Raw genomic sequence first — 45,832 nt, 5'->3', positions numbered from 1 at the left:
CGGCGGCACGATGTTCGAGGAACTCGGCTTCCACTATGTCGGGCCGATCGACGGCCACAACCTCGAGCACCTGCTGCCGGTGCTCAAGAACGTGCGCGACGCCCCCGACGGCCCGGTGCTGATCCACGTCGTGACCCAGAAGGGCAAGGGCTACGCTCCCGCCGAGGCCGCGGCCGACCGCGGCCACGCGGTGGTGAAGTTCGACGTGGTGTCGGGCAAGCAGACCAAGGCCAAGCCCAACGCCCCGGCCTATACGCGGGTGTTCGGCGAGAGCCTGATCAAGGCGGCGGATGCCGACGACAAGGTGGTGGCGATCACCGCGGCGATGCCCTCGGGCACCGGCGTCGACCTCTTCTCGAAGGCGCATCCCGACCGGACCTTCGACGTCGGCATCGCCGAGCAGCACGCGGTGACCTTCGCGGCGGGCCTGGCGACGGAGGGGTTCAAGCCGTTCTGCGCGATCTACTCGACCTTCCTGCAGCGCGGCTACGACCAGCTGGTACACGACGTGGCGTTGCAGAACCTGCCCGTGCGGTTCGCGCTCGACCGGGCCGGTCTGGTCGGCGCCGATGGCGCGACCCATGCCGGCGCCTTCGACCTGGCGTATCTCTGCTGCCTGCCGAACATGACCGTGATGGCGGCGGCCGACGAGGCCGAGCTGGTGCACATGGTGGCGACGGCCCACGCGCATGATACGGGGCCGATCGCGTTCCGCTATCCGCGCGGCGAGGGCGTCGGCGTGGAGATGCCGGAGCGGGGCGAGGTTCTGGCGATCGGCCGTGGCCGGGTGATCCAGCGTCCGGAGGGGGCGCGGGTGGCGCTGCTCAGCCTCGGCACGCGTCTGGCGGAAGCGCTGAAGGCGGCGGAGCGTCTGGAGGCGGCGGGCATCGGCGTGACGGTGGCGGATGCGCGGTTTGCCAAGCCGCTCGACGAGGCGTTGATCCTGGATCTCGCGGGAAGCCACGAGGTTCTGGTGACGCTGGAAGAGGGATCGGTCGGCGGCTTCGGCGCGATGGTGCTGCACCTGTTGTCGTCGCGCGGGGCGCTGGACGACGGCCGGGTGCGGGTGCGCACGCTGACCTTGCCGGACAGCTACCAGGACCACGACACGCCGGACCGGATGTACGCCGAGGCCGGCCTCGACGCGCCGTCGATCGTCAAGGTCGTCGAGGAGATCCTCCCGGCCCGCGAGGCCAAGGCTGCGACCGCCAGCAACGTCGTCAGCGTCGCGCGCCGCCAGCGCTGACCGCGAGTTCGGGCCGCGTCCGGCGGACGCGGCCCGGTCGCCGTTACTTGATGACCGCGCAGGCGATGCGGGCGCCCGCATTGCCGATCGGCTGCGTGATGTGGTCGTCCTCGTTGGCGTGGATGATCAGCGCCGAGCCGTCATTGTCCTTCAGGCCGCCCTCGCCGGTGAGCGGCGTGTCGCTCGACACCTCGGCATTCACCGAGCCGTCGGTGGCGGCAAAGACGTTCGGCAGGTCGCCCTCGTCCGGCCCTTCCGGGTGCAGCAGGCCGTGCTTGGCGTTGTCGTGATTGACGTGCGCCTTGGACTCCTGGAACTTGTCGGTGTCGGCACAGCTGCCCACGGCGTGGAAATGGATGCCGTGCCAGCCGGGCGGCAGGCCGCCGGGCTGGATCGTCACCCGCATCACCAGGGTGTTGGCGCCGTCGCGGATCGCGATCTTGCCGATCGTGTCGCCCTTGTTGTTGACGATCGGCGCGTCGTAGGTCGTCGGCGCCGCCGGCGCCTCCTGGGCGGGCTTGTCCTGCGCCAGGGCGGGAGCCGCGAGGCCGAAGGCCATGGCGCTCGCGAGCACGATATGTCTCATGGAATGAACTCTCCTCGTGTGCCGCCCCATAGCTAGGGCGCGCGGCGCCCGCGGGGACGACCTGCCTGCAAGACGACCTGCCTGCAAGACGACGGGCCGGTCGTAGACGATCGAGAACGGAACGGTGATGACGACGGGCGAGCGGCAGCGGGCCGACCGCCTCCTGGTGGAGGCGGGCCATTTCGAGAGCCGGTCGCGGGCGCAGGCCGCGATCGAGGCCGGGCTGGTACGGGCCGACGGAATCGTGGTGCGCCGCGCCTCCGACCTGATCGCCCGGGGTGCCGCCATCGTCGCCGAGGCGCCGCACCCCTACGTCTCCCGCGGCGGGCTCAAGCTCGCCGCCGCCCTCGACGCCTTCGGGATCGACCCCGCCGGCCGGGCCTGCCTCGATATCGGCGCCTCGACCGGCGGCTTCACCGACGTGCTGCTGCGCCGGGGCGCACGCTTCGTCCACGCCGTCGATGTCGGCCGCTTCCAGCTCCATCCGAGCCTCGCGGCCGATCTCCGGGTCGCGGCGCTCGAGGCGACGGACGCCCGCGCCCTCACCCCCTTTCCCGAGCCGCCCTCCCTCCTGGTGATCGACGTGAGCTTCATCTCCCTGCGGCTGGTCCTGCCACCCGTTGTCCCGCTCCTGGCGCCCGGTGCCGCCCTGGCGGCGCTGATCAAGCCGCAATTCGAGGCCGGGCGCGAGCATGTCGGCCGCGGCGGCCTGGTGCGGGACGAGGCGGTGCAGGACGCGGTCTGTGCGCGGATCCGGGATCTCGTCGCGTCGCTCGGCTTCACGGTCCGCGGCCTGATTCCGTCGCCGGTCGAGGGCGGCGACGGCAACCGCGAATTCCTGATCGGTGCCGTGCGGGAGACCGGGCGATGAGCGAGGCGACCATGACGACGACCTGCGAGATCGCGCGCCTGGGCCTGCGCGGCGACGGGGTGACGCCGGAGGGCGTGGTGGTGCCCGGCGCCCTGCCGGGCGAGACCGTGCGGGTGGCGCCGGAGGAGGGCACCCGCCCACCCCGTGCCCGGCTCGACGCGGTGCTGGCTCCGTCCCCCGACCGGATCGCACCGTTCTGCCCGTATTTCGGCACCTGCGGCGGCTGCGCCATCCAGCACCTCGCGCCCGCCCCCTACGCGGCGTGGAAGCGCGACCTCGTCGTCGGCGCGCTCGCGCGGGTGGGGATCGAGGCCCCGGTCGGCCCGCTCCTCGACGCCCACGGCACCGGGCGCCGGCGCATCACCCTGCACGTGCGCGCCTCGGACGGAGGGCCGCAGGCCGGCTTCATGGCGGCGCGCAGCCACGCGCTCGTCCCGATCGACCATTGCCCGATCACGGAGGCCGCCCTGCACCGCGCGCCCGAGATCGCCCGGCGGGTCAGCCGTCCCCTCGGCGGCGGAGGGGGCAAGCCCCTCGACGTCCAGGTGACCGCGACCGCGGGCGGCCTCGACGTCGACATCCGCGGCCACGGCCCCGCCTCGGACCGGGCGCGCCAGGCCCTGGTGCTCATCGCCGGCGAGCTCGACCTCGCCCGCCTCTCCCTCCACGGCGAGGTGCTGATCGTGCGCCGCCCGCCCGAGATCCCGGCCGGCCGCTCGCGGCTGGTGCCGCCCTCCGGCGGCTTCCTGCAGGCGACGCAGGAGGGCGAGGCGACGCTCGCCCGCCTCGTCGTCGAGGGAGTCGGCAAGGCGAAACGCGTGGTCGACCTCTTCTCGGGCGCCGGCGCCTTCTCGCTGGCGCTGGCGGAAGCCCATACCGTCCACGCCGTCGAGGGCGAGGACGGGGCACTCAAGGCGCTCGACCGCGCCTTCCGGGAGACCGGAGGCCTGCGCACCGTGACGACCGAGCGCCGCGACCTCTTCCGCCGGCCGCTGCTGGCGCCGGAGCTCGACCGCTACGACGCCGTGGTGTTCGACCCGCCGCGCGCCGGCGCCGAGGCGCAGAGCGCCCGCATCGCCGAATCGAAGGTGCCGGTGGTGGTCGGCGTCTCCTGCGACGCCGGCAGCTTCGCCCGCGACGCGGCGCTCCTGGTGCACGGCGGCTACCGGCTCGAGACCGTGACCCCGGTCGACCAGTTCCGCCACTCGCCGCATGTCGAGATCGTCGGCGTGTTCAAGCGGCCGGGCAAGAAGCGCTGAGCCCGCGACGCGTCGGAACGGCCGCCGGACCGCACGGGCGGCCCGGCGGAGATCGGTTCATCCGAAATCCGATCGATCGCCTTGCGATGCGGATTTCGGCTTCGCTCGAGCGTGTGGAGCCTGCGGCTCCACCGCGCGGGCCGGTGATACCGCGTCGGGAAGATCCCTTCCGGAAACGGCATCACCCGTCCTTCGGCTCCGCCCGCGCCTCCAGTTCCGCGATCAGGCCCTGGAACGCGGGCGGCACCGGCTCCTGTGACGGCTCGACGTACATCGTCCGCAGCAGCCGGCCGATCTCGCCGAGCGACACGCTGCCCTTGACGATCACACGCTCGGTGTCGCGGCCCAGCCTCTCCTTCTCGGCCGGGGTGATGTCCTTGGCGGTGAGCACCACCACCGGCACGTCGCCGCCATCGGGCCGGGCGCGCAGCTTCGTCAGGAAATCGAAGCCGTCCATCACCGGCATCATCAGGTCGAGGAGGATCAGCGAGGGCCGGCCCTCGTCGAGGCGGGCGAGGCCGGCGGCGCCGTTCTCGGCCTCGCGCACGGTCCAGCCGTCCCGCGACAGGCTGCGGCGCAGGCGGTCGCGGGCATCGGCATCGTCGTCGACGAGCAGCACCGTGCCGGGGGCGTCGGCCGGGCGGTAGCGCTCCATCAAGCCCTTGAGGTGATCCCAGTCGATCGGCTTGACGAGGTAGTCGGTGGCCCCGAGCGCCCGGCCGAGGCCCTGCTCGTTGACCACCGAGGTCATGATCACCGGGGTGGCGGCGAGGTCCGGGTCGTTGCGGATGGCGTGGAGCACCGACCAGCCGTCCATCCGGGGCATCTCGATGTCGAGGAGGATCGCCCGGGGCTTGAGCGCCCGGGCGAGCGCCAGGCCGGCCCGGCCGTCGCTGGCGGTGCGCACCCGGAACCCCTCGCGCTCGAGGAAGCGGGAGAGCAGCTCCCGGGCCGCGGGGTCGTCGTCGACGAGGAGCACCACGTCGTGGCGCTGGGCCTCGGCCTTGGCCTCGGCGAGCGCCCGCACCTCCTCGGGGCCGGGCTCCTCGTCCTGCGGCGAGAGCAGGGCCGGCAGCCGGATGGTGAAGGTCGCGCCCTCGCCGTAGGTCGAGGTCACGGTGATGTCGCCGCCCATGCGCCGGCAGAAGGCGCGGGTGATGGCGAGCCCGAGCCCGGTGCCGCCGAACTGCCGGGTGGTCGATTCGTCGGCCTGGGCGAAGCGCTCGAACAGGCGCCCGCACTGCTCCGGCGTGAGGCCGATGCCGGTATCGGTCACCGAAAAGGTCAGCCAGTCGGCCCCCTCTTCGCTCTCGCGCCGGGCCGAGAGGGTGATGGTGCCGTCCTCGGTGAACTTCGCGGCGTTGCCCAGGAGGTTGACGAGGCCCTGGCGCAGCTTGCCCTGGTCCTGGTGCATGGCGCCGATGTCGTCGGGCAGGTCGAGCACCAGGCGGTTGCGCTTCTTTCCGATCAGGGATGCGGTCGCCGCCACCACGTCGTCGACCATGTCGCGGACGGCAAAATCCTCCGCCGCCACGGTCATGCGGCCGGCCTCGATCTTCGAGATGTCGAGGACGTCGTTGATGAGGCCGAGCAGGTGGCGGGCCGAGGATTCGATCTTGCGCAGGTCCGGCAGCAATTCGGCCTGGCCGAGATCCTCCAGCTCCTCGGCGAGCATCTCGGAATAGCCGATCACCGCCGAGAGCGGCGTGCGCAGCTCGTGGCTCATGTTGGCGATGAACTGGCTCTTGGCGCGGTTGGCGGCTTCCGCGGCGTGGCGCGCCCGGTCGATCTCGGCCTCGGCCTCCTTGCGGTCGGTGATGTCGACATGCATGCCGACCCATTCGCGCAACGACCCGTCCTCGGCGAGGACGGGGGCGGCCCGTACCTCCATGTGGCGCCAGGCGCCGTCGCGCCGGCGCATCCGGTACTCGATCTCGAAGGGCGTGCGCGCCTCGACGGCGCGGGCCCAGGCATCGGCGGCCCGGGCGCGATCGTCGGGATGCACCGCCTCGACCCAGCCCCAGCCCTGGCATTCCTCGTCGCTCTGGCCGGTATAGGCGGTCCAGCGCCATTGCCCGATCGAGAGCTCGCCATTGGCATCCGCCGACCAGATGATCGCCGCCGCGCTGTCGACGAGGGCGCGGAAGCGCTCCTGGGCGTGCCGCAGGCGTTCCTCGGCGGCGCGCCTCCGGGTGATGTCGGTGTTGGTGCCGTACCAGCGCACGATGCGGCCCGCGGCATCGCGAAAAGGCTGGGCCCGGGACAGGAACCAGCGGAAGACCCCGTCGGCGCCCTTCAGCGGAAAGGTGTCCTCCCAGGACTCGCCGCTGGCGAAGGCGCGGCGGAAGCGCGCCTCGACCCGCTCGAGGTGGTCGGGGTGGTGGACGGTGCGCCAGCCCCAGCCCCGCATCGTCTCGAGGGTGGTGCCGGTGTAGTCGTACCAGCGCTGATTGTACCAGATGATGGAGCCGTCCGCCTCGGCGATCCAGGCGAGCTGGGGCAGCGACTCGGCGAGGTTGCGGTAATCGTCCGGCCGCAGGGCGCTCTCGCTCATCGGGCGCGGCCCCGGACGGGGTGCGAGGGCAGGCGGTCGGACATCCGGGGGCTCCGTGGCGAGGCCCTAACGTCGGGGCCCGGCGACGGAACTAAGCGGGCGTGAGCCGGCTTCCAGTGCGCCCCGATGCCGTAACGTCGCGGATCAGCCGAACTGCTCGCGCAGGATGCGCTCGTCCATGCCCTGGCCGGGATCGTGCAGCATCACGAGGTCGGTCGAGCGGTCGAGCTGGGTCTCGACCCGGGCGACGCGGCGGAACTCGGTATGGTCGGCCACCGCCGCGACGGGGCGGTATTCCGGGTCCTTCACCTCGATGCGGATGCGGGCATGGTTGGGCAGGAGCACGCTGCCCTGGCGCCGGGGCCGGAAGGGCGAGATCGGGGTGAGCGCGATCAGCTGCGAGGAGATCGGCAGGATCGGCCCGCCGACCGAGAGGTTGTAGGCGGTGGAGCCCACGGGGGTGGCCGCCAGCACCCCGTCGGCGATCAGTTCCGGCAGGCGGACCTGGCCGTCGATCGAGATCTTCAGCTTGGCGGTCTGGTGGGTCTGGCGCAGCATGTAGACCTCGTTGACCGCCCGCGCCGTGTGGGTGAGGCCGAGCACGTCGGTCACCACCATCAGAAGCGGATGGACGATGCTGCGCTGGGCCACCTCCAGCCGCTCGATCAGGTCGTCGAGGTGGAACTCGTTCATCAGGAAGCCGACGGTGCCGCGGTTCATGCCGTAGATCGGCTTGCCGGTGCCCATGAAGCGGTGCAGCGCCTGGAGCATCAGGCCGTCGCCGCCCAACCCCACCACCACGTCCGCCTCCTCGGGCGGGACGTGGTCGTAGCGCTGCATCAGGAGCTCGGCCGCCTCGCGGGCGTCGGGCGTCGGGCTCGCGATGAAGGCGATCTGGTTGAAGCGCCGCGCCATGTGGGGTGTCCCGACCGCCGAAATCGCACAATCCCGCCGCGCCTCCCTCGACGCGAACGGCCGCCGGGCCGTCGCCGGCCGCGTCGGCGGAAGGCATAGCACGCGGGGGCGGCGTCCCGTCCAGCGGCCGGACGGACTCAGGCGAGATCCACCCCCCATTGCAGGGGCACGAACTCGTAGGCGCCGCCCGCCTTGGCGATGTGGCCGGCCGCCGGGAAGGGGGCGTGGTAGAAGGCCACCGGCATCCGCTCGTCGGCCATCAGCGCCAGCATCCGGTGGCGGGTGGCCCGCGCCTGATCGGCATCCATGTCGAACAAGGCCGACCAGTCGGGATGACGCACGAACAGGGCCGGGTGGTTGGTGATGTCGGAGACGATCAGGAGCCGCTTGCCGCCCGATTCGAGCCGGAACGAGGTATGGCCGGGCGTGTGACCGGGGGTGCCGAGCGCGGTGAGGCCCGGCAGCACCTCCTTGTCCCACGAATAGCGGTCGACCTTGAGGCCGCTCCCGAAGGTTTTCTGGACGGCGGCGAGGTTGGCCTTCAGGGCATCCGGCGGGTTGGCCATGCGCCCGTCATCTATCCAGAACCGCCACTCGGCCTCCGGCACCAGGACCTGCGCGTTCGGGAAGGTCGGGCTGCCGTCCTTGCGCTTGAGGCCGAGGATGTGGTCGGGGTGGAAGTGGCTGATCACCACCGCGTCGACCGTGCCCGGGTCGATCCCGGCGAGCGCCAGTCCCCGCAGCACGCCGCCGGTGCCGGGCGGGCCCTGATCGGCGAAGCCGGCATCGACCAGCACCCGCTTGCCCCCGAGGGTGAGGAGGAGCGGCGTGAAGGTGATCGGCAGGGTGTCGGTCGGCAGGAAGGCCCGGGCGAGGGCGCCCTGCACCTCGGGGAGAGGTGCGTTGCGCACGAACCCGGCATCGAGCGGGCGCTTCACCCCGCCCTCGTGCAGGGCCAGGACCGACGCCTCGCCGACACCGTACCGGTAGGCCCCCGGCAGGTCGGCAGCGGGGGCCGCGCCGCCGCCGGCGAGGCCGGGCGCGCTGGCGAGGATCGGGCCGGCGAGGATACCCCCGGCCATGAGGGTGCGACGGTTCATCGACATGGAGGCCTCCCGCTTGCGTCTTCTTCCCGCAGCTAGAGCGCGGGGCGTGGAAGGGGATGGGTCTCATGCGCTTTCCGATTGATCGCTTCGCGATGCGGAAAGCGGCTTCGCTCAGGCGCCGCGCTGGCTGGTGATACGGGATTCGGAAGTCATCTTCCGGATCTCGTATCACAAGGGATAAGTCGCCCCCGGGATCAATCGCGCGCGCGATTCAGCGGCGCGCCGCCCTCGTGTACCGTAGGGGCGAATCAACCAGGGACCCGCCATGCGCCACAGGTTCGCCGCGATCGGCACCACGCTCCTCACCGCGTTCCTCGTCGTGGCGGTCCCGGGGGGGCCGGCCCTCGCCGCCTCGCGGGCGCCGGTCGCCGCCGAGCACGGCATGGTCGTGACGGCGCAGCATCTCGCGACGCAAGTCGGCGTCGACGTCCTGAGGCAGGGAGGCAACGCCATCGATGCGGCGGTCGCGGTCGGCTACGCCCTGGCGGTGGTGTATCCGGCGGCGGGCAATCTCGGCGGCGGCGGCTTCATGACGATCCAGCGCGCCGACGGCAGCCGGACCTTCCTGGATTTCCGCGAGAAGGCGCCGCTCGCCGCGACCCGCGACATGTTCCTCGACACGAACGGCAACGTCATCAAGGGGGCGAGCACCAAGAGCTTCCTGGCGGTCGGCGTGCCCGGCACGGTGTCCGGCCTCGAGGAGGCGCGGGCGAAGTATGGTACGAAGCCCCGCGCCGACCTGATCGCCCCGGCGATCCGGCTCGCGGAAGAGGGCTTCGTCCTCGACCAGGGCGATGTCGACATGCTCGGCACCGCCACCGAGGATCTCGGCAAGGATCCGGCCTCGGCCAAGATCTTCCTCAACCAGGGGCAGCCCTACCGCGTCGGCGACCGGCTGGTGCAGCAGGATCTCGCCGGGACGCTGCGGGCGATCGGCGAGCAAGGCAAGGACGGGTTCTACAAGGGCGCAGTCGCCGCGGCGCTGACCGGGGCGAGCAAGGCGCAGGGCGGGCTCATCGTCCAGGCCGATCTCGACCGCTACGCCACCCGCGAATTGCCGCCGATCGAGTGCGACTATCGCGGCTACCGGGTGATCTCGGCCCCGCCGCCCAGCTCCGGCGGCGTGGTGATCTGCGAGATGCTGAACATCCTCGAAGGCTACGACCTCGCCAAGCTCGGCTGGGGCTCGGCGCAGGCCGTCCACTACGAGATCGAGGCGATGCGCCACGCCTATCTCGACCGCAACAGCTATCTCGGCGATCCCGATTTCGTGAAGAACCCGGTCGCGCGGCTGACCGACAAGGCCTATGCGGAGAAGATCCGCGCGGTGATCGATCCGCAGAAGGCCGGGGTCTCGGCCGAGCTGAAGCCCGGCGTCCCGCCGCACGAGGGCAGCAACACCACCCATTACTCGATCGTCGACGGGCAGGGGAACGCCGTCTCGGTGACCTACACCCTCAACGATTGGTTCGGGGTGCGGATCACCGCGCCGGGGACCGGCGTCCTCCTCAACAACGAGATGGACGATTTCACCGCCAAGGTCGGCGTGCCGAACATCTACGGCCTGCTCCAGGGCGAGGCCAACGCCGTCGCGCCCGGCAAGACTCCTTTGAGCTCGATGAGCCCGACCATCGTCACCAAGGACGGCAAGCCGGTCTTCGTGACCGGCACGCCCGGCGGCAGCCGGATCATCACGGTGGTGCTGCACAGCATCCTCAACGTGATCGATTACGGCATGAACGTGCAGGAGGCCGCCGACGCGCCGCGCCTCCACAACCAGTGGATGCCCGACGTGACCAATGTCGAGCGCTTCGCCCTGTCGCCGGATACCCGTCGGATCCTGGAGGGCATGGGGCATAAATTCGGCGCCGCGCAGCCGGCCAACCACCTGGCGGCGATCCTGATCGGGGCGCCGGTTCTGGGTGGGAAGCCGGTGGGGGCATTCCGCTACTACGGTGCCAACGACCCGCGGCGGAACACCGGGAGCGCACAAGGGTATTGAGGCGAGCGCGCTGCGGGACCCGTCCGCACCGTCTCCCGGAGGCGCGAAAGCGGCCTCCGGGATGACGGCGAGGCGTGGTCGAGAAACCGACGCGAGCGGCTGCCTACAGCAGCGTCCCCTTCAGGATCACCAGCGCCACCGTGAAGTAGATCACCAGCCCCGACACGTCGACGAGGGTCGCGACGAAGGGGGCCGAGGCGGTGGCGGGGTCGAAGCCGACGCGCTGGAGGATGAAGGGCAGCATCGAGCCGGTGAGCGAGCCGAACAGCACGATGCCGACGAGGGCCGTGCCGACCGTGGCGGCGACCAGGAACCAGTGCTCGCCGTAATCGTAGAAGCCGAGCTTCTGCCAGATGACGATCCGCACCACGCCGATCGTCCCGAGGATGGCCCCGAGCGTCAGGCCGGCCGGGATCTCGCGGAGCGCCACCCGCCACCAGTCGCCGAGGCGCACCTGATGCAGGGCGAGGGCCCGGATCAGCAGCGAGGTCGCCTGCGAGCCCGAATTGCCGCCCGAGCTCATGATGAGCGGGATGAACAGGGTCAGCACCAGGGCCTTCTCGAGTTCGCCCTCGAAGCCCTGCATCGCGCTGGCGGTCAGCATCTCGGAGAGGAACAGCACGCAGAGCCAACCGGCCCGCTTGCGGATCATGGTGAGGAAGTTGATCGACATGTAGGGCTCGTCGAGCGCCTCCATGCCGCCGAAGCGCTGCACGTCCTCGGTCTGCTTCTGGATCATCGCGTCGATCACGTCGTCGACGGTGACGATACCGACCACCTGGTTGGTGGCGTCGACCACGGGAATCGCCAGGAGGTCGTATTTCGAGATCAGGCGGGCCGCCTGGTCGCGGCTGGCATCGGCCGAGATCACCACCGGGCGACGGCTCGGCGCCACCGACAGGATGGAGTCCTCCGGGTTGCCGGTGATGAGGCGGCGCAAGGGGACCGCCTTGGCGAGCGCCCCGGTGCGCGGATCGAGGACGAAGATCGAGTAGATGGTCTCGCGGGTGCGCTCGACCTTGCGGATGTAGTCGAGGGTGAGCCCGACGGTCCAGGTCGTCGGCACGGCGACGAACTCGGTCGTCATGATCGAGCCGACGCTCTCCTCCGGATAGGCGATGAGCTTGTCGACGGCACCGCGCGTCTCGACGTCGAGGCGGGTGCGCAGGTCCGAGCGGCCGGGCTCCTCGATCTCCCGGAAGACGTCGGTGACCCGGTCGGCCGACATCCCCGACAGGAACGAGGCGACGCGGTCGCGCGGCAGCATCTCGATGATGTCGGGGGCGCAGTCGAGCTCGGGCTGGTCCAGCACCTCGACGGCCCGGTCGTGCGGCAGGCTGAGCAGGATGGCGGCCGCCACCTCCGGCGCCTCCCGGTTCAGGGCCTCGACGATGTCGGGAGCGCTCTCTTCGGAAAGGCGCGCGGCGAGGGCGGCGGGCTCGACGGGGGCGTCGATCACGGTGTCGGTCATGGCTCACCTGTTGGGCGCTGGCGTCGGCCGGCCGTCCCCGGCCGGTCGCGGTGAGCCGCCGACAGGCGAAGCGCGCGGGACCTCAGACCGGAGACGGCAAGAGCGGTCGACTGTGACTGTCGCTCGGCATGGAGTGGGGGTTGTCCGGGGATGCTGCGGCGCGAGAGCGCGCCGCGAGCGGCCTGTCACTGCGCCGGTGCCACGGCCGCGTCAAGAGGGGAACCGCCGACGCCGGATCCGAATTCGTAACCGGAGCCTCGTCGGCCGGATTCTTCGGCCCAGAAGCTTGGAAACCTTGGGGAAACCTTTGGTTCACCGGACCGCAGCGGGAGCCACGATGGTCACGACACGCATCCGCACCTTCTCGGATTTCGCCGCTGCGGTCGCCCGGGCGGCGGGGCGTCCCGCCACCTTCGCGGCGAGCCTGATCCTGATCGTGCTCTGGGCGGTGACCGGCCCGCTGTTCCACTACTCGGACACCTGGCAGCTGATCATCAACACCGGCACGACCATCGTGACGTTCCTGATGGTCTTCCTGATCCAGAACACCCAGAACCGCGACGGGGCCGCGATCCAGGCCAAGCTCGACGAGCTGATCCGGGCGAGCGCGGCCCAGAACGCCTATATCGGCATCGAGCACCTGACCGAGGAAGAACTCGACGGCTTGCGCGCCCGCTGCGAGGCGCGGGCCAGGGACTTCCGCCTCAGCGAGGCGGCGGACGCCGCCGAGGAGGCCGCCAACGCCAAGGCCGAGGCCGCCGCCCGGGCCGCGACCGGATCGCGCAACGCCCTCAGGCGCTGAGCCGGCGGGTCGCCTCCATCTCGCTCCCCATCATCCGGGCGAGCCGCAGGATGTCGGCGATCACGTAGGGCTTGGTCACGAAGATGCTTCCGGGCACCGCCGGGTGGCGCAGATTGGCGGTGGTCGAGGAATAGATCACCGGGCGGTGCGGCTGGATCTGCCGGTAGGCCTCGGCGACGCTCCAGCCGTCGACGAGACCGGGAAGCCGGATGTCGGTCAGGAGCCAGTCGATCCGGCCGCCATGCTCGCGCAGCAGCATGAGCGCCGCCTCGCCGCTCGAGGCGGTCAGCGTCGCGATGCCGTGCTGCTCGCACAGGGTCACCAGCAGTTCGAGCAGCATGTAGCTGTCCTCGACGATGAGCACGCAAGGGCGGCCGTCGCGGGAGGGTGCGTCACCCGGCAGGGTCGTCCGGGGGGAGGGCAGAGGCGCTGGCATCGCCGGATGATCCCGATCATCGATCGGGGATCAATCCCGCGGTTTGGTTAACGGTCCGTCAACCGCGGCCGGGCGCCGCCGGACCGGCCTGTGGCCCGTCCGCAACAGGTCGGTCGCCGCGCGCGCCGCCCGCGTTTCGCGCCGCAGCGTGGCCGTATTTGCAGGATGTGCTGTCGTCGGCTCCGGTGATGCTGCGGGGCCGGGAAGGGTCGGCCGGCGTCGAGGTCCCGTCAAGGTTGACGGAACCTTCGCTTAACCGGCCGGGACTACAGACGATCCGGTGTTCCAGTCGTGGCGCCGCCGGGCGAAGGGACCGTCCCGGACGTCGCCGGGTCGCGGCCCCGCACGGGGCCGCCAGAGGAGTTTTGGTCGATGTCGCTGCCGCTCGCGCCCCTGCGCGCGCTCAAGATCGCCGCCGCCTTCGGGCTCGCCCTGTCGATGGCCGCCTGCGCGAGCAACAACGACCTCGCCGACGCCTCCGCGGCCTATGGTGCCGGGGGCGCGGGCGGGGCCGGCGGATATGGGGGCCGCGGCGGCCCCGCGACGCCGGGCAGCGCCCAGGACTTCGTGGTCAATATCGGCGACCGGGTCTTCTTCGATTCCGATTCGACCGACCTGAACCCCACCGCCATCGCCACCCTCGACAAGCAGGCCCAGTGGCTGCAGCGCTACCCGCGCTACACGTTCCTGATCGAGGGCCACGCCGACGAGCGCGGCACCCGCGAGTACAACTTCTCCCTCGGCGCCCGCCGCTCCCAGGCGGTGCGGGACTACCTCGCCTCCCGGGGCATCGGGTCGAACCGCATGCGCACGGTGTCCTACGGCAAGGAGCGGCCGGTCGCGGTCTGCAACGACATCTCGTGCTGGTCGCAGAACCGCCGCGCCGTCACGGTGCTCGACGGCGGCGCCGGGTCCTGACCGAAAGTCGGGGAGGGCGGCCCGCGCCGCCCCTTTTGCCGGGAGGCGCGGCTTCTGCTAACCCGCCCTCCCGAGAGCGGACCTCCCGAATGCGGACCTCCCGCGCGAGGACCTGCCGCCTGACCCGAGCCGTGATGCGCCCCGCCATGCTTCGCCGCCTGTTCCTCGCCCCCGCCCTCGCCGTCTCGGGGCTCGCCCTCGCCGCCGCCGCCTGCCCGGCCGCGGCCCAGGATGCCTCCGAGTTCGTGGTGCGCCTCAACCGGCTCGAGAACCAGTCGCGCCAGATGTCGGGGCAGATCGAGTCGCTCCAGTACGAGAACCGCCAGCTCAAGGAGCAGCTGCGCAAGTTCCAGGAGGACGTCGAGTTCCGGTTCCAGGAATCGAAGGGCGGCCAGCGCCCGGCGACCGCGTCTCCGGCGGCCAAGCCCCACAAGCGCAGCGACGCCTTCGATCCATCCCAGAATCCGGACGCCCCGGGCGCGCCCCAGGCGCTCGGCAACGCCCAGGCCTCCGGCGCCGCGACGCCCACCCAGCCGCCGCGCGGCGCCGCCACCCCGAATGCCACCGCCGGCCTCACCGCGCCCCGCGGCGCGATCGAGGACGCCACCCCGGATTACGCCGCCCCCGTCGACCTGCGCCCGCCGGCCCGCGCCGCGGCCCCGGTCCCGGCGGCGCCGCGCCCCTCCGCGAGCGTGGCGGCCACCGGTTCCGGCGACGCCAAGGCCGATTACGAGGCGGCTTACGCCTACGTGCTGCAGCGCCAGTACGAGCAGGCCGAGATGAGCCTGCGCCAGTTCATCCAGTCGCATCCCCGCGACGCCCTGGTGCCGGACGCGACCTACTGGCTCGGCGAGAGCTACCTGCAGCGCAACCGCACCCGCGAGGCGGCCGAGCAGTTCCTGAAGGTCTCGACGGACTATGCCCGCTCGCGCAAGGCGCCGGACGCGATGCTGAAGCTCGGCGCCTCGCTCAACGCGCTCGGCGCCCGCGAGCAGGCCTGCGCCACCCTGGCCGAACTGGAGCGCAAGTTCCCGCAGGCCTCCTCGAACGTGAGGCAGGGCGTCGACCGCGAGCAGAAGCGGGCGCGCTGCGCCGCGTGAGCGGCCCGGACGGTCCCCTCGGCCCGTCCGAGCGCGACGACCTCCTCCGATCCTGGATCGGCCCGGGCACCCCGTACCGGGGCGCCGTGCTGGCGGTGTCGGGCGGACCCGATTCGACGGCGCTGATGGGCTGCGCCGCTCTGGCGCGTGCCGCCATCCCGCTCCTCGTCGCCACGGTCGATCACGGCCTGCGGCCGGGCTCGCGCGGCGAGGCGGAAGGGGTAGCGGTCCTCGCCGCCGCCTTCGGCCTGCCGCACCGGATCATGTCCTGGACCGGACCGAAGCCGGCGGCACGGCTGCAGGAGGCGGCGCGGGCCGAGCGCTACCGGCTGCTCGCCGGCCTCGCCGGCGAGGTCGGGGCCGACCTTCTCCTCACCGCCCACACCCTCGACGATCAGGCCGAGACGGTGCTGATGCGGCTCTGCGCCGGCTCCGGCCCGGCCGGGCTCGCCGGGATGGCGCCCGTTCGACGCCTCGGAGCCCCGGCCTCCGGCCGCGTCACTCTCGGCCGGCCGTTCCTCGGAATGCCGAAGGCCCGGCTCGTCGCGACCTGCGAGGCCCAGGGCTGGCCGTTCGTGCGCGATCCCTCCAACGCCGACCCCCGCTTCGGCCGCGCCCGGCTACGGCGCCTGCTGCCCCTCCTCGCCGAGGAGGGGCTGAGCGCCGAGCGTCTCGCGCGTCTCGCCGGGCGCCTGCGCCGCGACGAGGCCGCCCTGGCGCAGGCCGCCGAGGCGGCGTTCCGGGACCTGCGACGGCCCGATCCGGCGGGGGAGGGGCGTCTCGTCCTCGACGGGGCCGGCCTCGCGGCCCTGCCTGAGGCGGTGGCGCTGCGGGTCGCAGGGCTCGGGCTGGAGACCGTCGGCGGGGGCGGACCGGCCCTGCGGCTCGAACGGCTGGAGCGGATCCTCCTCGGCGAGGTCCTGCCGGCCCTGCGAGCGGGCGTGCGGTGCCGCCGCACGGTGGCGGGCCTCCTCCTCACCGCCCAGGGCGGCCGGCTGGTGCTGGAGCCGGAGCCGCCGCGGCGGCGCCCGCCCGCGGGGTGACGCCCGGGCGCACGCCGCCGCAGGCGCCGGGCGATTGCTTGGCCGGGCGCACGCCGCCGCAGGCGCCGGGCGATTACTTGGCCGGGTGCCCGGCGCCGCAGGCGCCGGGCGATTACTTGGCAACGCCCGGGTGGGTGCCTACATTGCGTTCCGAGTGCCGGTGCCCACCCAGCACGCCCGCGCGGCGCCGCGCTCCTCAGGGATTGACTCTTCGATGAACCCCAATTTCCGCAATTTCGCCCTGTGGGTCGTCATCTTCCTGCTGGTGCTGGCCCTCGTGACCCTGTTCCAGAATCCGGGTCACCGCTCGGGCGGCGGGGAGATCGCCTACAGCCAGCTCCTGAACGACGCCGAGGCGGGCCGCATCCAGAACGTGGTCATCTCCGGCCAGGAGGTGAGCGGCACCTACACGAGCGGCGGCACCTTCACGACCTACGCGCCGAACGACCCCTCGCTGGTGTCGAAGCTGCAGGGCAAGGGCGTGACCATCACGGCCCGTCCGCCGTCCGACAACACCCCGTGGTTCATCGCGCTGCTCGTCAACTGGCTGCCGATCCTGGTGTTCATCGGGGCCTGGATCTTCCTGTCGCGCCAGATGCAGTCCGGCGCCGGCCGGGCCATGGGCTTCGGCAAGTCCAAGGCGAAGCTCCTGACCGAAGCCCATGGCCGCGTCACCTTCGAGGACGTGGCGGGCGTCGACGAGGCCAAGGAAGACCTGCAGGAGATCGTCGAGTTTCTGCGCGACCCGCAGAAGTTCCAGCGCCTCGGCGGCCGCATCCCGCGCGGCGTGCTGCTGGTCGGCCCCCCCGGCACCGGCAAGACCCTGATCGCCCGGGCGGTCGCCGGTGAGGCCAACGTGCCGTTCTTCACCATCTCGGGCTCGGACTTCGTCGAGATGTTCGTCGGCGTCGGCGCCAGCCGCGTCCGCGACATGTTCGACCAGGCGAAGAAGAACGCCCCCTGCATCATCTTCATCGACGAGATCGACGCCGTCGGCCGTCACCGCGGCGCGGGCCTGGGCGGCGGCAACGACGAGCGCGAGCAGACCCTCAACCAGCTCCTCGTCGAGATGGACGGCTTCGAGGCCAACGAGGGCATCATCATCATCGCGGCGACCAACCGCCCCGACGTGCTCGATCCGGCGCTGCTGCGCCCGGGCCGCTTCGACCGCCAGATCATCGTGCCGAACCCGGACGTGATCGGCCGCGAGCGCATCCTGCGCGTCCACGTCCGCAAGGTGCCGCTGTCGCCCGACGTCGACCTGAAGGTGATCGCCCGCGGCACCCCCGGCTTCTCGGGCGCCGACCTGATGAACCTCGTCAACGAGGCGGCCCTGCTGGCGGCCCGCCGCGGCAAGCGCATCGTCACGATGCACGAGTTCGAGGATGCCAAGGACAAGGTGATGATGGGCGCCGAGCGGCGCACCCTCGTCATGACCGAGGACGAGAAGCGGCTGACCGCCTATCACGAGGGCGGCCATGCCATCGTGGCCTTCAACGTCCCGGCGACCGATCCCGTCCACAAGGCGACGATCATCCCCCGCGGCCGGGCGCTCGGCATGGTCATGCAGCTGCCCGAGCGCGACAAGCTGTCGATGTCCTTCGAGCAGATGACCTCGCGCCTCGCCATCATGATGGGCGGCCGCGTCGCCGAGGAGATGATCTTCGGCCACGACAAGGTCACCTCCGGCGCCCAGTCGGACATCGAGCAGGCGACCCGTCTCGCCCGCATGATGGTGACCCGCTGGGGCTTCTCGCCGGAGCTCGGCACCGTCGCCTACGGCGAGAACAACGACGAGGTCTTCCTCGGCATGCAGGTCAACCGGCAGCAGAACGTGTCGGAGGCCACCGCCCAGAAGATCGACGCCGAGGTCCGCCGCCTGATCGAGGCCGGCCTGCAGGATGCCCGCCGCATCCTCAGCGAGCGCCACGCCGACCTCGAGGCCCTGGCCCGCGGCCTGCTCGAGTACGAGACCCTGTCGGGCGACGAGATCCGCGATCTCATCAACGGCAAGCCGCCCGTGCGCGACGCCGGCGACTACCCGACCAACCCGAGCCGCGGCTCGCCGGTCCCCTCCGCCGGCCGCGGCCGGCCGCGGGAGAACGACGGCGGCTACGAGCCCCAGCCCCAGGCCTGATCGCGATCGAGCCGGGGGCGGGCCCGAAAATCCACACCGGCCAGTTTTCGTGACAAGGGGCGGCGGGAGAGATCCCGCCGCCCCTTGTCGTTGTGGACGAGCCCCAAAATAACCCAACCAACGTGTGACCGCGTCCGGCGAAGGGCGGTACCGGCTCGGGCCCCGAGGGGCGCGGGGACCGGCGCCCGCAGGCCCGGACGGGACAGGGAGACGACGAGCGTGCGCAAGTATTTCGGGACCGACGGCATCCGGGGCCGGGCCAACGGCGTGATCACGCCGGAACTCGCGCTCAAGGTGGGCCAGGCCGCCGGGCTCGTCTTCCTGCGCGGCGACCACCGCCACCGGGTGGTGATCGGCAAGGACACCCGGCTGTCGGGCTACATGATCGAGACGGCGCTCGTCGCCGGCTTCACCTCGGTCGGCATGGACGTGATGCTGCTCGGCCCGATGCCGACGCCCGCCGTGGCGATGCTGACCCGCTCGATGCGCGCCGATATCGGGGTGATGATCTCGGCCTCGCACAACCCGTTCGAGGATAACGGCATCAAGATCTTCGGGCCCGACGGGTTCAAGCTCTCCGACGACGTCGAGCGCGAGATCGAGCGCCTGATCGACTCGAACCTGCAGACGAAGCTCGCCGGCTCGAACGATCTCGGCCGGGCCAAGCGCATCGAGAGCGTGCATGCCCGCTACATCGAGTTCGCCAAGCGCACCCTGCCGCGGGCGCTCACCCTCGACGGCCTGCGGGTCGTGGTCGATTGCGCCAACGGTGCCGCCTACCGGGTGGCGCCCGAGACCCTGTGGGAGCTCGGCGCCGAGGTGATCGCCATCGGCACCGAGCCGGACGGCTTCAACATCAACCGCGACGTCGGCTCGACCGCCCCGGAAGCGCTGGTCGGCAAGGTGCGGGAGCTGCGCGCCGATATCGGCATCGCGCTCGACGGCGACGCCGACCGGGTCCTGATCGTCGACGAGAAGGGCCAGCGGGTCGACGGCGACCAGCTGATGGCGGTGGTCGCCCGCTCCTGGCAGGAGGACCAGCGGCTGACGAAGAACGGCATCGTCGCCACCATCATGTCGAATCTCGGCCTCGAGCGCTATCTCGGCGGCTTGGGCCTGGGCATGGTCCGCACCGCCGTCGGCGACCGCTACGTGCTCGAGCACATGCGCGAGCACGGCTACAATCTCGGCGGCGAGCAGTCCGGCCACATCATCATGTCGGACTACGCCACCACCGGCGACGGGCTGGTGGCGGCGCTCCAGCTGCTCTCGGTGGTGCAGCGCCAGCAGCGCCCGGTGAGCGAGGTCTGCCACTGCTTCGAGCCGCTGCCGCAGGTGCTCAAGAACGTGCGCTACGGCGCCGGCCGCGAGCCCCTGCGCCAGGATTCCGTCGTCACCGCCATCGAGGGCGCCCGCCAGCGCCTCGGCGAGGGCGGGCGCCTCGTCATCCGCCCCTCGGGCACCGAGCCGGTGATCCGCGTGATGGCCGAGGGCGACGACCGCGACCTCGTGGTCCAGGTGGTCGACGACGTGATCGAGGCCCTGCGCAAGGTCGCGGCCTGACCGGCTGCGCGACGCGTCTCGCCCCCGGTTGATCCATCCGGGCCGACCGCTCCGGTCCAAGGGCGATGCGCGGGACCCCCGCCTCCGCTCGGGGGAGGGGGATCCCGCGCCGGCCCTGCATCCCGCCTGCCGCAATCTCGCGCGAAAGCAACGATTTCTCAGGCATAAGGCTTAACGTTAAGGGCGGGTTTACCGAACGCGGCAAGAGTCGTGAGGTCTTCCGGAACGGCCGCCCGACATCCAGCGGCCCTTCGCAACAGGGAACCGTCATGGGCCGCTGCAAGCCACTCGCGCTGGCGCGCATCTTCACGCTCGCAGCGAGCGTGGCCGCGCCGGGGCTCGTCCACGCCGCCGACCTCCTGCCTCCGCCGCCCCCGCCGCTGCTTCCGCCCCCTCCGGTGGAGATCGGCGGCAGCTGGTACCTGCGCGGCGATGTCGGCGTCGGCATCCTGGATCTGCGCAAGACGGTCGTCGAGGACGTCTCGACCCCGCGGGTCCCCTACAAGTACAGCGCGATCGAGGACCACGTCGGCGACCAGACCTTCGTCGGCGTCGGCGTCGGCTACCAGTTCAATCCCTGGCTGCGCTTCGACGTCACGGGCGAGTACCGCACGCAGGCGGAATGGCGCTTCCTCGCCGAGGATCTCTCCTACAACACCCGCGGCGGCTACAACCTGACCACGGGCAAGTTCTCGTCCGTCGTCGGCCTGGCGAACGGCTACGTCGAGCTCGGCAACTGGTACGGGGTGACCCCCTTCGTCGGCGCCGGCGTGGGCTTCGCCCACCACATGTTCGGCAGCGTGACGGATCAGGGCCAGGGCACCTACGCGGGCGGCCTCGGCTACGGCAAGTCCAAGGACAAGACGAACTTCGCCTGGGCGGCCCATGCCGGTCTCAGCTACGCGGTCACGTCGAACCTCAAGCTCGAACTCGCCTACCGCTACCTGAACATGGGCGAGGCCGAGACCGGCGTCGTCGGCTGCCTGCCGAGCTGCGCCCTGAAGACGGTGTACCGCGCCAAAGAGCTCGAGTCGCACGACATCAAGCTCGGCATGCGCTGGATGTTCGGCGCGCCGGTCGTGACCGCCGCCTACGAGCCGCCCCCGCTGCCGATGGCGCCGCTGGTGCGCAAGTACTGAGCATCGCGCGCCGCCCGTCCTCCGCTGCGGCGGGGCGGGCGGCCGGCAAGGGCGACACCGCCCCTTTCTCGTTTCCGCATCATGTCAATCGCCGAACGGGCGAGAACTCGGGCGAATGATGCGGAAGGTTAAGCGTCCGCTAACCTCGTGGCCTTAACCCTAACCATCGGACCCGCGGGGTCCAATCCGAGACGATCACGACGTTACGCCCCGGCTGAGGAGCCGACGGGGCAGAAGAGGGCGCCCCATGGCACGGTTCGGTCACTGCATTCCGGTCGCGGCCCTCGGGCTCGGGCTGCTCGGCGCGCCGGCCCTCGCCGCCGACCTGCTGCCCGCGCTTCCGCCGCCGCCGCCCCCGCCGGTCGCCCCGGTGGAGGTCGGGTCCGGCTGGTACCTGCGCGGCGACTACACGGCGAGCGATTTTCGCCATCCGAAGGACGACACCCTGCCGGGCACCGACGGCGCCAGGCTCGTCGGCTTCCGCATGAGCGACACCGACGGCTACGGCGGCGGCATCGGCTACCGCTTCAACAGCTTCCTGCGCGCCGACGTCACGATCGACGGGCGCACCCGCAGCCGCTTCCGCGACTATTCCTCGCGCACGCTGTTCGTCGAGGGCTTCAACACCGAGGCCGGCAAGATCGACGTCCTGACCGGCCTGTTCAACGTCTACGTCGATCTCGGCACCTGGTGGGGTCTCACGCCGTATGTCGGCGCCGGCGTCGGCATGGCGAGCAACCGCTTCCACGACGCCTGGACCGGCACGACCTGCTACACCACCGCCTGCGGCAGCGGCGTCGACGGCGCCTACACGCTCGGCGCGCAAGGGTTCGACGCCCGCGCCGGCCATACCTCGCTCGGCCTCGCCTGGGCGGCGATGGCGGGCGTCTCCTACGAGATCGGCGCCGGCGTGAGCGTCGATGCCAGCTACCGCTACCTCAACGCCGGCAAGGCGCGCTCGGGCTTCGACGCCTATACCCAGAACACCCGCATCAAGGACATCACCGCCAACGAGTTCCGGGTCGGCCTGCGCTGGGCCTTCGGCAACGGGCTGGCCCTCCCGGGTCTCGGCGGCCTGACCTACTGATCGACTCACCCCTCCATCGATCAGATCGCCCGGTGCACCCGTCGCACCGGGCGATTTGCGTTGGGGCAGCGCCATCGGAAACGCACGACCCAGAAACGCAATATTAAGCTTACCGAGACATTCTCCCCGGAACGGCGCGGCGACGACTGCCGATCGAAAGCCGGGGGCGGTCCACCATGCGTTTCGCGATTCTCGGTATCCTCGCCGGCCTCGGGCTCGGCGCGCCGCTGCCGGCTCAGGCCGCCGATCTCGATTTCGGCGTCCTGCGCGGCAGCGACTACGACCCGGTCGCCGCTCCGTCGCCGACCGTCTGGGACGGCATCTATGTCGGCGGCCATGGCGGCTGGTCGAGCGCGAGCTTCGGCTTCGGCGCGGTCTACCAGCCGATCGTCGCCGACGTGCTGCGGGCCCGTGCGATCGAAAGCGACCTGCAAGCCTCGACCCTGCTGCACGCCGGCTCGGTGCGCCGCGACGGGGTGAGCTTCGGCGCCTATGCCGGCGTGAACTACCAGTTCGACGACACGGTCCTCGGCATCGAACTCGACTACACCCATTCCGGGATCATCGGCCGGGCGCTGACCAATACGATCGGTCGCAGCATCACGAGCAGCAACGGCGATTACCGTGCCATCAACCTGCGTGGCGACGCCTCGACGGAGGTCGGGGACTACGCCACGATCCGGGCGCGGGCCGGCTACGCGATGGGCAACCTCCTGCCCTACGTCACCGGCGGCCTCGCCATCGGCCGGGCGCAGATCACGGAGCGTGTCTCGGTCCAGGCCTACGAGTTCGACCAGACGACCTACCGCGCCAACCAGTCGATCCCCGATCCGACGAAGCGCCCCCCGCTCTTCAATGCCGGCTACCGCACGTTCGACCAGACCGACGCGACGTTCAATCCCTACGCGCCGACCGCGGGCCAGCTCCTCGCCCCCGTCGTGGTGGGACGCACCAAGGAGAAGATCGTCGGCGGCTTCGCGGCGGGCGCGGGCCTGGAATACGCGATCACGCCCGGCATCCTGCTGCGTGCCGAATACCAGTACGTGCTGTTCAACGACTTCGACGGCCACAAGATGAACCTCAACACCGTGCGCGGCGGTGCCGCGGTGAAGTTCTGAGGGCACGCGCGACGAGCGCTTGCGGGCGCGGCTCCGCCGCGCCACCCTGCCGGGCCGCCCCGCGAGAAGAGGCGGACCGAAAGGCAGGAGAATCCCGATGCAGCGTCTGGCCGGCAAGGTCGCCCTGGTGACGGGCGGCGCGCGGGGAATCGGCCTCGCGATCGCGCGGCGCTTCGCCCGCGAGGGAGCCGCGGCGGTGATCCTCGCCGACCTCGACGGGGCGGAGGCCGAGCGCGTGGCGCCGGAGAATCCCGCCTTCCATCCCTGCTCCCTCGACGTGACGAAGGACCAGGACTGGACGCGGGCGATCGACCGCACGGTCTCGCGCCACGGCGGCCTCGACGTGCTCGTCAACAATGCCGGGATCGCGGTGGTCGGCACGATCGAATCCGTGACCCTGGAGCAGTGGCGCCGGGTCCAGGACGTCAATGTCGACGGCACCTTCCTGGGCTGCCGCCACGCCGTGCGGGCGATGAAGCCGCCGGCCGGGCGCGGCGGGGCGATCATCAACCTCTCGTCGGTCTCCGGCATCGTCGGCGGGCACAACCTCGCCGCCTACAACGCCTCGAAGGGGGCGGTGCGGCTCCTCACCAAGTCGGTGGCGCTGCACTGCGCCCGCCGGAATTACGGCGTGCGCTGCAACTCGATCCATCCGGGCTTCACCGAGACCGACATGCTGCGCGATCTCGCCGCCGGCAGCCGCTACAGCCCGGAGGAGCTGCGCCAGCGCCTCCAGGCCTCGGTGCCGCTGGGGCGCAACGCCGCGGCCGAGGAGATCGCGGGGCTCGCGACCTACCTCGCCTCGGACGAGGCGGGCTTCGTCACCGGGGCCGAGATGGTGATCGACGGCGGCGTGACGGCGCAATAAACGCCTGCCCCGAAAGTCGGAACCCGGCGGCAGGCTGCCCCCTCTACAGGTCGGCGATTCGCGGCTATTTGTATGCGCCGCAGCAAGATTGACCGGAGACCTGACCGATGTCCGCCCAGGCCGCCCCCGCCCCGACCGACCTCGTCACCCTCGCGCAGGAGGCGGGTCTCTCCGCGAAGGCGCTCGCCGCGGATGCCGCCCGGCGCGTGCGCGCCGGCCTCGTCGGGGCCGACGGCCGCCTGTCGGCGGAGCGCCTCGAGGCCGAGCAGCACGCCGCCCACGGTCTCGCCTGGCTCTCGACCTACGCCGAGGCGATCGTCCAGCTCGGCGCCTACGCGGCCCGCCTCGCGGGCGAGGGGCGCTTCGGCGAGACCGAGACGCTTCTCGTGCGCATCGGGCTCGGCGAGTACCTGGAGCAGCTCTTCGGCGGCATTCCGATGAGCCAGGGCGAGATGGTGCGCCCGACCTCGTCGCTCGGCCTCAAGGCCCAGGAGGTGGCGCGCCACCGCTCCGACGCGGTCGAGACCCTGATCGCGGAAGGCAACACCGCCGGCAACCGCGCCGCCCTGGTGCGGCTGATCCGCGAGGGTTCGGGCGCCACCGTCGGCGACAGCGGCCTCGACGAGGACATGGAGGCGATCCGCACCGAGATGCGCCGCTTCGGCCAGGCCGAGGTCGCCCCCCACGCCCATGAATGGCACCTCGAGAACGCCTACATCCCGCTCGAGATCATCGGCCAGATGGCCGAGCTCGGCGTGTTCGGGCTCACCATCCCGGAGGAATACGGCGGCATGGGCCTGCCGAAGATCTCGATGTGCGTGGTCTCGGAGGAATTGTCGCGGGCCTATATCGGCGTCGGCTCGCTCGGCACCCGCTCGGAGATCGCCGCCGAGCTGATCCTGTGCGGTGGCACCGAGGAGCAGAAGCAGCGTTTCCTGCCCAAAATCGCCTCGGGCGAGATCCTGCCGACCGCGGTCTTCACCGAGCCGAATACCGGCTCCGACCTCGCATCGCTCCGCACCAAGGCGGTGAAGGACGGCGATACCTGGCGCATCCACGGCAACAAGACCTGGATCACCCACCCGGTCCGCGCCGACCTGATGACCGTGCTGGTGCGCACCAAGCCCGAGGAGCCGGGCCACAAGGGCCTGTCGCTTCTGCTCGGCGAGAAGCCCCGCGGCACCGACGCGGATCCCTTCCCGGTCGAGGGGCTGTCGGGCGGCGAGATCGAGGTGCTCGGCTATCGCGGCATGAAGGAGTACGAGCTCGCCTTCGACGGGTTCGCAGTGCCGGAGGGCAACCTGCTCGGCGGCGTCGAGGGCAAGGGTTTCGCCCAGCTGATGCAGACCTTCGAATCGGCCCGCATCCAGACCGCGGCCCGCGCCGTCGGCGTCGCCCAGGCGGCCCTCGATGTCGGCCTGCGCTACGGCGAGGAGCGGGTGCAGTTCGGCAAGCCGCTGGTCTCGTTCCCGCGGGTCGCCGACAAGCTCGCCATGATGGCGGTCGAGATCGCGATGGCCCGCCAGCTCACCTACTACGCCGCCCATCAGAAGGACGAGGGCAAGCGCTGCGACCTCGAGGCCGGGATGGCGAAGCTCCTCGCCGCCCGCGTCGCCTGGGCGGCGGCCGACAACGCGCTCCAGATCCACGGCGGCAACGGCTTCGCCCTCGAATACCCGGTGAGCCGCCTGCTCTGCGACGCCCGCATCCTGTCGATCTTCGAGGGCGCGGCCGAGATCCAGGCCCAGGTCATCGCCCGGCGCCTGCTCGAGGTGCAGTGAGGCGCGGGCCGGCGCGAGCCTCCGACACGTCGAAGCGGCGCGCGGGGGTCTACCCCTGCGCGCCGCCGCCGTTTCCGATCCCAGTGTCCGGGGCTACTTGGTGATCTTCACCGAGACGGGATCGCTCGACGGAAACGTCTCCTCCAGCCCCTCGTCGAGGCGCTCGCTGAGCTTGCTCTGCTGGTTCTCCGGCCGCGCCTTGTCGTCCGGGGAGGCGCTGTCGCGGCGGAAGCCGGGCTGGTCCTGGTTCGGGGTCTTGGTGTCGTCGGCCATCGGGGCCTCCCTGGGTACGGCGTCCCGGCACGGGACGGGTTGCCCGGCTAACGCGTGGGGCGGGCACCTGTTTCGTCCGCTGGCGCGCTTAACCGCGCGGTGGCGCCTCGCCGGCTAGGATGCGCGGGTGAGAGGGCCCGCCGATGCACGCCGTCATCCTGACGAATTTCGCGACGCCGAAGGGCGGCGCCGAGAAGGTCGCGATCGAATCCGCCCGCGGCCTCGCCGAACGCGGCGTCGCCGTCACGCTGATCCACGGGGTCGACGGCCCGGCCGACCCGCTGCTCGATCACCCGGGCATCCGCCGGGTGTCCTTGGGCCTCACCGACGTGTGGGAGCGTCCGGCCTGGCGCGGCGCCGTCGAGGGAATCTGGAACCGCGAGGCGGCGCGGCGCCTGGACGCGGCGCTGGCGGCCCTGCCGGACCGGCCCGACGTGCTGCACCTGCACCAGTGGACCCGCTCGCTCTCGCCGGCGGTGTTTTCCGTGCTGGCGCGCCAGCACGCCCCGGTGGCCGTGACCCTGCACGACTACTTCCTCGCCTGCCCGAACGGCGTCTATTACCGCTTCGACACCGCGGAGCCCTGCTCCCTGCGGCCGTTCTCGCCCGGCTGCCTCGCGGCGTCCTGCGATCCGCAATCGCGCGCCCACAAGGCCGTGCGGCTGGTGCGCGGCTTCGCCCAGCAGGCCGCGATCTTTCGCGGCTTCGGGCGCCGCCCGCTCGCCCTCGTCCACGTCTCCGACGGCAGCCGGGCCCGGCTCGAACCGATGCTGGCGGGCGGGCCGTTCTTCCACCACCGGATCGACAACCCGGTCCGGGTCGCGCGCGCCGCCCCGGCGGATCCGGCCTGCGGCGACGCCATCGCCTTCGTCGGGCGCTTCACCCGCGAGAAGGGGGCCGACCTCGTGGCGCAGGCCGCCCACCGGGCCGGACTGCCGTCTCTGTTCGTCGGCGACGGGCCGCTCGCCGACGAGTTGCGCGCCGTGCCCCGCGCCGAGGTGATCGGCTGGCGCGCGCCTGCGGAGGTCGAGGCGCTGCTGCGCGCCCGGGCCCGCGCCGTGGCGGCCCCGTCGCGCTGGCTCGAGACCGGGCCGCTGACGGTCTACGAGGCGCTCGCCGCCGGCATCCCGGCCATCGCCTCCGGCCGGGCCGGCGCGGGAGAGAAGATCCGGGACGGGGAGACCGGCTTCGTCACCGCCCCGGACGCCGCATCGCTCGCGGAGGCGTTCGGTCGCTTGAGGGACGACGCCCTGGTGCGCCGCCTCGGCGCGGCCGCGCACGAGTGCTACTGGGAGGCCCCGATGACGCTCGCCGCCCACGCGGCGGCGCTCTGCGACCTCTATGCGGGGATGACGGGCGCGGCCGAGGCGCCATCTTTTCAGCGCAGTGCTGTCATGTGAGAGAGCACCCAGACACGGACAGGACCCGAATGCCGATGCGCCGCCCGACGACCTCCCTGCTGCTCGCCGCGCTCCTGCTCGGAGTCGCCCACCCGGCAGGCGCGCAGGCCGAGTCGGTGCCGCCGTTCCGCGCCCTTCAGGACAATCGCACCGTCCCCGAGTCGAAGGCGCAGGTGCAGCTCTCCTTCGCGCCGCTGGTCAAGCGCGCCGCGCCCTCCGTGGTCAACGTCTACGGCACCCACGTCGAGAAGCGCGCCGCCAACCGCGGCGCGATGGACGAATTCCTGCGCCGCTTCTTCGGCGATGCCGGTCCGAACCTGCCCCAGGAGCGGGCGCAGCGCTCGCTGGGCTCCGGCGTCATCGTCGATGCCTCGGGCCTGATCGTCACCAACAACCACGTCATCGAGAACATGAACGAGGTGAAGGTGGCGCTGAACGACCGGCGCGAGTTCGAGGCGCAGATCCTGCTGCGCGACCCCCGCACCGACCTCGCGATCCTGAAGATCAAGAGCCCGAGCGGCGGCCTGACGCCGATGGAGATCGGCGACTCCGAAAACCTCCAGGTCGGCGACTTCGTGATCGCGATCGGCAACCCGTTCGGCGTCGGCCAGACGGTGACGCAGGGCATCGTCTCGGCGCTCGCCCGCACCCAGGTCGGCTCGGCCGACTACCAGTTCTTCATCCAGACCGACGCGGCGATCAACCCGGGCAATTCCGGCGGCGCGCTGGTCGACCTCAATGGCGGCCTCGTCGGCATCAACACGGCGATCTACTCGCAGTCCGGCGGCAGCCACGGCATCGGCTTCGCGATTCCCGCCAGCATGGTCAAGGCGGTGGTGGAGACGGCCAAGGGCGGCGCCAAGACGGTGCGCCGGCCCTGGCTCGGCGCGCGGCTCCAGCACGTCACCCCGGACATCGCCGAGAGCGTCGGCCTCGACCACCCGACGGGCGTGCTGGTCGCCTCGATGCAGGCCAAGAGCCCGGCCGAGGAGGCGGGGCTGAAGCGCGGCGACGTGATCCTGGCGGTGGACGGGCAGACGGTCGACGACCCGGAGGCCTTCGGCTACCGCTTCGCCCTCAAGGGCATCAAGGGCGAGACCAAGCTCACGGTCCTGCGCGGCGCCACCCGCACGACCCTGCCGGTGCGCCTCGGACCGGCGCCGGAGACCCGCCCGCGCGACGCGCTCAAGGTGAAGACCCGCTCGCCCTTCCTCGGCGCCACGGTGGTCAACCTGTCGCCGGCGGTGATCGAGGACCTGCAGCTCGACCTGCCGGCCGCGACGCAGGGCGACGGCGTGATCATCTCCGAGGTCGAGAGCGGCACCGTCGCCAACCGGGTCGGCCTGCAGAAGGGCGACATCCTGATCGCCGTGAACGGCACGCCGGTCGCCACCACCAAGGACCTCGAGCGGATCACCCGCGCCACCGCGCCGATGTGGGAGGTCACGATCAACCGCGGCGGGCAGCAGATGACGTCGGTGTTCGGGGGGTAGGGGGCTTACCTTCCCCGCGCCACCGACCTCCGTTGTTCCGAGTTCGGAAACGACGAGCGCCGTCCGGGAAAGGAAGAGCGCGGATCTTCCCCTCTCCCCGCGGGCGGGGAGAGGGCCGTGTTCCCTGAACGGGAACACGGCAAGCGGAGGCGCAGCCGAAGCGAGGGTGAGGGGGTGTTGCCGGAAGTGGCTCACTCGTCGAGACCCCCTCACCCTCGCCCTGCGGGCTTGCCGGACCTCCTGAACGGAGGCCCGGCCCTCTCCCCGCCCGCGGGGAGAGGAGAGAACCTGCGCTACACCTTTCCCCGGACAGCCCTGCACCCGCGGAAAGAGGGGAAACCCGTGCTGTGTCTTTGACGGGTCAATCCTTGGGAAAACGGGGCGCGGTGTTCAGGCGAGATCGGCCTCTACGACCGCACTTCCCGCTTCGCGACGAAATTGATCTCGTCGACCAGCACGTCCTTCACCACGTCGCCGCCGAGACGCTCGTTGACCTTCGCCCGCACCTCGGCCAGCCGCTTGGTGATGTCGTATTTCGCCAGCTTGCGGAAATCGAGCGCCGGATCGCCGTAGATCTGGCGGAAGGCCTCGTCGACCACGAAGGCGTTGGGCGGCACCGGCAGGGTGTGCATCAGCTTGGCGTCGGCGGTGAAGACCAGCACCGCGATGACGTAGCCCTGCACACGGCCGTCGGCGATCATCGGGATGTTGATCGGCGCGAGCTTCTGGTATTGCAGGCCTTCGAGATAGGGCTCGGTCTTCTTCGAGAAGATGCCGCCGCCGAAGGTCACCGCGCCGTAGCACGACGCGATGGTGACGGCGCAGATCCACAATCCGGTGATCAGGATCTTCATGACCGGAGGCTCGTGCGCGCGGTGTAGGTGCCGTCGGAGTCGCGGGCGAGCGCGGCCTGGGTCAGGGTGTCGTCGATCTCCTCCAGCGCCCGCAGATGCAGGGCGACGACCTGCTGGTTGCGGGCGAGCTTGTCGCGCAGCCGCGCCAGATGGATCGCCTCGGTGGTCTCGAGGGCGGTGGGATCGAGGTCGCGGGTGAGGCGGGTGAGCTCCAGGAGCCCCTGGCTCTTGCGGCGGTTGAGGCCGTCGAGGTCCATGGGCGATCGCGTTTCCAGCGCCTCGGTCTCCTCCTCGACCACGGCCTCGAGCCGCTTGATGCAGGCGAGCAGCATGGCGGTCAAACCTTGGCCGCCGGGTTGGCGGCATCCACCGGCGCGGGGCCGGCCGGGTGGGCGGCGTTCAGCATCTTGGCGATGCCGATGCCGCCGGCCTTGGCGATCTGCGTGCCGATCTGCTCGGCCAGCATCGACTTCCAGATCCCGCCGGCATTGCCCTTGCCGTACACGGTCTCGGATTTCTCCGGCATCATCGCCTCGACGAATTGCTGCAGCACCAGCCCCTCGAACTTCTTGTAGGGGTCGCTGCCGGCCCCCGACATCGCGGTCTGGTTCTGCAGGCCGGTGAGGGCGCCGCGGGCGTCGAGCGGCATGTGGGTCGAGAGCCCGACGTCGCGGGCCGCGTCCGCGAAGGCGGTCGCGCCGGCGCTGCCGGGCTGCGACAGCTTGGCGGCGGCCTCCTGGAAGCGCGCCGGATCGGCGGCCCGGGCCACGTCGAGCACGATGTCGGAGGGCGGGGTGATGCTCATCGGCGGTCGGGTCCGGACTCGTTCGGTGAACGGAGTGTTACCGCGCCTGGCTTACGGGAGGCTTGCGTCGGGGGAGGCCGCATCGGGCCTGCCCGACAAGCCGTCGAGACGCTCCATGTCGGCGCGCCGGTCCTGCTCGCGGCGGTGGTCGTCGGCCCGGCGCTCGGCGAGCGCCTCGGCGCGTTTCTGGGCGAGCCCGCGCTCGCGCAAAGCCTGGGCGTGGGCGGCGGCGGCGGCCTCCACGGCGCTGGCCTCGCTGGCGAGCCCGCGCAGGCGCCGGGCGGTCGCCTCCAGCAGCATCGGGCCGTGGGCGCTCTCGGACAGGGCGGCGAGCAGCCTCGCCCGGTCGGCCTCCAGCGCGGCGGCGCGCTCGCGGGTCGCCGCGAGCTCGATCTCCGCCACCCGGCGCATCTGCTCCTGCACGGCGACGAGGCGCTTGGCGCGCTTGAGCCGGTCGCCGGTCCCGGCCGCCATCAGCCGCGCACCAGCCAGGCCGCGTAGCCGAGAAGGAACTGCGTCATGAACTCGCCCGCCAGGTAGTAGAGCATCAGGAGCCCGCCGAACATCACGAACGGCGTGGCGACGAAGTAGACGGGGATCGTCGGCGTGAGCTTGTTGACGAAGCCCGCCGCCAGGTTGACCAGGATCGAGTAGATGATGAAGGGCGCGGTGATGCGAAGCCCGAGCATGAAGGCGCTGGCGACCTGATCGACGATCCGGGTCAGCATGATCTGGCTGCCGACGCCCTCGCCGGGCGGGATGCGGGCGTAGGATTCGACGAGGCCGCGAAACAGCTCCCAGTGCAGGTCGGCGGCGAAGAGGAGGGCGGTGGCGGTGAGCAGGATCAGCCCCTCCACCGCCGGCACCGGGTCGATGCCCTCGATCGGCGTGCCCGGCATGCTGCCGAAGCCCACCATGGTCGAGGTCGCGTTCATCACGGTCTCCAGAACCAGGATGAAGATCCGGCCGAGGAAGCCGATCATCAGCCCGGTCAGGGTCTCGCTGGCGATCCACAGGAGCGTCTGGGTCGGGGCCTGTCCGGCCAGCCGCGGCTCGAATTGCGGCACGATCAGCGGCGCGATGGCGAGCGAGACGGCCCCGGCGATGAGGAGGCGCACCTGCTGGGGCACCCGGGGGCTCGAGAAGCCCGGCACCACCAGGAGGCAGCCGCCGACCCGGCAGAAGATCAGGAAGACGGCGAGGAAGCTGTCCGGCCCGATCCCCGTCACGAAACGGTCCCTAGGGACTTGATCTCGACGCCGCGGGCGATCTCGAGATGCGAGAGCACCGGCAGGGTCGGGAAGATGCGCTCGATGATCATCCGCACGTAGGGCCGGGCATCGGGCGCGGTGACGAGGGCGAAGCCGTGCGCCTCCCGCATCCGGGCGCGGATCGCCTCGGAGGCCTCGGTGCCGAACTGCTCGACGAGGCGCGGGTCGATGTCGAACTCCACCACCTCGCCCTTGGCGTCGCGCTTCAGGCTCTGGTGGAACGACAGGTCCCAGCTGGCGCCCAGGCGCAGCACGCTGAGCACGCCGTTCTCGGCGAGGTCGCCGCAGATCTGCTGGGCCATGCGCATCCGGACGTGCTCGGCGATCTGCTCGGCCCGGCGCGCGTGCGGGGTGATCTCCGCCACCGCCTCCAGGATCAGGTGCAGGTTGCGGATCGAGACCCGCTCGGCGAGCAGGAGCTTGAGCACCGCCTGGAGGCCCGAATAGGAGATCTGCGACGGGCAGATCTCGTCGAGCAGGCGCTTGTATTCGGGGTCGAGGCGGTCGAGGAGCGCGCGCATGTCCTTGTAGGACAGGAATTGCGGCAGGTTGTTGCGGATCACCTCGGAGAGGTGGGTGAGCAGCACCGAGGCGCCGTCGATCGGCTCGAAGCCGCCGCGGCGGACCTCGCCGGCATAGGAATCCATCACCCAGAGCGCCTTCATGCCGAAGGCGGGCTCGCGGACCTCGTCGCTCGGCACGTCGGGGCGCGGCCCGTCGCCGATCACCACCAGCATCTCGCCCGGGCGCAGCTCCTGGCTCGCCGCCACGGTGCCGTGGATCAGGATCTGGTAGCTCTTCGGCGGCAGGGCGAGGTTGTCCGAGACCTTGATGTCCGGCACCACGAAGCCGTACTGGCGGGCGAACTTGCGCCGCATCTTGGCGACCCGGTGGCCGAGCTCTCCCTGCGAGGCCTGGATCTGCGAGCTCGCCTGGCGGCCGAGGCTGAGCTCGATCTCCGGGGTCTTGAGCGAGTCCTTGACCGAATCCTTCTCCTTCGCCTCGGCCTGGCGGACCGCCTCCTCGGCCTTGGCCTTGGCCTCCGTCGCGGCGGCCTGCGCCTGGAGGCGGCGCGGGATGGTGCGGGCGATGAAGAACAGGAGACCGCTGAGCGCCATGAAGGGCAGGAAGGGCAGGCCCGGCACGAGGGCGAACACGCCCATCATCGCGGCCGCCACGAGCAGCGCGCGGGGATAGGCGCCGAGCTGGCCGATCACCGCCTGCTCGGCGGTGCCCCGCGTGCCGCCCTTCGAGACCAGCAGGCCGGCGGCCAGCGAGACGATGAGGGCCGGGATCTGCGAGACGAGGCCGTCGCCGACCGAGAGCTTGGTGAAGATGTCGGCGGCGGTGCCGAGCGGCAGGCCGTGCCGCGTGGTGCCGATGATGATGCCGCCGAAGACGTTGACCGCGATGATGATGAGCGAGGCCACCGCCTCGCCGCGCACGAATTTCGAGGCGCCGTCCATCGAGCCGAAGAAGGCGCTCTCCTCCTCCAGCTCCCGGCGCCGGCGCTGCGCCTCCTTGTCGTCGATCAAGCCGGCATTGAGATCGGCGTCGATCGCCATCTGCTTGCCGGGGATCGCGTCGAGGGTGAAGCGGGCGCCCACTTCCGCGATGCGGGTCGCGCCCTTGGTGATGACCAGGAAGTTGACCGTGATCAGGATCAGGAAGACCACGATCCCGATCACGAAGTCGCCGCTCATCACGAACTGCGAGAAGCCCTGGATGACGTGGCCGGCGGCGTCCACGCCCTTCTGGCCGTTGGCCAGGATCAGCCGGGTCGTCGCGATGCCGAGCGCCAGGCGCAACAGCGTGGCGATCAGCAGGACGGTCGGGAAGGCGGAGAATTCGAGCGGCTTCTGGATCCAGAGCGCCACCATCAGGATCAGCACCGACAGGGCGATCGAGAAGGCGAGCCCGACATCGATGAGCAGGGCCGGCACCGGCAGGAACAGCACCGCCAGGATCGCCACGATGCCGGCCGCGAAGCCGAAATCCCGCCGCGACTTGCGCTTGATCGCGAGTGCTGCGCCCGCTGCCATGATCTAACTATCCTCCGCGAAGGCTCTTCGCAGGCAGGGGTGCCACGGCTAGCTTGCGTGGGGGTTGGGGCCGCATCCGGCTTTGGAGCGCTACAGATTGTCCCTCTTGAATTTACGGGGTTAGCCTATTTCTTATAATGTCTAGAAAAAATTTCCAGTGATCGCTCATGCCGTTCTATTAGAGCGCGTGCGCAAAGATTTGACACGAACGCTACATCTGTAAATCTGGCCCAATGAATTGGATCGCTAACATTAATTGGCTCCCTGCCATTTAGATTGAAATGTGCCATAGCATCTCTAAATTCTTTTTGAAAGAAATTATCAAATACTTTCTTTATTGGCTGCCCAATCAAATGATTTATCCCGCTAGGAAAATTGGGATGATCCGGCACATGCAATTTAGGTGTATCAATATTTATATTTTCTGATCTGGCTTTTTTCGATAAATCAGTCCGAAGATGCCCTAATAGGCCTTCCATTATTTTATATAGACATAATACTTTATAGTAAGGGCTGTTAGAATTTTGAGCTTCACGATATAGTGCGTACACGGGAGCAAGTTCCGCCGGCAGCGTTTCATCGCCATTATTTATAATGCATGGCCTTGGTGGGGAAACAAAAAATATAGTTTGAGCTTCAGTTGTAATATTTTTTACAACAAAAAGGTCAATAAATATCGGAATATTTGCAACATAAGATATTCTATCGAAAAAAGCAGATAATCGATCGGCGAATTTATGTCTGGCATCTCCGGCATCCGAGGCTTCGACTAATGAAGTCGCCATTGATAGTTCGCTTTTATCATTTTTATCAAGGCGAATTATGCCATAATTATCCCTGATTTCGATATACTGATTTTCGGTGGCAGTTAAAACGTAAGAAGAGCCATCTAGTGGACCAAAATCTCCTTTGAGTTCAATCTCGCGCGGAGATTTTGAAAATTTAGCTTTTACTTGAAATAAGTTTTTGCCGACTGCATCTTTTCTTCTGCAGGGGATACCATCAATCGGATCTTTAAAAAGTGGAACAATATTTAGCCTGCAAGAAATTCCGGCTTCCGGTAAATCACTTAAAGAGATCTTTGCGCTCGGCTCTTTTGTGGTTCCTAGCGATTTGTTTTTCACAATCATACCTCAAAAAACACTAAATGCCTTTGTTGCTACTTAGAACTGTGCACTTCCACGGGAACAATATCAACAGACACCTAAAATCCCGTGGCGATGCGCCCGTAGGCGGCCTCGGCGAAGGCGTAGATCTGGCCGCCGATGAAGGTGCCGGTGACGAGGAGGACGAGCAGGATCACCACGATCTTCGGCACGAAGGTCAGGGTGACCTCCTGGATCTGGGTCAGCGCCTGCAAGAGGGCCACCGCGATGCCGACCAGCATCGCGGCGCCGACCGCGGGACCCGCGGCGACGATGACGGTCCAGATCGCGGCCCGGACGAGCTCGAGGGCGTCGACCTCGTTCATGGAATGCCGGTCATGGGGTGCCGCTCACGGATGCCTGTCGCGGCATCCTACTGGATCGTGATGCCGGAGGTCAGCAGCACGTCGGCGCCGCTGGTGAGCCGCGCCTGGACCCCGTCGGCCGTCACCTTCACCGACTGGACGGTGCCGGTCACGGTGCCGTCGGCCGAGGTGAGGGTGCGCCCGATGACCGAATCGGCCTGGTCGAGGAAGCTCGAGGCCAGCAGCGAATCGAGCTTCTGGTTGGTCTTCGTCGCCTGCTCGACCTGCGAGAAGGTCGCGAGCTCGCCGACATACTGCGTCGAGTCCATCGGCTTCGTCGGATCCTGGTTCTTGAGCTGCGCCACCAGCAGCGTCAGGAAGGTGTCCGAGTTCATCGAGGCGGCGACCGAGCTGGTCGCCTTGGCGGCGGCCGCGGCGGTCGTGGTCGCGCCGGTCGCGGTCACGCCCGCGGTGGCGCTGGTTGTGCTGGCGACGGTCATGGTCAGGCTTCCGGGTCGAGGGCGGGCAGGGCCGCGGCGGCGAGGCGGGGCGCGGCCGGCGGCCGGCGCTGCGGCCGCTCGCGGGGACGCTCGACCCCGCGGGGGCGGCGGCCGAGGGCGCCGAGAACCGGCACCGGGACCGCGGCGGCGGGCGGCGCGGCATCGGCGAGGGCGGCCGGGTCGGCGGTCATCAGGGCGGCCTCCAGGGGGTAGAGCCCGCGGATCATCTTGAGGGCCTCGAACAGGCGCCCGGCCGCCACCAGGGCGTCGGCCGAGGCCAGCCCCTCGCGCAGGGCCGGCTCGCCGGTGGCCGCGAGCAGGCCGTCCCGGACCCCGTCGTAGAGCGCCCGCGCGGCCTGCGCCTTGGCGGGCTCGATCAAGAGGGTCTGGGCCGCGAAGTAGAGCTGGCGCAGCGGCGTCGTCGCCTCCTCGGCCTGGAGGACGTGGCTCTCCAGCAGGAAGGTGGCGTCGTTCATGAGCTCGATCGCCACCTTGCGGTCGACCCGCAGCACGGCGCCGTTGATGTAGATCCGTTCCCCGGCTCGCAGCGACAGGCGCATGGCGCGGCTCACCGCAGCCCGTCGCGGATCGAGGTGTTCACCTCGATCAGCGCCGCGAGGCTGCGCTCGGGCGAGCGCAGGACCGCGCCGGCCTCCTGCATCGTCCAGGCGCCGATCTGCACCAGGTCGGCGCGCAGGGAGGCGGGCAGGGCGTTCTCGGGTTCGAGCAGGTCGGCGATCAGGACGTTCCAGAGCTCCTGCACGAAACCCACGGCCGCGGTCCGCTCCGGCCCGGACAGGCCGCGGGCCTCGACGTCGCGCAGGAGGGTGAGGGCCCGGTCGAAGGCGGCGCGCTCGCGGTCGCGGCCGACCTCCGGGGCGTCCTCCAGGATCTCGGAATAGGAAAAGCGGTACATCGAGCCGATGCCTCGTGTGTGTCAGCGCGTGTGGTCGGCGTGGCGCGGCGGGGTCGCGCGCTACGAGATGTATTTCAGCAGGGACAGGCCCTGGAGCTGCGCGGTCAGCGAGTACGACATCTGAAGCTGGGTCGTCGCGGCGTTGAGCCGGGTCTTGGCCTCGGCCGGGTCCACGGCCTCCAGGCCGGCGATCTCCTTGGCGACGAGGGCGGACTGGGCGTCGAGCCGGGTGTTGGCGTCGGTGATCCGGGCCTGGACGCGGCCGAGATCGGCCTGGAGCGAGACCAGCCCGGCGCTGCCCTTGCTCAGGAGGCTCATCGCCCGGTTGGAGACCACCGCCTGGGCCTCGGCCGAGAGGCCGGTCATGCCGAGCGAGGACACCAGGGCGGCCTCGGCGAGCTGGCGGAACGCCGTCTCGTTGGCGCCGACCGAGGTGGTGACGGTCTCGGTGAGGGAAATCCGGCTGGTGATGGCGGTCGAGGAGGCCTGCGACCAGGTCGTGCCCCAGTTCGGGTCGGCGAACTGGGCCGCGACCGTACCTTCGAGGAAGCCCTGGATCTGCGCGGCCGTGAGGTCGGAGGTGCGGGCATCCGACGGCGGGAAGCCGAAGGCGGTCTGGAACGCCGCGACCGCATTCGTCTTGGCGGCAGCCGCCGCACCGTCGCGGATCGGGCTGACCCCGGTATTGGTGCCGGAGAACAGCGACTGGCCGTTCGACGAGGCGTTGAGGAGGCTGGTGAGCGTCGCCAGCGTGTCGTCGGCCGAGGCCGCCATCGCGGCGACGCGCTGGTCGGCCGGCAGCCCGGTCAGGGTGGCGAGCCGGGCGTCGGCCGCCTTCTGCATCTGCTGCAGGTTGGCCTGGGTCGCGCTCAGGCGCGAAGCGGTGAGGCCGTTGCCGTCCTTGAGGGCGGCGATCTCCGCCGCGCCCTGGCGCAGGGAGAGGCTGCGGCCGACCTGGCCGCCGAGGGAGAGGCCGATATCGGCGTAGCGCCCGTCGGCGATCTCCTTGGTGGCATTCGCGATCTCGGCCTGGAGCCGGCCCGACGCGCTGCGGGGCACGTTCCACAGGCTGAGACTGGAGATGTAGCTCGTGGTCATCATGGCTGGCAGGGCTCTGTCTCTGGATCGCCGCGAAACCGCCTCACCGCACCGCGGCGAAGAGGGTCTTCAGCAGGTCGTCCACCATGGTCAGGATCTTGGCCGAGGCGGTGTAGGAGCGTTGGAGCTGCAGGATCTGCGCGGTCTCGTCGTCGCCGTTGACGCCGGCGACGTTCGACAGGGCCTCGGTGGCCCGGCCGAGCAGGGTCTTCTGGTAGTCGGCGTCGGTCGAGGCGGCCTTGCGGCTCGCCTCGAGCCAGCCGGCGGAATCGGCCGCGAAGCCCGCGAGCGTCGTCGTCTCGCGCAGGGACGGGCCGGGATCGAAGCTGCGCGCCGCGGACAGCCCGCCGGTCAGCGCGCGCAGGCGCCCGGAATAGCTCGCATCCATCGACGGGTTGGCCCTGTAGGCGCTGCCGTTCATGCCGCCGTCGCGCAGGAGCGTCACGGTCCCGCCCGCCTGCGGATCGACCGCGGCGTTGAGGGCGATGCGGCTCGCCAGCCCGGTCTGCGAGGCCGGCAGCGCCGCGCCGGACCCGGCGGTGAACAGGCCGGCCAGCGGCCCGACATAGGCCGGATCGGTGGCGGCGCGGGTGTCCGCCTCCTGGAACGTGTCGACGAGCGCCCCCGCGATGGCGTCGAGCTGGCCCTGATAGGCGACGGCCGTCTCGTCGCGCAGGGTCGCGAAGCCCGCGAGCTTGCCGCTCGCGATCCGCATCGGCGAGGTGGCGCCGGTGACCGGCACCCCGTCGACCATGACGGCGGCCCCTTGGGTGCCCGACGGGAAGCCGGCGCGCGGCGAAAAGCTCACCGTGCGGGCGCCGCGCTCGTAGAGCGGCACGCCGCTGTCGGTGTAGATCGCCATGTCGCCGCCGGACCGGTCGGAGACGGTGATGCCGACCTCCTCGGAGAGCTGCGACAGGATCCGGTCGCGGGCGTCGAGGCTGTCGCTGATGTCCTGGCCCGCGGCGGTGCCGCGCATCACCGCCCGGTTGGCCGTCTCGAACTGGCCGAGCAGGTCGTTGATCCGCGAGACCGAGTCCGCCATGCCCTGGTCGGCCTGGGACCGGACCTGCTCCACGGCCGAGGCCGCGGCGTTGAGGCTCGCCGCGAGGTCGCGGGCGCTCTCGACCGCGGCCCGGGCGAGGTTGGCGTCGTCCGGGCGGTTGGCAGCGGCCTGGAGCGCCGCGTTGAGGGCGCCGAGCCGGGCGGCCGGCGAGCCCGCATCGCTGGTGTCGCCCACCGTCTTCGACAGGGCGGTGATGCCGTCGAGGAGCGCCTGCCGCTCGGCGGCGCCAGAGGACGCCGCGAGCCTGCGCATGAACAGGGCGGCGTCGCTCGCCCGGGTGACCACGACGGTGGTCCCCCCGACCCCGCTCACCAGGCTGACGACCTTGCGCGAGTAGCCGGGATCGTTCGCCCCCGCGGTGTTGCGCGCGGAGGCGGCGATCTGGCTCGACGTCGCGAGGAGCGCCGATCGTGCCGAGTCGAGTGCGAGCGAGAGGCCCATCTGTCAGCTCCCGGTGGCCGTACCGGCTACCGCTTCAGGTTCATCAGGGTGTCGAGCATCTCGTTGCCGGTCGTGAACACCTTGGAGTTGGCGGTGTAGACCGACTGCGACTCGATCATCGCGGTCAGCTCGGTGCTGACGTCGACGTTCGACTGCTCGAGGGCGCCGGACTTGATGCCGCCCCGGCCGTTCTGGTTGGCGAAGCCGACCTGGATGTCGCCGGAATCGACGCTGACCTGGTAGACGTTGCCGGAGCGGGGCTGGAGGTTGTCCGGGCTCTTCACGGTGGCGAGCGGCACCTTGAAGGCGGCCAGCCGCGTGCCGTCCTCGAAGGAGGCGTAGACGGTGCCGTCGGCGCCGAACTCGGTGCCGGTCACCGCGGCCGGCGCCTTGCCGTCGGCCTTGCCGTCGACGCTGTAGTCGCCGGCGAGCTGGTTCAGGCCCGAGAAGTCGAGGGTGATGTTCTCGCCCTTGTTGCCTGGGGCGGTGTTGAGGGTGATCGACTTCGCGCCGCCCGCATCCGCGAGTCGGCCCTGGGCGTCGAAGCTGAGCGTCGCGGCCGCGAGGCGGGTGCCGCTCGGCAGGGCCGGGGTGGAGCCGGCCGGGGTCGGGTCGGTGGCGGCGTTGTAGATCGAGGCGGTCCAGGTGCCGCCGGTGTTCTTCGACAGGTAGACGTCGAGGGTCTGGGCCTTGCCGAGCTTGTCGTAGGTCACGAGCGAGTACTTCTTCGAGTACTGGCCGGCGGCCGCGACGTCCGCGTCGAGGGGCAGCTTGCCCGACAGGCTGGCCTCGGTGGTCGGGGTCGCCCGGGTGCTGACCGACGAGAGGTTGATCGGCACCATGTCGGCGACGCTGTTGAGCGTCGGGTTGGGCTCGCCGTCGAGCAGGCTGTAGCCCATCAGGGTCATGCCGGCCGCGTTGGAGAAGTTGCCGGTGACGCCGTCGACCTTGAAGTTGCCGGCCCGGGTCAGGTAGGGCGCGCCGGACGGGTCCTTGACGACGAAGAAGCCGTTGCCGTCGATCGCGAGGTCGGACTTCGAGGTCGTGGCGTTGAGGGTGCCGCCCTCGGTCACCGCGCGGCGCACCTTGGTCTCGACCGAGCCCGAGTTGTAGTTGCCGCCGGCGCTGTCGGCGATCAGCAGCGACGAGAACTCCGCCGAGCTGCGCTTGTAGCCCGTCGTGCCGGAATTCTGGATGTTCTCCGCCACCGTCGAGATGCGGTTCGACTGGGCGTTCATGCCGGAGACGCCGGAGCGGAGCACGCCGATGAGACTCATTGCGGGACCTCGTTCGTCAGGATGCGGGACCGGGCGTGCCGGGCGGCGGGGTTCTTGCGGTCGCGCGCAGGCGGGGGAGCGGCCTGCGGCAGGGTTTCGGCCGGAATAGACCCGCACAGGCTTGCGCGGGGCTTGGAGAGGAGCCTGGAGGGGAGCGCCGGGCGGCGCGGGAGACGGATCGCCATCGCGCGTCAGCCCCGCAGCGACTGGGCGAGTTCGAGGAACGCGTCCTGGCTCGCCGGCTGGGACGGGTCCTGGCGCAGGGCGTCGTAGATCCGCGGCACGAGGCCGATCGCCTGGTCGAGCTCGGCATCGGTGCCGGCCCGGTAGCCGCCCATCAGGCGCAGGTCCCGGGTCTCCTCGAACCGGGCCATCATCGCCCGGAGCTTGCGGATCAGGTCGCGCTGCTCGGGCGTCCAGACCTCGGTGGCGAGCCGCGAGATCGAGCCGAGGAGGTCGACCGCCGGGTAGCGGCCCTGCTCGGCGATGGCCCGGTCGAGGACGACGTGGCCGTCGAGCGTGCCGCGGATGCTGTCGGCGACCGGATCGTTGTGGTCGTCGCCGTCGACCAGCACCGAGAACACGCCCGTGATGGTGCCGCGGCCCTCGAGCCCCGGGCCCGCCCGTTCGAGCAGGCGCGGCAGGTCGGAGAAGACGCTCGGCGGATAGCCGCGGGCCACCGCCGGCTCGCCCGCCGCCAGCGCCACGTCCCGGGCGGCGTGGGCGTAGCGGGTCACCGAATCGACGATCAGGAGCACCGATTCGCCGCGGTCGCGGAAGGATTCGGCCACCGCCAGCGCCACCTTCGGGGCCTGGCGGCGCATCATCGGGCTCTCGTCGCCGGTCGAGACCACCACGACGGCGCGGGCGCGGCTCGGCGCCAGCGCGCCCTCCAGGAACTCGCGCACCTCGCGCCCGCGCTCGCCCACCAGGGCGACCACGACGCTGTCGAAGCCGGTGGCGCCGGCCAGCATCGCGAGAAGCGTCGACTTGCCGACGCCGGAGCCGGCGAAGATGCCGATGCGCTGGCCGGCGCAGAGCGGGGTGAAGAGGTCGAGCGCCCGGACCCCGGTGCGTAGCGGCGCGCGCACCCGGGCGCGGCCGAGGGCGGCCGGCGGGTCGGCGTCGAGGGGGCTCGCGCGCTCGCCCGGAACGAGGGGCCCGGCGCCGTCCACCGGACGGCCGAGGGCGTCGATCACCCGGCCCTTCCAGCTCGGGTCCGGCCGCAGCTCCGCCGGGCCGAGGCGCCGGGCGAGCGTGCCGATCCCGGCCTCGATCCGGCTCTCGTAGGCCTTCAGCGTCGCGCCCTCGGCGTCGACCCGGACGATCTCGCCGACCTGCTCCCGGCCGCCGGCCTCGAAGGCCATGCGGTCGCCCAGGCGCACGAAGGGCGAGACGCCGCCGATCCGGCAGGCGCTGGCGGTGACCTCGCGGATCGGACCGCCGATCCGCACCAGGGCGCCGTCCCGGCGGGCGGCCGCCATCGTCTCGGCGAGGCGCGCGAGCGGATCGGCCATCCTAGCTGCCCTGCGGCGAGAGCGACTTCACGGCGCTCTGGAGAGAGGATTCGGCTTCCGCGGTCGCGGTGGCGGCGCTCTCGAAGGCGCGCTGGATGGTGATGAGCTTCGTCATCTCCATGATCGGGTTGACGTTCGAGCCCTCGACGTAGCCCTGGACGACTCCGATGCCGGTGAAGTCCTGGACCGGCCGCGCGGGCAGGCTGGAGGTCACGGCGTTGTTGGGCGCCCGGGTCAGCGTCGCCTTCTTGTCGAGGATGAAGACGCCGAGCGCCCCGACCTGGTTGGTGCCCTGGAAGATGCTGCCGTCGCGCCCGATGGTCGGGGGACCCTGCTGCGGGTCGAGGAGCAGCGGCGAGCCGCCGGGATCGAGCACCGGCTGGCCGGTGAGGTTGCGCAGCTGGCCCGTGGCGTCCATCGTCAGGCGCCCGTCGCGGGTATAGGCGGGGCCGGACTGGCCGCCGATGGCGAGCCAGGCATCGCCCTGCAGCGCGACGTCGAGGGGCGAATCGGTCTTGGTGATCGGGCCGGAGGCCCGCGACAGGTAGGTGTCGCCGGTGCCGACGAAGGCCACCGCGCCCTTGGTCGCCTGGGCGAGGAGGGCCGAGAACTTCGTCTCCTCGGCCCGGTAGCCCGCCGTCGACATGTTGGCGACGTTGTTGGCGGTGGTCGTCAGGCGCTTGTCGAGGGCGACCTGGGCCGACAGGTTGACGTAGAGGCTGTTCTGCATCGCCGCCTCACCCCTGCCCGTTGCTGAACAGGGCCAGGATCGGATCCGTGGCGGTGTTGTTCTGCGCGTCCCAGATCGCCGCGAAGCGGCGGGCGAAGGCCTCGACCTTGGCCGGGTCCTGGAAGCTCGCGAAGTCGACCTTCGAGGAGATGAGGTTCGCCCGCACCGTCAGGGCGTCGGAGGTGGTGGCGCTGCTCGTCGCCGGCAGGCCGATCACCGTGTTGACGACCTGGGTCAGGGCGGGGTCGCTCAGGATGTCGTAGCCGGTGTTGAGGCCCGGCGCCTTGCGGGCGAAGTACAGGGCGAGGCGTACGCCGGTATCCTGGGCACCGGCATCCGATTCGAGGCTCTGCTGCAGGTAGGCGTCGACCACCGCCTGGACGTTGGCGCTCGGCGGCAGGTCGGTGCCGTTGCCGATATCGACCGCATTCTGGCCGGTGCCGGACAGAGGCGCGTTGGTGACGCTCAGGGTGCGGACGGTGCCGCCCGCGGCGTAGATCGTGTCGGCGTTCACGCCGTCGCCGCCCGGCGCCCCGTCGAAGCCGTAATCCGTGTAGCCGGTCGATTCGAAGAACAGGTTGCCGTTGACCCCGATGCCGACCTGCACCTTGCCCATCAGCCCGTCGGCGCCCGAGGCGCCGATCTGGGCGCTGATCGCCTGGCCGAGCTCGGTCGGGGTGACGTTGGCGAGGTCGGCGACCTTGCCGGCGAGGGCGGCCCGGTTGAGGACGATCGTGGCGGACTTCGTCGTTCCCGCGTCGACCTGCGACGAGAGCGTGAAGCGCGCCTCGTTGGTGCCGGAGAAATCGTAGCTCGTGGCGAGCGTTCCCGGCAGGGAGAGCCGGGCGGCGACCGCCGGGACCGGATCCTGGCCTTCCGCGAACACTCCGTCGGTGCCGGCGGCGGAGGGGCCGGGCGCGAAGTCGAAGGCCTTGGCGAAGGCGACGTAGCGGTCGTCGGCGAGACGGTTGGCGAAGGCCGCGGACGAATCCGTGCCTTCGGTCAGCACCTTGCGCATGAACGCCTTGGCGTAGCCCATGTCCTCGAGGCCGAAGGCCTTGACGGCGTAGTTGTAGAGCCGGCTGTCGGCCATGAAGTCGTCGATCGACTTCACCTTGCCGATATTGGCCTGGTAATAGGCGGTGTCGCGGGCCACGATCGGCTCCGCGCCCTTGCGCTGCAGCGAGGTCGCGAGATTGCGCGACAGCAGCATGTAGCTCGTGAGAGTCGTCACGGATCAGCGCTCCGGCCCGTCGGCCCGGTGGGACGGGGCGGCCGGCCGCTGCGGCACGAAGCCCCGATGAGGCCTCCGCTCTAGGTGGCCACGCTTGCTCGGGGCTTGCAGCCCGGCCGCGGCCTGCCGCGTCGAGACTCGCCGCATCGCGTTCACAGCGGAGTCGGCCCGATGATGGTCTCGGTGGTGATGACGATCCAGCCGGCGCCGGTGCTGCGGATCGACAGCACGCGCCCGCCCCCCGGCAGGACCGAGCCGACCGCGACCTGATGCAGGCCGTCGCGTCCCTCGACCACCGCCTGGCCGGCGGCGGCGCGGCGCAGCACGAAGCCGGCTTGCGGCGGGGCGGCCTGCACGACGAGGCCCTGCGCCGGCGCGGGGGCGGACGGAGCCGGGGGCGGCACGTCCGGCAGCGAGCCGGTGATCAGGGGATCGAGGTCGATCTCGGGCTGGGGGGCCGGCGCCGCGATCCGCTTCCAGGTGAACGGCCCGGCGGTCGCGGGCAGCACCTCCCGCACGTCGTAGGGGCGCACCGGCTGGGACAGCGTGTAGCCGGCGAATCCGGTCGCGGTCAGCGCCAGCAGGATGGCGGCCCCGAACACGCCCCGCTCGGTCGCCGCCTCCCGGGCCCGGCGGCGGGCGATCAGGCCCGCGATCGGGCTCGCCGGGGGCGAGGCGGGCCGCGCGAGGGCGGGATGTCGTGGTTTGGCCGGGGCTGCGGGCATGGCCGGGATCGATCGGATGGTTGATGGCTAACGAGAGATGAAGGAACAGGCTTTATGATCGGTTAACGCCGCCGCGCGGGCCCGTCCCGGGCTTGCGCGCCGGCCGGAACGCCGTAAGCGTGACGGGCGGGCAGCGCGGCCCGGATGCGGGGAGACCATGGCCGACCGACCGGAGACCGATCGCCCCGGACCCCACGGACCGGGCCCCGACGACGGTCGCGGCGACGCGCCCATTCCCCGCGCGGGCCGGCGCCACCGCGTGATCCAGCAGGGACGGATCGTGCTCGGCCCCGACCGCCTCGTGACCTGCGAGATCGCCGACCTCTCCGCCGCCGGCGCGAGGCTGCGCGTCCCGGCCCGCATCGCCCTGCCGGAGACCTTCCCGCTCGTCATCGCCGCCCACGAGCTGCGCACGGTCGAGGTCCGCCTGCGCTGGCGCCGGGGAGATTTCGCCGGGGTGACGTTCGAGGGGGCGGGGGCCTACGTCGGCTGAGGCGGACGTGGAGGTTCTGAGGTTGTTCGAACCGACCGACGGGATCGAGAGCCCCGCTGTCGTTCCGAGGTCGCGACAGCGGAGCCGCACGACACCTGACGGCGTCGCGCGCTTCCCTTTCCCGGACGACTGACGCGATAGCGCAAGGAGATCCGGGAACCAGCGCAAGAAGCCAGCATGACGGCAACCTTGCAGCATACGGAGCCGCTTCGCGGCATTTCTCCCCTGGATCCCGGATCTCCTTC

43 protein-coding genes are annotated in these 45,832 nt (G+C 70.7%); 18 read left to right on the top strand and 25 right to left on the bottom strand.

What is annotated here, in order from left to right; translation table 11 throughout:
* Nucleotides 1-1,246: 1-deoxy-D-xylulose-5-phosphate synthase (gene dxs, locus QR78_RS11955; RefSeq protein ID WP_048427747.1), on the top strand; the 1,246-nt coding region annotated here is incomplete at its 5' end.
* A 43-nt stretch (nt 1,247-1,289) separates the two neighbouring features.
* Here dxs and QR78_RS11950 read toward each other — a convergent pair.
* Entirely contained in the window at nt 1,290-1,832 is a 543-nt protein-coding gene (locus QR78_RS11950) for a superoxide dismutase family protein (RefSeq protein ID WP_048427739.1), read from the bottom strand.
* 127 nt (nt 1,833-1,959) lie between these two features.
* Between QR78_RS11950 and QR78_RS11945 the strand changes: the two genes are divergently transcribed.
* Entirely contained in the window at nt 1,960-2,703 is a 744-nt protein-coding gene (locus QR78_RS11945) for a TlyA family RNA methyltransferase (RefSeq protein ID WP_048427738.1), read from the top strand.
* Nucleotides 2,700-3,962: a class I SAM-dependent RNA methyltransferase gene (locus tag QR78_RS11940; protein ID WP_048427737.1), complete on the top strand. Its 1,263-nt coding sequence runs from the start codon at nt 2,700-2,702 to the stop codon at nt 3,960-3,962. Before QR78_RS11945 ends, QR78_RS11940 begins: the two co-directional genes overlap by 4 nt.
* Before the next feature lie 181 nt (nt 3,963-4,143).
* Here QR78_RS11940 and QR78_RS11935 read toward each other — a convergent pair whose 3' ends face one another.
* The 3 genes from QR78_RS11935 to QR78_RS11925 all read right to left on the bottom strand — a co-directional run bounded on the left by QR78_RS11935 (nt 4,144) and on the right by QR78_RS11925 (nt 8,531).
* Nucleotides 4,144-6,516 (bottom strand): hybrid sensor histidine kinase/response regulator, encoded by a 2,373-nt coding sequence (locus QR78_RS11935; RefSeq protein ID WP_048427736.1) that lies wholly within the window; start codon nt 6,514-6,516, stop codon nt 4,144-4,146.
* A gap of 144 nt (nt 6,517-6,660) precedes the next feature.
* Nucleotides 6,661-7,431, bottom strand: a complete 771-nt coding sequence (locus tag QR78_RS11930; RefSeq protein ID WP_048427735.1) for an NAD kinase — start codon at nt 7,429-7,431, stop codon at nt 6,661-6,663.
* A 137-nt stretch (nt 7,432-7,568) separates the two neighbouring features.
* Nucleotides 7,569-8,531, bottom strand: a complete 963-nt coding sequence (locus tag QR78_RS11925) for an MBL fold metallo-hydrolase (protein WP_342027905.1) — start codon at nt 8,529-8,531, stop codon at nt 7,569-7,571.
* Between the two features lie 271 nt (nt 8,532-8,802).
* Between QR78_RS11925 and ggt the strand changes: the two genes are divergently transcribed.
* A complete protein-coding gene (ggt, locus tag QR78_RS11920) occupies nt 8,803-10,539 on the top strand; it encodes a gamma-glutamyltransferase (RefSeq protein ID WP_082171963.1) in 1,737 nt (578 codons plus the stop codon).
* A gap of 103 nt (nt 10,540-10,642) precedes the next feature.
* Here ggt and mgtE read toward each other — a convergent pair whose 3' ends face one another.
* Nucleotides 10,643-12,010: a magnesium transporter gene (gene mgtE / locus QR78_RS11915; RefSeq protein ID WP_048427733.1), complete on the bottom strand. Its 1,368-nt coding sequence runs from the start codon at nt 12,008-12,010 to the stop codon at nt 10,643-10,645.
* A gap of 337 nt (nt 12,011-12,347) precedes the next feature.
* Between mgtE and QR78_RS11910 the strand changes: the two genes are divergently transcribed.
* Nucleotides 12,348-12,812, top strand: coding sequence for a low affinity iron permease family protein (locus tag QR78_RS11910; protein ID WP_048427732.1), 465 nt, complete (start codon nt 12,348-12,350; stop codon nt 12,810-12,812).
* On the opposite strand, the gene QR78_RS11905 is transcribed toward QR78_RS11910, so the two are convergent.
* Nucleotides 12,802-13,248, bottom strand: coding sequence for a response regulator (locus QR78_RS11905; protein WP_082171962.1), 447 nt, complete (start codon nt 13,246-13,248; stop codon nt 12,802-12,804). The genes QR78_RS11910 and QR78_RS11905 overlap by 11 nt on opposite strands.
* Before the next feature lie 372 nt (nt 13,249-13,620).
* Between QR78_RS11905 and pal the strand changes: the two genes are divergently transcribed.
* From pal to QR78_RS11855, 10 genes are all read left to right on the top strand, one after another.
* Entirely contained in the window at nt 13,621-14,166 is a 546-nt protein-coding gene (gene pal, locus QR78_RS11900) for a peptidoglycan-associated lipoprotein Pal (protein WP_048427731.1), read from the top strand.
* Nucleotides 14,167-14,312: 146 nt separating this feature from the next.
* Nucleotides 14,313-15,266, top strand: coding sequence for a tol-pal system protein YbgF (gene ybgF / locus QR78_RS11895; protein ID WP_048427744.1), 954 nt, complete (start codon nt 14,313-14,315; stop codon nt 15,264-15,266).
* Nucleotides 15,263-16,309 (top strand): tRNA lysidine(34) synthetase TilS, encoded by a 1,047-nt coding sequence (gene tilS, locus QR78_RS11890; RefSeq protein WP_053220889.1) that lies wholly within the window; start codon nt 15,263-15,265, stop codon nt 16,307-16,309. Before ybgF ends, tilS begins: the two co-directional genes overlap by 4 nt.
* A gap of 214 nt (nt 16,310-16,523) precedes the next feature.
* Nucleotides 16,524-18,446 carry an ATP-dependent zinc metalloprotease FtsH gene (gene ftsH, locus QR78_RS11885; RefSeq protein ID WP_048427730.1) on the top strand — a complete coding sequence of 641 codons (1,923 nt, stop codon included), beginning with the start codon at nt 16,524-16,526 and terminating at the stop codon, nt 18,444-18,446.
* Between the two features lie 219 nt (nt 18,447-18,665).
* Nucleotides 18,666-20,009 carry a phosphoglucosamine mutase gene (gene glmM, locus QR78_RS11880; protein ID WP_048427729.1) on the top strand — a complete coding sequence of 448 codons (1,344 nt, stop codon included), beginning with the start codon at nt 18,666-18,668 and terminating at the stop codon, nt 20,007-20,009.
* Nucleotides 20,010-20,278: 269 nt separating this feature from the next.
* A complete protein-coding gene (locus tag QR78_RS11875; protein WP_048427728.1) occupies nt 20,279-21,148 on the top strand; it encodes an outer membrane protein in 870 nt (289 codons plus the stop codon).
* 247 nt (nt 21,149-21,395) lie between these two features.
* A complete protein-coding gene (locus QR78_RS11870; RefSeq protein WP_048427727.1) occupies nt 21,396-22,235 on the top strand; it encodes an outer membrane protein in 840 nt (279 codons plus the stop codon).
* 176 nt (nt 22,236-22,411) lie between these two features.
* Nucleotides 22,412-23,353 (top strand): outer membrane protein, encoded by a 942-nt coding sequence (locus QR78_RS11865; protein ID WP_048427726.1) that lies wholly within the window; start codon nt 22,412-22,414, stop codon nt 23,351-23,353.
* Nucleotides 23,354-23,450: 97 nt separating this feature from the next.
* A complete protein-coding gene (locus tag QR78_RS11860) occupies nt 23,451-24,221 on the top strand; it encodes a glucose 1-dehydrogenase (protein ID WP_048427725.1) in 771 nt (256 codons plus the stop codon).
* Nucleotides 24,222-24,328: 107 nt separating this feature from the next.
* Nucleotides 24,329-26,002 carry an acyl-CoA dehydrogenase family protein gene (locus tag QR78_RS11855; protein ID WP_048427724.1) on the top strand — a complete coding sequence of 558 codons (1,674 nt, stop codon included), beginning with the start codon at nt 24,329-24,331 and terminating at the stop codon, nt 26,000-26,002.
* A 93-nt stretch (nt 26,003-26,095) separates the two neighbouring features.
* Here QR78_RS11855 and QR78_RS11850 read toward each other — a convergent pair whose 3' ends face one another.
* On the bottom strand, nt 26,096-26,275 hold the full coding sequence (locus tag QR78_RS11850; protein ID WP_048427723.1) for a hypothetical protein: 180 nt from the start codon (nt 26,273-26,275) through the stop codon (nt 26,096-26,098).
* Nucleotides 26,276-26,418: 143 nt separating this feature from the next.
* On the opposite strand from QR78_RS11850, the gene QR78_RS11845 reads away from it, so the two are divergent.
* Together QR78_RS11845 and QR78_RS11840 are read left to right on the top strand one after the other, a co-directional pair.
* Entirely contained in the window at nt 26,419-27,675 is a 1,257-nt protein-coding gene (locus tag QR78_RS11845; RefSeq protein WP_048427722.1) for a glycosyltransferase, read from the top strand.
* Between the two features lie 35 nt (nt 27,676-27,710).
* On the top strand, nt 27,711-29,168 hold the full coding sequence (locus QR78_RS11840) for a DegQ family serine endoprotease (protein ID WP_048427742.1): 1,458 nt from the start codon (nt 27,711-27,713) through the stop codon (nt 29,166-29,168).
* A gap of 407 nt (nt 29,169-29,575) precedes the next feature.
* Here the strand turns inward: QR78_RS11840 and QR78_RS11835 are convergent, their stop codons facing one another.
* The 18 genes from QR78_RS11835 to QR78_RS11755 all read right to left on the bottom strand — a co-directional run bounded on the left by QR78_RS11835 (nt 29,576) and on the right by QR78_RS11755 (nt 45,094).
* Entirely contained in the window at nt 29,576-30,022 is a 447-nt protein-coding gene (locus tag QR78_RS11835; protein WP_048427721.1) for a hypothetical protein, read from the bottom strand.
* Nucleotides 30,019-30,354: a hypothetical protein gene (locus QR78_RS11830; RefSeq protein ID WP_048427720.1), complete on the bottom strand. Its 336-nt coding sequence runs from the start codon at nt 30,352-30,354 to the stop codon at nt 30,019-30,021. Before QR78_RS11830 ends, QR78_RS11835 begins: the two co-directional genes overlap by 4 nt.
* 5 nt (nt 30,355-30,359) lie before the next feature.
* Nucleotides 30,360-30,827, bottom strand: a complete 468-nt coding sequence (locus tag QR78_RS11825; RefSeq protein WP_048427719.1) for a rod-binding protein — start codon at nt 30,825-30,827, stop codon at nt 30,360-30,362.
* Nucleotides 30,828-30,878: 51 nt separating this feature from the next.
* Nucleotides 30,879-31,301: a hypothetical protein gene (locus QR78_RS11820; RefSeq protein ID WP_048427718.1), complete on the bottom strand. Its 423-nt coding sequence runs from the start codon at nt 31,299-31,301 to the stop codon at nt 30,879-30,881.
* Nucleotides 31,301-32,056 carry a flagellar biosynthesis protein FliR gene (fliR, locus tag QR78_RS11815; protein WP_048427717.1) on the bottom strand — a complete coding sequence of 252 codons (756 nt, stop codon included), beginning with the start codon at nt 32,054-32,056 and terminating at the stop codon, nt 31,301-31,303. Before fliR ends, QR78_RS11820 begins: the two co-directional genes overlap by 1 nt.
* Nucleotides 32,053-34,140 carry a flagellar biosynthesis protein FlhA gene (gene flhA, locus QR78_RS11810; RefSeq protein WP_048427716.1) on the bottom strand — a complete coding sequence of 696 codons (2,088 nt, stop codon included), beginning with the start codon at nt 34,138-34,140 and terminating at the stop codon, nt 32,053-32,055. Before flhA ends, fliR begins: the two co-directional genes overlap by 4 nt.
* A 125-nt stretch (nt 34,141-34,265) precedes the next feature.
* Entirely contained in the window at nt 34,266-35,264 is a 999-nt protein-coding gene (mauJ, locus tag QR78_RS34075) for a methylamine utilization protein MauJ (RefSeq protein ID WP_125900998.1), read from the bottom strand.
* 80 nt (nt 35,265-35,344) lie between these two features.
* Nucleotides 35,345-35,611: a flagellar biosynthetic protein FliQ gene (locus QR78_RS11805; RefSeq protein ID WP_048427715.1), complete on the bottom strand. Its 267-nt coding sequence runs from the start codon at nt 35,609-35,611 to the stop codon at nt 35,345-35,347.
* Nucleotides 35,612-35,658: 47 nt separating this feature from the next.
* The gene (gene flgD, locus QR78_RS11800) at nt 35,659-36,090 is read right to left on the bottom strand and encodes a flagellar hook assembly protein FlgD (RefSeq protein ID WP_048427714.1); all 432 of its coding nucleotides are present in this window, start codon (nt 36,088-36,090) and stop codon (nt 35,659-35,661) included.
* 2 nt (nt 36,091-36,092) lie between these two features.
* Nucleotides 36,093-36,650, bottom strand: coding sequence for a flagellar biosynthesis repressor FlbT (flbT, locus tag QR78_RS11795; protein WP_082171659.1), 558 nt, complete (start codon nt 36,648-36,650; stop codon nt 36,093-36,095).
* Between the two features lie 8 nt (nt 36,651-36,658).
* Nucleotides 36,659-37,006 carry a flagellar biosynthesis regulator FlaF gene (gene flaF, locus QR78_RS11790; RefSeq protein WP_048427713.1) on the bottom strand — a complete coding sequence of 116 codons (348 nt, stop codon included), beginning with the start codon at nt 37,004-37,006 and terminating at the stop codon, nt 36,659-36,661.
* A gap of 60 nt (nt 37,007-37,066) precedes the next feature.
* Nucleotides 37,067-38,107 (bottom strand): flagellar hook-associated family protein, encoded by a 1,041-nt coding sequence (locus tag QR78_RS11785; RefSeq protein WP_048427712.1) that lies wholly within the window; start codon nt 38,105-38,107, stop codon nt 37,067-37,069.
* Nucleotides 38,108-38,147: 40 nt separating this feature from the next.
* Nucleotides 38,148-39,611, bottom strand: a complete 1,464-nt coding sequence (gene flgK, locus QR78_RS11780; protein ID WP_048427711.1) for a flagellar hook-associated protein FlgK — start codon at nt 39,609-39,611, stop codon at nt 38,148-38,150.
* Between the two features lie 26 nt (nt 39,612-39,637).
* Nucleotides 39,638-40,888 carry a flagellar hook protein FlgE gene (locus tag QR78_RS11775; protein ID WP_048427710.1) on the bottom strand — a complete coding sequence of 417 codons (1,251 nt, stop codon included), beginning with the start codon at nt 40,886-40,888 and terminating at the stop codon, nt 39,638-39,640.
* A 191-nt stretch (nt 40,889-41,079) separates the two neighbouring features.
* Entirely contained in the window at nt 41,080-42,405 is a 1,326-nt protein-coding gene (gene fliI, locus QR78_RS11770) for a flagellar protein export ATPase FliI (protein WP_048427709.1), read from the bottom strand.
* A gap of 1 nt (nt 42,406) precedes the next feature.
* A complete protein-coding gene (gene flgF, locus QR78_RS11765; RefSeq protein ID WP_048427708.1) occupies nt 42,407-43,135 on the bottom strand; it encodes a flagellar basal-body rod protein FlgF in 729 nt (242 codons plus the stop codon).
* Between the two features lie 7 nt (nt 43,136-43,142).
* Nucleotides 43,143-44,369, bottom strand: coding sequence for a DUF1217 domain-containing protein (locus QR78_RS11760; RefSeq protein WP_244276359.1), 1,227 nt, complete (start codon nt 44,367-44,369; stop codon nt 43,143-43,145).
* A gap of 152 nt (nt 44,370-44,521) precedes the next feature.
* Nucleotides 44,522-45,094 (bottom strand): hypothetical protein, encoded by a 573-nt coding sequence (locus tag QR78_RS11755; protein WP_048427706.1) that lies wholly within the window; start codon nt 45,092-45,094, stop codon nt 44,522-44,524.
* Between the two features lie 157 nt (nt 45,095-45,251).
* Between QR78_RS11755 and QR78_RS11750 the strand changes: the two genes are divergently transcribed.
* The gene (locus QR78_RS11750; protein WP_082171658.1) at nt 45,252-45,587 is read left to right on the top strand and encodes a PilZ domain-containing protein; all 336 of its coding nucleotides are present in this window, start codon (nt 45,252-45,254) and stop codon (nt 45,585-45,587) included.
* The last annotated feature ends 245 nt before the right edge of the window (nt 45,588-45,832 follow it).

This window comes from Methylobacterium indicum (assembly GCF_001043895.1).
GTDB lineage: Bacteria > Pseudomonadota > Alphaproteobacteria > Rhizobiales > Beijerinckiaceae > Methylobacterium > Methylobacterium indicum.
The sequence above is the reverse complement of the archived record's forward strand: the minus strand, read 5'-3'. Positions and strand labels throughout refer to the sequence as shown.

What these genes read in the sequence shown, in the direction of transcription:
- QR78_RS11950 (WP_048427739.1), bottom strand. Translation starts at nt 1,832, where the DNA reads ATGAGACATATCGTGCTCGCGAGCGCCATGGCCTTCGGCCTCGCGGCT.
- QR78_RS11945 (WP_048427738.1), top strand. Translation starts at nt 1,960, where the DNA reads ATGACGACGGGCGAGCGGCAGCGGGCCGACCGCCTCCTGGTGGAGGCG.
- QR78_RS11940 (WP_048427737.1), top strand. Translation starts at nt 2,700, where the DNA reads ATGAGCGAGGCGACCATGACGACGACCTGCGAGATCGCGCGCCTGGGC.
- QR78_RS11935 (WP_048427736.1), bottom strand. Translation starts at nt 6,516, where the DNA reads ATGAGCGAGAGCGCCCTGCGGCCGGACGATTACCGCAACCTCGCCGAG.
- QR78_RS11930 (WP_048427735.1), bottom strand. Translation starts at nt 7,431, where the DNA reads ATGGCGCGGCGCTTCAACCAGATCGCCTTCATCGCGAGCCCGACGCCC.
- QR78_RS11925 (WP_342027905.1), bottom strand. Translation starts at nt 8,531, where the DNA reads ATGAACCGTCGCACCCTCATGGCCGGGGGTATCCTCGCCGGCCCGATC.
- ggt (WP_082171963.1), top strand. Translation starts at nt 8,803, where the DNA reads ATGCGCCACAGGTTCGCCGCGATCGGCACCACGCTCCTCACCGCGTTC.
- mgtE (WP_048427733.1), bottom strand. Translation starts at nt 12,010, where the DNA reads ATGACCGACACCGTGATCGACGCCCCCGTCGAGCCCGCCGCCCTCGCC.
- QR78_RS11910 (WP_048427732.1), top strand. Translation starts at nt 12,348, where the DNA reads ATGGTCACGACACGCATCCGCACCTTCTCGGATTTCGCCGCTGCGGTC.
- QR78_RS11905 (WP_082171962.1), bottom strand. Translation starts at nt 13,248, where the DNA reads ATGCCAGCGCCTCTGCCCTCCCCCCGGACGACCCTGCCGGGTGACGCA.
- pal (WP_048427731.1), top strand. Translation starts at nt 13,621, where the DNA reads ATGTCGCTGCCGCTCGCGCCCCTGCGCGCGCTCAAGATCGCCGCCGCC.
- ybgF (WP_048427744.1), top strand. Translation starts at nt 14,313, where the DNA reads ATGCTTCGCCGCCTGTTCCTCGCCCCCGCCCTCGCCGTCTCGGGGCTC.
- ftsH (WP_048427730.1), top strand. Translation starts at nt 16,524, where the DNA reads ATGAACCCCAATTTCCGCAATTTCGCCCTGTGGGTCGTCATCTTCCTG.
- QR78_RS11875 (WP_048427728.1), top strand. Translation starts at nt 20,279, where the DNA reads ATGGGCCGCTGCAAGCCACTCGCGCTGGCGCGCATCTTCACGCTCGCA.
- QR78_RS11870 (WP_048427727.1), top strand. Translation starts at nt 21,396, where the DNA reads ATGGCACGGTTCGGTCACTGCATTCCGGTCGCGGCCCTCGGGCTCGGG.
- QR78_RS11865 (WP_048427726.1), top strand. Translation starts at nt 22,412, where the DNA reads ATGCGTTTCGCGATTCTCGGTATCCTCGCCGGCCTCGGGCTCGGCGCG.
- QR78_RS11860 (WP_048427725.1), top strand. Translation starts at nt 23,451, where the DNA reads ATGCAGCGTCTGGCCGGCAAGGTCGCCCTGGTGACGGGCGGCGCGCGG.
- QR78_RS11855 (WP_048427724.1), top strand. Translation starts at nt 24,329, where the DNA reads ATGTCCGCCCAGGCCGCCCCCGCCCCGACCGACCTCGTCACCCTCGCG.
- QR78_RS11850 (WP_048427723.1), bottom strand. Translation starts at nt 26,275, where the DNA reads ATGGCCGACGACACCAAGACCCCGAACCAGGACCAGCCCGGCTTCCGC.
- QR78_RS11845 (WP_048427722.1), top strand. Translation starts at nt 26,419, where the DNA reads ATGCACGCCGTCATCCTGACGAATTTCGCGACGCCGAAGGGCGGCGCC.
- QR78_RS11840 (WP_048427742.1), top strand. Translation starts at nt 27,711, where the DNA reads ATGCGCCGCCCGACGACCTCCCTGCTGCTCGCCGCGCTCCTGCTCGGA.
- QR78_RS11835 (WP_048427721.1), bottom strand. Translation starts at nt 30,022, where the DNA reads ATGAAGATCCTGATCACCGGATTGTGGATCTGCGCCGTCACCATCGCG.
- QR78_RS11830 (WP_048427720.1), bottom strand. Translation starts at nt 30,354, where the DNA reads ATGCTGCTCGCCTGCATCAAGCGGCTCGAGGCCGTGGTCGAGGAGGAG.
- QR78_RS11825 (WP_048427719.1), bottom strand. Translation starts at nt 30,827, where the DNA reads ATGAGCATCACCCCGCCCTCCGACATCGTGCTCGACGTGGCCCGGGCC.
- QR78_RS11820 (WP_048427718.1), bottom strand. Translation starts at nt 31,301, where the DNA reads ATGGCGGCCGGGACCGGCGACCGGCTCAAGCGCGCCAAGCGCCTCGTC.
- flhA (WP_048427716.1), bottom strand. Translation starts at nt 34,140, where the DNA reads ATGGCAGCGGGCGCAGCACTCGCGATCAAGCGCAAGTCGCGGCGGGAT.
- QR78_RS11805 (WP_048427715.1), bottom strand. Translation starts at nt 35,611, where the DNA reads ATGAACGAGGTCGACGCCCTCGAGCTCGTCCGGGCCGCGATCTGGACC.
- flgD (WP_048427714.1), bottom strand. Translation starts at nt 36,090, where the DNA reads ATGACCGTCGCCAGCACAACCAGCGCCACCGCGGGCGTGACCGCGACC.
- flbT (WP_082171659.1), bottom strand. Translation starts at nt 36,650, where the DNA reads ATGCGCCTGTCGCTGCGAGCCGGGGAACGGATCTACATCAACGGCGCC.
- flaF (WP_048427713.1), bottom strand. Translation starts at nt 37,006, where the DNA reads ATGTACCGCTTTTCCTATTCCGAGATCCTGGAGGACGCCCCGGAGGTC.
- QR78_RS11785 (WP_048427712.1), bottom strand. Translation starts at nt 38,107, where the DNA reads ATGATGACCACGAGCTACATCTCCAGTCTCAGCCTGTGGAACGTGCCC.
- flgK (WP_048427711.1), bottom strand. Translation starts at nt 39,611, where the DNA reads ATGGGCCTCTCGCTCGCACTCGACTCGGCACGATCGGCGCTCCTCGCG.
- QR78_RS11775 (WP_048427710.1), bottom strand. Translation starts at nt 40,888, where the DNA reads ATGAGTCTCATCGGCGTGCTCCGCTCCGGCGTCTCCGGCATGAACGCC.
- fliI (WP_048427709.1), bottom strand. Translation starts at nt 42,405, where the DNA reads ATGGCCGATCCGCTCGCGCGCCTCGCCGAGACGATGGCGGCCGCCCGC.
- flgF (WP_048427708.1), bottom strand. Translation starts at nt 43,135, where the DNA reads ATGCAGAACAGCCTCTACGTCAACCTGTCGGCCCAGGTCGCCCTCGAC.
- QR78_RS11755 (WP_048427706.1), bottom strand. Translation starts at nt 45,094, where the DNA reads ATGCCCGCAGCCCCGGCCAAACCACGACATCCCGCCCTCGCGCGGCCC.
- QR78_RS11750 (WP_082171658.1), top strand. Translation starts at nt 45,252, where the DNA reads ATGGCCGACCGACCGGAGACCGATCGCCCCGGACCCCACGGACCGGGC.